Annotated in this window: 63 protein-coding genes, 6 pseudogenes and 1 riboswitch (1 of these 70 only partly in view); of the genes and pseudogenes, 39 read left to right on the top strand and 30 right to left on the bottom strand. The window is 41.7% G+C overall.

Annotated elements, in window-relative coordinates:
* Positions 1-70 carry the 3' end of a GNAT family N-acetyltransferase gene (locus tag JCM19038_RS11385; protein WP_042417982.1) on the top strand. The gene continues 419 nt to the left of window position 1, outside the view, so only the last 70 of its 489 coding nucleotides appear in the window; the start codon falls outside the window, past its left edge; it ends in the stop codon at positions 68-70.
* Between the two features lie 23 nt (positions 71-93).
* Here JCM19038_RS11385 and JCM19038_RS11380 read toward each other — a convergent pair whose 3' ends face one another.
* On the bottom strand, positions 94-1,500 hold the full coding sequence (locus JCM19038_RS11380) for an amidase (protein WP_052361522.1): 1,407 nt from the start codon (positions 1,498-1,500) through the stop codon (positions 94-96).
* Positions 1,501-1,619: 119 nt separating this feature from the next.
* Between JCM19038_RS11380 and JCM19038_RS11375 the strand changes: the two genes are divergently transcribed.
* Positions 1,620-2,879, top strand: a complete 1,260-nt coding sequence (locus JCM19038_RS11375) for a hemolysin family protein (RefSeq protein WP_042417979.1) — start codon at positions 1,620-1,622, stop codon at positions 2,877-2,879.
* Between the two features lie 159 nt (positions 2,880-3,038).
* Here the strand turns inward: JCM19038_RS11375 and dhaM are convergent, their stop codons facing one another.
* From dhaM to dhaK, 3 genes and pseudogenes are all read right to left on the bottom strand, one after another.
* Positions 3,039-3,422, bottom strand: coding sequence for a dihydroxyacetone kinase phosphoryl donor subunit DhaM (gene dhaM, locus JCM19038_RS11370; protein ID WP_042417977.1), 384 nt, complete (start codon positions 3,420-3,422; stop codon positions 3,039-3,041).
* Positions 3,422-4,024 carry a dihydroxyacetone kinase subunit DhaL gene (dhaL, locus tag JCM19038_RS11365; protein WP_052361521.1) on the bottom strand — a complete coding sequence of 201 codons (603 nt, stop codon included), beginning with the start codon at positions 4,022-4,024 and terminating at the stop codon, positions 3,422-3,424. The genes dhaM and dhaL overlap by 1 nt, the downstream gene beginning before the upstream one ends.
* Positions 4,021-5,002 (bottom strand): annotated as a pseudogene (gene dhaK / locus JCM19038_RS11360) (dihydroxyacetone kinase subunit DhaK). Before dhaK ends, dhaL begins: the two are co-directional and overlap by 4 nt.
* A 128-nt stretch (positions 5,003-5,130) precedes the next feature.
* Here dhaK and JCM19038_RS25495 point away from each other — a divergent pair.
* The 4 genes and pseudogenes from JCM19038_RS25495 to JCM19038_RS24445 all read left to right on the top strand — a co-directional run.
* Positions 5,131-5,531 (top strand): annotated as a pseudogene (locus JCM19038_RS25495) (ATP-binding cassette domain-containing protein); the annotation flags it as partial.
* Complete coding sequence (locus JCM19038_RS25490; protein ID WP_373902907.1) at positions 5,520-5,849, top strand: AAA family ATPase; 330 nt, start codon at positions 5,520-5,522, stop codon at positions 5,847-5,849. The pseudogene JCM19038_RS25495 and the gene JCM19038_RS25490, both read left to right, overlap by 12 nt.
* Positions 5,839-6,321, top strand: coding sequence for an ABC transporter permease (locus JCM19038_RS24450; RefSeq protein WP_042417970.1), 483 nt, complete (start codon positions 5,839-5,841; stop codon positions 6,319-6,321). The genes JCM19038_RS25490 and JCM19038_RS24450 overlap by 11 nt, the downstream gene beginning before the upstream one ends.
* Positions 6,299-7,048 carry an ABC transporter permease gene (locus JCM19038_RS24445; protein ID WP_042417967.1) on the top strand — a complete coding sequence of 250 codons (750 nt, stop codon included), beginning with the start codon at positions 6,299-6,301 and terminating at the stop codon, positions 7,046-7,048. The genes JCM19038_RS24450 and JCM19038_RS24445 overlap by 23 nt, the downstream gene beginning before the upstream one ends.
* Before the next feature lie 30 nt (positions 7,049-7,078).
* Here JCM19038_RS24445 and JCM19038_RS11340 read toward each other — a convergent pair whose 3' ends face one another.
* From JCM19038_RS11340 to JCM19038_RS11315, 7 genes are all read right to left on the bottom strand, one after another.
* Positions 7,079-7,915, bottom strand: a complete 837-nt coding sequence (locus JCM19038_RS11340) for a DUF2207 domain-containing protein (RefSeq protein ID WP_042417964.1) — start codon at positions 7,913-7,915, stop codon at positions 7,079-7,081.
* Between the two features lie 65 nt (positions 7,916-7,980).
* Complete coding sequence (locus tag JCM19038_RS11335) at positions 7,981-8,805, bottom strand: ABC transporter permease (protein WP_042417962.1); 825 nt, start codon at positions 8,803-8,805, stop codon at positions 7,981-7,983.
* Positions 8,806-8,817: 12 nt separating this feature from the next.
* Positions 8,818-9,732 carry a daunorubicin resistance protein DrrA family ABC transporter ATP-binding protein gene (locus tag JCM19038_RS11330; RefSeq protein ID WP_042418264.1) on the bottom strand — a complete coding sequence of 305 codons (915 nt, stop codon included), beginning with the start codon at positions 9,730-9,732 and terminating at the stop codon, positions 8,818-8,820.
* Positions 9,733-9,737: 5 nt separating this feature from the next.
* Positions 9,738-10,688, bottom strand: a complete 951-nt coding sequence (locus JCM19038_RS11325; RefSeq protein ID WP_307190013.1) for a C45 family peptidase — start codon at positions 10,686-10,688, stop codon at positions 9,738-9,740.
* Positions 10,652-10,801, bottom strand: a complete 150-nt coding sequence (locus tag JCM19038_RS25040) for a hypothetical protein (protein ID WP_307190012.1) — start codon at positions 10,799-10,801, stop codon at positions 10,652-10,654. Before JCM19038_RS25040 ends, JCM19038_RS11325 begins: the two co-directional genes overlap by 37 nt.
* A gap of 15 nt (positions 10,802-10,816) precedes the next feature.
* Positions 10,817-11,428 carry a hypothetical protein gene (locus JCM19038_RS11320; RefSeq protein WP_042417959.1) on the bottom strand — a complete coding sequence of 204 codons (612 nt, stop codon included), beginning with the start codon at positions 11,426-11,428 and terminating at the stop codon, positions 10,817-10,819.
* Positions 11,425-12,192, bottom strand: coding sequence for an ABC transporter ATP-binding protein (locus JCM19038_RS11315; RefSeq protein ID WP_042417956.1), 768 nt, complete (start codon positions 12,190-12,192; stop codon positions 11,425-11,427). Before JCM19038_RS11315 ends, JCM19038_RS11320 begins: the two co-directional genes overlap by 4 nt.
* A 132-nt stretch (positions 12,193-12,324) precedes the next feature.
* Here JCM19038_RS11315 and JCM19038_RS25485 point away from each other — a divergent pair.
* Positions 12,325-13,226, top strand: a pseudogene (locus JCM19038_RS25485) (glycine betaine ABC transporter substrate-binding protein).
* A 119-nt stretch (positions 13,227-13,345) separates the two neighbouring features.
* Positions 13,346-14,257, top strand: a complete 912-nt coding sequence (locus JCM19038_RS11305; protein ID WP_042417953.1) for a glycine betaine ABC transporter substrate-binding protein — start codon at positions 13,346-13,348, stop codon at positions 14,255-14,257.
* A 106-nt stretch (positions 14,258-14,363) separates the two neighbouring features.
* Here the strand turns inward: JCM19038_RS11305 and JCM19038_RS11300 are convergent, their stop codons facing one another.
* The 5 genes from JCM19038_RS11300 to JCM19038_RS11285 all read right to left on the bottom strand — a co-directional run bounded on the left by JCM19038_RS11300 (position 14,364) and on the right by JCM19038_RS11285 (position 18,125).
* Positions 14,364-15,086, bottom strand: a complete 723-nt coding sequence (locus JCM19038_RS11300; protein ID WP_042417950.1) for an AAA family ATPase — start codon at positions 15,084-15,086, stop codon at positions 14,364-14,366.
* Between the two features lie 300 nt (positions 15,087-15,386).
* A complete protein-coding gene (locus JCM19038_RS11295; protein WP_042417948.1) occupies positions 15,387-15,806 on the bottom strand; it encodes a GNAT family N-acetyltransferase in 420 nt (139 codons plus the stop codon).
* A 102-nt stretch (positions 15,807-15,908) separates the two neighbouring features.
* A complete protein-coding gene (locus JCM19038_RS11290) occupies positions 15,909-17,096 on the bottom strand; it encodes a class I SAM-dependent rRNA methyltransferase (RefSeq protein WP_042417945.1) in 1,188 nt (395 codons plus the stop codon).
* A 73-nt stretch (positions 17,097-17,169) separates the two neighbouring features.
* Complete coding sequence (locus JCM19038_RS22855; RefSeq protein WP_193745112.1) at positions 17,170-17,343, bottom strand: hypothetical protein; 174 nt, start codon at positions 17,341-17,343, stop codon at positions 17,170-17,172.
* Between the two features lie 98 nt (positions 17,344-17,441).
* Positions 17,442-18,125 (bottom strand): DUF2294 domain-containing protein, encoded by a 684-nt coding sequence (locus tag JCM19038_RS11285; RefSeq protein ID WP_152549418.1) that lies wholly within the window; start codon positions 18,123-18,125, stop codon positions 17,442-17,444.
* Positions 18,126-18,302: 177 nt separating this feature from the next.
* Between JCM19038_RS11285 and JCM19038_RS20880 the strand changes: the two genes are divergently transcribed.
* The 6 genes from JCM19038_RS20880 (at position 18,303) to JCM19038_RS11270 (ending at position 21,932) form a co-directional block, all read left to right on the top strand.
* Complete coding sequence (locus tag JCM19038_RS20880; RefSeq protein ID WP_052361513.1) at positions 18,303-18,578, top strand: hypothetical protein; 276 nt, start codon at positions 18,303-18,305, stop codon at positions 18,576-18,578.
* Entirely contained in the window at positions 18,575-19,474 is a 900-nt protein-coding gene (locus tag JCM19038_RS20875) for a GAF domain-containing sensor histidine kinase (RefSeq protein WP_373902905.1), read from the top strand. Before JCM19038_RS20880 ends, JCM19038_RS20875 begins: the two co-directional genes overlap by 4 nt.
* Positions 19,446-19,808, top strand: coding sequence for a response regulator transcription factor (locus tag JCM19038_RS25035; protein WP_307190011.1), 363 nt, complete (start codon positions 19,446-19,448; stop codon positions 19,806-19,808). The genes JCM19038_RS20875 and JCM19038_RS25035 overlap by 29 nt, the downstream gene beginning before the upstream one ends.
* A gap of 44 nt (positions 19,809-19,852) precedes the next feature.
* On the top strand, positions 19,853-20,098 hold the full coding sequence (locus JCM19038_RS25030) for a response regulator transcription factor (RefSeq protein ID WP_307190010.1): 246 nt from the start codon (positions 19,853-19,855) through the stop codon (positions 20,096-20,098).
* Positions 20,099-20,211: 113 nt separating this feature from the next.
* Positions 20,212-20,382 (top strand): Rieske 2Fe-2S domain-containing protein, encoded by a 171-nt coding sequence (locus JCM19038_RS21835; RefSeq protein ID WP_081831761.1) that lies wholly within the window; start codon positions 20,212-20,214, stop codon positions 20,380-20,382.
* Entirely contained in the window at positions 20,379-21,932 is a 1,554-nt protein-coding gene (locus JCM19038_RS11270) for a hypothetical protein (RefSeq protein ID WP_052361511.1), read from the top strand. Before JCM19038_RS21835 ends, JCM19038_RS11270 begins: the two co-directional genes overlap by 4 nt.
* Positions 21,933-22,002: 70 nt before the next feature.
* Here the strand turns inward: JCM19038_RS11270 and JCM19038_RS11265 are convergent, their stop codons facing one another.
* Both JCM19038_RS11265 and JCM19038_RS11260 read right to left on the bottom strand, forming a co-directional pair.
* Complete coding sequence (locus JCM19038_RS11265; RefSeq protein WP_042417942.1) at positions 22,003-22,389, bottom strand: hypothetical protein; 387 nt, start codon at positions 22,387-22,389, stop codon at positions 22,003-22,005.
* 71 nt (positions 22,390-22,460) lie between these two features.
* A complete protein-coding gene (locus JCM19038_RS11260; protein WP_042417940.1) occupies positions 22,461-22,910 on the bottom strand; it encodes an Lrp/AsnC family transcriptional regulator in 450 nt (149 codons plus the stop codon).
* 128 nt (positions 22,911-23,038) lie between these two features.
* Here JCM19038_RS11260 and JCM19038_RS11255 point away from each other — a divergent pair, with 128 nt between their 5' ends.
* Both JCM19038_RS11255 and JCM19038_RS11250 read left to right on the top strand, forming a co-directional pair.
* The gene (locus JCM19038_RS11255; protein WP_042417938.1) at positions 23,039-23,434 is read left to right on the top strand and encodes a carboxymuconolactone decarboxylase family protein; all 396 of its coding nucleotides are present in this window, start codon (positions 23,039-23,041) and stop codon (positions 23,432-23,434) included.
* A 141-nt stretch (positions 23,435-23,575) separates the two neighbouring features.
* On the top strand, positions 23,576-24,118 hold the full coding sequence (locus JCM19038_RS11250) for a hypothetical protein (RefSeq protein ID WP_042417935.1): 543 nt from the start codon (positions 23,576-23,578) through the stop codon (positions 24,116-24,118).
* Between the two features lie 128 nt (positions 24,119-24,246).
* Here the strand turns inward: JCM19038_RS11250 and JCM19038_RS11245 are convergent, their stop codons facing one another.
* Entirely contained in the window at positions 24,247-24,480 is a 234-nt protein-coding gene (locus JCM19038_RS11245) for a hypothetical protein (RefSeq protein WP_042417932.1), read from the bottom strand.
* A 168-nt stretch (positions 24,481-24,648) separates the two neighbouring features.
* Between JCM19038_RS11245 and JCM19038_RS11240 the strand changes: the two genes are divergently transcribed.
* The 7 genes and pseudogenes from JCM19038_RS11240 to JCM19038_RS11205 all read left to right on the top strand — a co-directional run bounded on the left by JCM19038_RS11240 (position 24,649) and on the right by JCM19038_RS11205 (position 30,896).
* Complete coding sequence (locus JCM19038_RS11240) at positions 24,649-25,176, top strand: hypothetical protein (protein WP_042417930.1); 528 nt, start codon at positions 24,649-24,651, stop codon at positions 25,174-25,176.
* Between the two features lie 820 nt (positions 25,177-25,996).
* Complete coding sequence (locus tag JCM19038_RS11230) at positions 25,997-26,959, top strand: NADP-dependent oxidoreductase (protein WP_042417925.1); 963 nt, start codon at positions 25,997-25,999, stop codon at positions 26,957-26,959.
* A gap of 86 nt (positions 26,960-27,045) precedes the next feature.
* A riboswitch (TPP riboswitch) is annotated at positions 27,046-27,147 on the top strand.
* A gap of 81 nt (positions 27,148-27,228) precedes the next feature.
* A complete protein-coding gene (locus JCM19038_RS11225; RefSeq protein WP_052361509.1) occupies positions 27,229-27,825 on the top strand; it encodes a thiamine phosphate synthase in 597 nt (198 codons plus the stop codon).
* Positions 27,822-28,942 (top strand): annotated as a pseudogene (locus JCM19038_RS11220) (FAD-dependent oxidoreductase). Before JCM19038_RS11225 ends, JCM19038_RS11220 begins: the two are co-directional and overlap by 4 nt.
* Positions 28,902-29,105, top strand: a complete 204-nt coding sequence (thiS, locus tag JCM19038_RS11215) for a sulfur carrier protein ThiS (protein WP_042417918.1) — start codon at positions 28,902-28,904, stop codon at positions 29,103-29,105. Before JCM19038_RS11220 ends, thiS begins: the two are co-directional and overlap by 41 nt.
* 4 nt (positions 29,106-29,109) lie before the next feature.
* The gene (locus JCM19038_RS11210) at positions 29,110-29,874 is read left to right on the top strand and encodes a thiazole synthase (protein WP_042417916.1); all 765 of its coding nucleotides are present in this window, start codon (positions 29,110-29,112) and stop codon (positions 29,872-29,874) included.
* Complete coding sequence (locus JCM19038_RS11205) at positions 29,871-30,896, top strand: ThiF family adenylyltransferase (protein ID WP_042417913.1); 1,026 nt, start codon at positions 29,871-29,873, stop codon at positions 30,894-30,896. The genes JCM19038_RS11210 and JCM19038_RS11205 overlap by 4 nt, the downstream gene beginning before the upstream one ends.
* Before the next feature lie 62 nt (positions 30,897-30,958).
* Here the strand turns inward: JCM19038_RS11205 and JCM19038_RS11200 are convergent, their stop codons facing one another.
* From JCM19038_RS11200 to JCM19038_RS11185, 4 genes are all read right to left on the bottom strand, one after another.
* Positions 30,959-31,519, bottom strand: a complete 561-nt coding sequence (locus tag JCM19038_RS11200) for a carbonic anhydrase (RefSeq protein WP_042417909.1) — start codon at positions 31,517-31,519, stop codon at positions 30,959-30,961.
* 89 nt (positions 31,520-31,608) lie between these two features.
* On the bottom strand, positions 31,609-31,809 hold the full coding sequence (locus tag JCM19038_RS11195) for a hypothetical protein (protein WP_042417905.1): 201 nt from the start codon (positions 31,807-31,809) through the stop codon (positions 31,609-31,611).
* A 154-nt stretch (positions 31,810-31,963) separates the two neighbouring features.
* Positions 31,964-32,998 (bottom strand): DUF2332 domain-containing protein, encoded by a 1,035-nt coding sequence (locus JCM19038_RS11190; protein ID WP_042417902.1) that lies wholly within the window; start codon positions 32,996-32,998, stop codon positions 31,964-31,966.
* Between the two features lie 87 nt (positions 32,999-33,085).
* The gene (locus JCM19038_RS11185) at positions 33,086-33,481 is read right to left on the bottom strand and encodes a GNAT family N-acetyltransferase (RefSeq protein ID WP_042417899.1); all 396 of its coding nucleotides are present in this window, start codon (positions 33,479-33,481) and stop codon (positions 33,086-33,088) included.
* Positions 33,482-33,636: 155 nt separating this feature from the next.
* Here JCM19038_RS11185 and JCM19038_RS11180 point away from each other — a divergent pair, with 155 nt between their 5' ends.
* The 6 genes and pseudogenes from JCM19038_RS11180 to JCM19038_RS11160 all read left to right on the top strand — a co-directional run bounded on the left by JCM19038_RS11180 (position 33,637) and on the right by JCM19038_RS11160 (position 37,380).
* A complete protein-coding gene (locus JCM19038_RS11180) occupies positions 33,637-34,245 on the top strand; it encodes a TetR/AcrR family transcriptional regulator (protein WP_042417896.1) in 609 nt (202 codons plus the stop codon).
* Positions 34,223-35,022: pseudogene (locus JCM19038_RS23655) on the top strand (MFS transporter). The gene JCM19038_RS11180 and the pseudogene JCM19038_RS23655 overlap by 23 nt, the downstream one beginning before the upstream one ends.
* The gene (locus JCM19038_RS23650) at positions 35,019-35,603 is read left to right on the top strand and encodes an MFS transporter (protein WP_238554390.1); all 585 of its coding nucleotides are present in this window, start codon (positions 35,019-35,021) and stop codon (positions 35,601-35,603) included. Before JCM19038_RS23655 ends, JCM19038_RS23650 begins: the two are co-directional and overlap by 4 nt.
* A gap of 169 nt (positions 35,604-35,772) precedes the next feature.
* The gene (locus tag JCM19038_RS11170; RefSeq protein ID WP_042417893.1) at positions 35,773-36,693 is read left to right on the top strand and encodes a LysR family transcriptional regulator; all 921 of its coding nucleotides are present in this window, start codon (positions 35,773-35,775) and stop codon (positions 36,691-36,693) included.
* Positions 36,662-37,087 carry a hypothetical protein gene (locus tag JCM19038_RS11165; protein WP_042417890.1) on the top strand — a complete coding sequence of 142 codons (426 nt, stop codon included), beginning with the start codon at positions 36,662-36,664 and terminating at the stop codon, positions 37,085-37,087. The genes JCM19038_RS11170 and JCM19038_RS11165 overlap by 32 nt, the downstream gene beginning before the upstream one ends.
* Positions 37,084-37,380, top strand: coding sequence for a hypothetical protein (locus JCM19038_RS11160; RefSeq protein ID WP_042417888.1), 297 nt, complete (start codon positions 37,084-37,086; stop codon positions 37,378-37,380). Before JCM19038_RS11165 ends, JCM19038_RS11160 begins: the two co-directional genes overlap by 4 nt.
* Before the next feature lie 13 nt (positions 37,381-37,393).
* Here the strand turns inward: JCM19038_RS11160 and JCM19038_RS11155 are convergent, their stop codons facing one another.
* The 3 genes and pseudogenes from JCM19038_RS11155 to JCM19038_RS11145 all read right to left on the bottom strand — a co-directional run bounded on the left by JCM19038_RS11155 (position 37,394) and on the right by JCM19038_RS11145 (position 41,201).
* Complete coding sequence (locus JCM19038_RS11155; protein ID WP_052361507.1) at positions 37,394-39,496, bottom strand: ATP-dependent helicase; 2,103 nt, start codon at positions 39,494-39,496, stop codon at positions 37,394-37,396.
* 94 nt (positions 39,497-39,590) lie between these two features.
* Positions 39,591-40,409: an STAS domain-containing protein gene (locus JCM19038_RS11150; protein ID WP_042417886.1), complete on the bottom strand. Its 819-nt coding sequence runs from the start codon at positions 40,407-40,409 to the stop codon at positions 39,591-39,593.
* 119 nt (positions 40,410-40,528) lie between these two features.
* Positions 40,529-41,201: pseudogene (locus tag JCM19038_RS11145) on the bottom strand (AIM24 family protein).
* 211 nt (positions 41,202-41,412) lie between these two features.
* On the opposite strand from JCM19038_RS11145, the gene dctP (JCM19038_RS11140) reads away from it, so the two are divergent.
* The 4 genes from dctP (JCM19038_RS11140) to JCM19038_RS11125 all read left to right on the top strand — a co-directional run bounded on the left by dctP (JCM19038_RS11140) (position 41,413) and on the right by JCM19038_RS11125 (position 45,744).
* On the top strand, positions 41,413-42,531 hold the full coding sequence (dctP, locus tag JCM19038_RS11140) for a TRAP transporter substrate-binding protein DctP (RefSeq protein WP_042418251.1): 1,119 nt from the start codon (positions 41,413-41,415) through the stop codon (positions 42,529-42,531).
* Positions 42,532-42,734: 203 nt separating this feature from the next.
* Entirely contained in the window at positions 42,735-43,859 is a 1,125-nt protein-coding gene (dctP, locus tag JCM19038_RS11135; RefSeq protein ID WP_042417884.1) for a TRAP transporter substrate-binding protein DctP, read from the top strand.
* 15 nt (positions 43,860-43,874) lie between these two features.
* Entirely contained in the window at positions 43,875-45,191 is a 1,317-nt protein-coding gene (locus JCM19038_RS11130) for a TRAP transporter large permease (RefSeq protein ID WP_042417881.1), read from the top strand.
* Positions 45,192-45,204: 13 nt separating this feature from the next.
* Positions 45,205-45,744, top strand: coding sequence for a TRAP transporter small permease (locus JCM19038_RS11125; RefSeq protein ID WP_042417878.1), 540 nt, complete (start codon positions 45,205-45,207; stop codon positions 45,742-45,744).
* A gap of 15 nt (positions 45,745-45,759) precedes the next feature.
* On the opposite strand, the gene JCM19038_RS11120 is transcribed toward JCM19038_RS11125, so the two are convergent.
* From JCM19038_RS11120 to JCM19038_RS11110, 3 genes are all read right to left on the bottom strand, one after another.
* Positions 45,760-46,959, bottom strand: coding sequence for an MFS transporter (locus JCM19038_RS11120; protein ID WP_042417876.1), 1,200 nt, complete (start codon positions 46,957-46,959; stop codon positions 45,760-45,762).
* A 76-nt stretch (positions 46,960-47,035) separates the two neighbouring features.
* Positions 47,036-47,470, bottom strand: coding sequence for a hypothetical protein (locus JCM19038_RS11115; RefSeq protein WP_042417873.1), 435 nt, complete (start codon positions 47,468-47,470; stop codon positions 47,036-47,038).
* 26 nt (positions 47,471-47,496) lie between these two features.
* Entirely contained in the window at positions 47,497-48,090 is a 594-nt protein-coding gene (locus JCM19038_RS11110; protein WP_042417870.1) for a hypothetical protein, read from the bottom strand.
* Positions 48,091-48,302: 212 nt separating this feature from the next.
* Here JCM19038_RS11110 and JCM19038_RS11105 point away from each other — a divergent pair, with 212 nt between their 5' ends.
* From JCM19038_RS11105 to JCM19038_RS11095, 3 genes are all read left to right on the top strand, one after another.
* The gene (locus JCM19038_RS11105; RefSeq protein WP_042417867.1) at positions 48,303-48,884 is read left to right on the top strand and encodes a TetR/AcrR family transcriptional regulator; all 582 of its coding nucleotides are present in this window, start codon (positions 48,303-48,305) and stop codon (positions 48,882-48,884) included.
* Positions 48,885-48,952: 68 nt separating this feature from the next.
* Complete coding sequence (locus JCM19038_RS11100) at positions 48,953-51,247, top strand: YhgE/Pip domain-containing protein (RefSeq protein ID WP_042417864.1); 2,295 nt, start codon at positions 48,953-48,955, stop codon at positions 51,245-51,247.
* A gap of 191 nt (positions 51,248-51,438) precedes the next feature.
* Positions 51,439-52,428, top strand: coding sequence for a DUF6612 family protein (locus JCM19038_RS11095; RefSeq protein ID WP_042417862.1), 990 nt, complete (start codon positions 51,439-51,441; stop codon positions 52,426-52,428).
* Between the two features lie 60 nt (positions 52,429-52,488).
* Here the strand turns inward: JCM19038_RS11095 and JCM19038_RS11090 are convergent, their stop codons facing one another.
* Positions 52,489-53,151: a MerR family transcriptional regulator gene (locus JCM19038_RS11090; protein WP_238554389.1), complete on the bottom strand. Its 663-nt coding sequence runs from the start codon at positions 53,149-53,151 to the stop codon at positions 52,489-52,491.
* A gap of 194 nt (positions 53,152-53,345) precedes the next feature.
* Between JCM19038_RS11090 and JCM19038_RS11085 the strand changes: the two genes are divergently transcribed.
* From JCM19038_RS11085 to JCM19038_RS22850, 3 genes are all read left to right on the top strand, one after another.
* Positions 53,346-54,992: an ATP-binding cassette domain-containing protein gene (locus JCM19038_RS11085; RefSeq protein WP_307190009.1), complete on the top strand. Its 1,647-nt coding sequence runs from the start codon at positions 53,346-53,348 to the stop codon at positions 54,990-54,992.
* A gap of 74 nt (positions 54,993-55,066) precedes the next feature.
* Entirely contained in the window at positions 55,067-55,771 is a 705-nt protein-coding gene (locus JCM19038_RS25025) for an ATP-binding cassette domain-containing protein (RefSeq protein WP_307190008.1), read from the top strand.
* A 189-nt stretch (positions 55,772-55,960) separates the two neighbouring features.
* Positions 55,961-56,107 (top strand): hypothetical protein, encoded by a 147-nt coding sequence (locus tag JCM19038_RS22850; RefSeq protein ID WP_169966280.1) that lies wholly within the window; start codon positions 55,961-55,963, stop codon positions 56,105-56,107.
* The last annotated feature ends 386 nt before the right edge of the window (positions 56,108-56,493 follow it).

The following is a 56,493-nucleotide window of genomic DNA, read 5'->3' as shown; positions in this document are numbered from 1 at the left end:
TGAGCGGAATGCGATTAAAACCGTTGAAGGTCAATCATTTGATGAACACCTTCTCATGTTAACGCTGTAGCCGGGATGCAATGCATCTCGGTTTTATTGTTTTGGAAGAAACCGTTTCGTATATTCGACGATGGATGCATATGATACAAGTTCTCCTTCAGAATGAGCTTTCCCTAAAAACGACAAACCAATCGGCAATCCTGCTTTATTAAAACCAACAGGAATTGTGATTTCTGGATAACCAATGAAAGAACCTAAGTAACTTGCGCTAAATGGGTCGCGCTTTTCCTTTCGCTGATTTGCATGTTTATGATCAAACGTAAGCGTAGCTGGCGTCAACATCGTCGGAAACAGAAAAGCATCGACGCCTTGTTCAAATTGTTCATTCAACCGCTCTTGAATCTGCTGCTGCTTCAAGATAATCTCTTCATACTGAGAAGTGTTACGAAACGACTCCATCTTTACAACCCGTTGAAAGGCTTGAAGACGAGCAGGATTAATAGGTATCCCTTGCTGTTCATACTGTTCTATCAGGTGATTAATTGTTTTAGGGTGTGTGCCTTCTCGTTCATTTAAGTAGCTTTCCAGATCTCGTTTACTTTCAGCATCATGCTTATCGATTAACGAATTCCAGACGTTCTCTTCCCCTTTAGGTAGCGTATAGGAACCAACATCATGACCCTTTTCTCTAATCTTTTGCATTGCACCAAAAATTGTATCATCCACTTCTTCATTGTCACCAGAATAATTCGTAATAAAAGTAAATGTTTTTTTGGCAACGTTCTTTTGATATGCTAACTTCTCTTCCTTAATTACTGACATAAGCAGACTCAAATCATCAGTCGTTCGAGTAAAAAAACCGAGCGTATCAAAAGACAGAGCAGACGGCATCACACCCGTCATTTCAAACGATCCGTGTGTCGGTCGTAAACCGACCAAACCGGCATTGTTCGCAGGGCCACGCACTGAACCTGACGTATCTGTGCCAAGGCTAAATGGAGCAAAATCAAGAGCGACTGCAACAGCTGACCCACTACTTGACCCAGACGCATTATAATCGTCATGAAATGGATTTCTCGTTAACCCGCCTAATGAGATGTATCCTAGACGACCATAAGACGCTGCAAATTCCGATAAATTTGCTTTCGCTAGTACAATGGCACCAGCTTTTTTGAGTTGTTGGATGATCCACGCGTCATTTTTTGCTATAAGATTTTTCAATAAGGGCGACCCACCCGTTGTCGGCATACCTTTCACGTCGATATTATCTTTTACGATAAAAGGAATGCCATGCAAAACCGAACGCCGCCCTTGTTTTATACGTTCTTGATCAAGTTGAGCTGCCAAAGCCTTTGCCTCTTGGTTTACGAGGAGGATGGAATGGAAATGCTGATCATAAGTTTGAATGCGTTCAAGATAATACGTAACCAGCGCAGCACTCGTTACATCACCTTGAATTAGGATCGTAGCTAGTTGTCGTAATGTTTTTTGTTCTAGCATGTCTAGGACCACCCTCATCTTAATCCAATATTTGGCTAATAATCTCTCTTTTTGACAACCGACTCGCTAAACTATACCATTACTTAAAGAATACAAGTAAGAGTTGATGGAGGAAACCAGTGTTTTACTTTATAGCGATTATTCTATTGTTTATCGCCTCAAGCTTTTTCTCAGGAAGCGAAACGGCGCTCACCGCCGCCAATAAAATTAAGATTCAAGCCCGAGCTGATGCCGGTGACAAAAAGTCACAACGTTTATTGAAAACTGTTAAAAATACTGAAGAATTTATTGCAGGTATATTAATTGCGAACAACATCCCAAACATTATTTTGCCTTCACTCGTAACGATTGTGGCATTAGAATACGGATGGAACGTTGGTATTTCGACAGCTATACTCACCGTACTTATTATTATCTTTGCAGAGGTTCTTCCGAAATCGGTTGCAGCCGCCTATCCCGATCGTCTAGCGTATGTCGTCTATCCAATTACACGCATTATGCTTATCCTCTTAAAGCCTTTTACAATTTTCCTCAATGCCTTAACGAGAGTTGTCATAAAAATGCTCGGACGAGACGACGATAACCAAGCGAGCTTCTCAAAGGAAGAGATGCGTACGATGGTTGATATCGGTCATGACGAAGGAACATTTAAAAATGAAGAAATGCATCGCTTAAAAGGTATGCTCGACTTTGAGACATTAAACGTCGCAGATGTCATGCAAACCCCTCGAATTCACATTCAAGGGATTCCAGCAGATACGGATTTCGAAACAGCACGAAGTATACTGAACGAAAATCAATTCAGTCGCTACCCGATATACGATGGTGATTTGGACCACATCGTTGGTGTCTTTCATACGAAGTTTTTCGTTGGGTGGACACTTGAACCTGATAAGTTAATTAAAGACTTTTCAGACCTTAACCCTCTCTACGTCTATGAATTTCAACCGGTTCAATGGGTGTTCAAACAAATGCTACAAGAAAAGAAACACTTTGCCATCGTGCATGATGAGTATGGAGGAACTGAAGGAATCATTACTCATGAGGACTTAATTGAAACGATGATTGGACAAGATATTGAAGATGAGACAGATCTTGATGATAAACTGATCGGAAATCAAACCGAGCATGAAATCGTCTGTGACGGCAAAATTACACTGCGAAGATTAAACAATGCATTCAATACGAACATTCCAGAAGGTGAAGACAACTTAGCCGGTTTCATCTTGAACAAACTCGGCTACGTACCTGAAGTTGGTGAGTCTCTCTACCACGAAGAACTAACGTTTGAGATACTATCAATTGATGATAAACGAATTGAAACGGTCCTCATTACAAAAGACGATCTCGAAGATGACGAAGAACACTCCCAGTCATAACGATCTCCTGTAATGTAACCAATGGATGGGATCGCTCACAATGAGCGATCCCTTTTTTTATGTAAACAACCGGGATAGGGAGTGGTGCTAGAACTCTCGGGCGTCATTGACACAATAAAAGACGTCCTGCAAAACAAATGCTTTGCAGGTCGTCTTTTGTTATCTAGATTTGTGATAGCTGCTTTCTGCCTTTTGACGTACAGTGTCGAGGTTATCTCCTAGTCCTGCCATCATCACTGCAACGTAGCCCCCTTCAATTAACGGGGCATCCGTAATCGAAATCGTACGATCTGGATTCATTTCAATGAGCATTTCCGCATTCATTTTCGCGCTGCCGATGTCATAGAAGATGAGTACCTCGTCTTCTTGTGACAGCTCATCTAATGCTTGTTGCATTTGGTCAATGCTCGTTCCGATTTCGTCGTTCTCTAATCCACCGGTCGCTACAATTGTCACTTGATCATTTCCTTGTTGCAACAATCGCTTTGCCCCTATTGCTAGTTCACGAACGTGTGAAATGAGAAGAATCGATACTGATGACATTAGCTTTCACCCTTTTTCATCGTTTGTACGAGTGCATGAAAAAGATAATAACTTGAAACCGCTCCTGGATCGAGGTGCCCGACAGATCTTTCTTTAAGGAGCGCTCCACGCCCTCGTTTCGTTTCTAGTTGTTTCGTTTTGTTCATTCCGTCTTGTGCAGCTCGCTCTACTTCTGCCCAATCGATCCCTTTGGCTTGCACCACTTTCGCTACCGGGTCCCAAACGTCTAACAATGTCGCATCGCCAACAGAAGTTTTCCCACGCTGGGCAATACCTTCTGCTGCTTTTGTTAAACCTTCTGCCCACGTACCTTCTTCAGATTTGAAGGCAACACCAAGACGCATAAAACCTGTGCCAAATAACGGACCTGACGCGCCACCAACTTTGGACAATAACGTCATTCCAATTTTCTGCATGATGGTCGACAGGTTTTCTTGTTCCCAATTAGGAAATTCAGCAACGACCGCTTGAAAACCTCGAACCATGTTTACACCATGATCGCCATCACCGATCGTTTGATCGAGCTCTGACAATGTTTCTTCATTTTCTTTTATGAGTGAAAGCGTTGCTTCCATCCATTGCTTTACTTGATGACTGTTCACTGAGAAACCTCCGTCCATTGAATCGTTGTTGCGTTTGATTGTAATAATGAGAGAAGTTCATCATCGATGGCAAATAACGTTAATGATATGCCAGCCATGTCCAAGCTTGTCATGTAATCACCTACGAACGTTTTTTCTACATGAACATCTTTCTTTTTAAGAATCGCTAACGTGTCGTTCGCAAAGACGTATTGTTCGAGCAATGGCGTACTTCCCATCCCATTTATGAGAACATATAACGGCTTCGTTAGATCGATTTCTTTCTCAAGGTGTGACACGAGTAGCTGAGCGATTTCATACGACGGCAAAACGTCTTCACGACTCATCTTGTTCACCATGGATCCCAATGCCGACTTCCATTTGTGTTTCAGATAAAGAAAAACTCGGTTTCGAAGCTGACGGTAATGTACACGCTTGTAGCGCAACACTCATGCTTCGCAAGTTCGAGATGGCACGCTCTGCCAAATCTTTAACTTCTTGAAGCGATGCCAATTGCTCGGCTTTCGCTCCTGCAACTTTGTGGACCAACACAGTACCAGCAATGCCTCTTCGGTTCTCAACGTCATCAACAGCGATATCATCATTCACGACGACCATTGCCGTTTCAATGCCTTGCGCTTCTGCCATTTCCATTGCCATCTCGCGTTCATGACATCGCCGTTGTAATTTTTGATGATGAGTAGGACGCCACTCCCTTGATCTGCTGCTTGGATTGCAGCTAAGAATTGATCTGCGCCTGGTGAAGTGAACACTTCTCCTGCAATCGCTGCATCAAGCATTCCAGCCCCGACATAACCGGCATGTGCAGGTTCATGACCACTCCCCCACCACTAATCAGCCTACTTTATTCGGTGTCATCTCTTTTCGAACAATCACTTCGGTTCCGTCGAGACGTTCTACAAGATTTCCATGTGCTGCCACTAATCCATCTAGAAACTGGCTAACAATTTTAGTAGAATTATTCATGAGCTTTTTCACTTTATCGCCACCTCACAACGGTTTTGCTAAATTATCTCACTACTTTTTCATTACCTCAATTGAAACTTCTAAAACTTTAAAGAGAATTTTCCGAAACTATAAATGATGCCTTTTTAGGGGGAGAAACTATGAAAATTGCTACAGGAGTCGTAAAAAAGGCTGGCTACGAAACGGGGAAAAGCATTGTTGATGACGTCACCTTTGAGGTTCATGAAGGGGAACAAATCGGTGTTATTGGCCCTAATGGAGCGGGGAAAAGTACATCGATTAAAGCGATGATTGGCTTCTTAAAGCGAAAGAGGGAGCGATTTATTGGGAAGACGGACATTCACGATACGCGTATGTGCCTGAACAACCAATCTACTATAAAGAACTCACATTTTATGAACATATTACCGTTGCTTGTAGCTCCTTCGAGCTTGATGAAAAAAAGACAAGAGAATCAGCGGAACGTTATATTGAGCTTTTTGAAATGAGTGACGTGAAGCACCACTTTGTTGAGAGCTTTTCTAAAGGAATGCAACAAAAAGCGATGATCATTATTGCGTTAACCATTCGTCCTAACTTATACATCTTTGATGAACCATTTATTGGGCTCGATCCAAGAGCGACACGTGTCTTACTCGAAATCTTACAAGAAGAGCGTCAGCGAGGCGCCGGAGTTATTATGTCTACTCACGTTCTTGATACGGCAGAACGGGTGTGTGATCGCTTTATTCTCATCCATAAAGGGAGTGTTCTCGCTCATGGTGACTTACGTGTGATCCAAGAGACCGCAAACCTTCCTGAAGCGACGCTGTTTGATTGTTTTGATGCGTTAACGAGGTCGAAAGCGCATGACGCCTAAATCACTAGTAACCGAACGTATAAAAACCGAATGGCAAGAAAAAAAACAGCTGTGGAAGCTTGTCTATGATTGGACCGTCATCTTGTATATCTTTCTTCCTGGAGTAATCATCGGAGGATTCTTATATTACGATAACTTATTCGATCCTGTACCGTGGATGCGCACAATTCCTCCTGCGATTTTAGGATTCTTTATTTTCTTCTCAATTGTTCCTGGACAATTACGTTACTATTACCGGGAAGCCGATCAATTGTTTTTGCATCAACAAACGGATTGGATGCGCTCAATAAGACGACTAGGCTTAAATTTCTCACTCTTCCGAGATAGCTTAAGAATTGCGATTGTATTCTTTCTCGCATTACCCTTTTTTAATGGAGTTTATCAGCTTGATCTCATTGAACTTTTGCTCTTATATGTACTTACGGTATTGTTAAAACAAAACTTACGGATTGCAGAACGAAGAACGTTTTGAACTGTTTCGTCAACCGCTTCGATCCATTCTTTGGTACGGAGCACTTATCATCGTCATCTTTGGTTACATGACGTTGTTTCAATTCATTTCTACCCATACAATGGCGATTAGCCTGGTAGGATTACTTTTATTTATCATGTATGCGATCCTCAGACATGACCGTATCACACGGAGCAGTCACTTCTCATTACACGTCGCAAAAGAGAACGAAGCACGGTATATGGCACTCGATCAAGTAATGCGCATAGGTGGTCAAACGGAACCGAAGCCGTTGTTTGAACGAAAGAGACCGTGGGTTTTGTTTCGTCATTCTCAGTTTATCTTCCGATCAGAGGGAGCTTCAAAGAGACTTGCTGAAGTATCGATCAAACGGTTTTTACGCACGCCCCATCAACGGCGACTGTATATCGGGATGACGATGCTTCCTGCTAATGCGATGCTTCTCCTTCCGACAGGGCCTCGTATTGCCATTACGATCGGCGTATCACTATTGATGCTGTTTATGGTGCGTGGTTGTATTGCTCAGAGCTTAGAACATCGTTATTTATATCAATTCCGTTGGGATGAACTCGATGCTTTTAAAAGTGAAAAGCGCTCAACGTTTATTTTACTTATTCCGTTTGCTATGATTTTTTACGGTTACTTAGGGGGTTCATTCTTTGGACTTCTTGGAATTCTTCCTTTTAGTATAGGAGCGCTACTTACTTTGTTCGCTTTCACACGTTAAACCAGCGGGGGACTGTCCCCGCTGGTTTTGTTATTTGAGTATTGATTTGTAGATGGCTTCGATTTCTGCGAATTCCGTTTCTGTCTGAATGTGGTGAGAAAGGCCTGTTACTTTTGCAAAAACGATCACCGCTTCATCTTGCGTCTTTGAATATGTTCCTGTCTTTAACTGTTGTTGCATTTGTTTGGCTTGGCTGTATGCTTTTTGTCCACGCTGCGTGAGGATGTTTTGTTGGATGACATATGACCATGTGATGACCGCTATAATGATATACAGCACACCTGCACCAATAAACCAGTTGCTTTCAGCAAACATAAAGACAACACCACAACTTGCTAACAACAGTAAGAAGATCGTATGAAACACGGTATAGCCCGACTGCCTTCGAAAGTACCCGAGCCGAAGAATCGCTTCTTGATATGCTTTCCCTTCTTGTAACAACCGCTGTCTAAATTCACGCTTTACGCGGTCGTTATTGCGAAGCGATGCACCCTTAGTTTTCGGAGTAAACGATTCCCCATCCTTAAACCATAATGATGCAAATGGAATTTCGTACGACTCTAGTTGATCTTCTGCAACGAGATGGTACGTGTCACCGTCCTTTTGTACTGTTCCTTTCCTGCATAAATCAAACAACAATGCATCTTGAACCGTCGCTGAGAACAACGGCTTCCGCTGAACGACGAGTCCATAACTATACGGATTTGCGAGCGTACCTTCTTGAGCGTCCACATTCGGTGATTTACGCAACAAAATGAGCGTAACCATTAAATAAATAAGGTACGCAATTCCTGTGCCTAAGAGTAACCACCCGATTACTTCATTTGAAAATCCATCAGCCGCCGATTGTGCCCTGGTAATGCACACCCAGTAAGTAGCATTAACGAGCTGAGTAGTAATACAATTCCTCGCATGTCGGTTAATCTTCCTTTCTAACGATTCGCACGTGAGAAACTTAGCGTAGCGAGAACAATTAAAACTGCCGTAAAACCGATAATAAACAGCACTTCACCTAATGGTGTTACCGGTATTCCAAAAAAGTCTAAATCGAGTCCCATTTCTACGTACACTTCTCGACTTAATTGATCAACATCGATCATAATATGTTTCATTAAATCAACGCCATACGTAACTGGATTTAATGTGACGAGTACATCAATCCAAGCTGGCATATTATTGAGCGGGAACAATGCCCCCGATAAGAAAATCATCGGCATCACGATGGCATTCACTACGAGTTGGAACGCCTGTGTAGATGAAATAACACTGGCAATTAATAACCCAAGCGAAGCGAATGCACATGCAAGTAAGAACATCACCGGTAACAACACGAAGAAGGAAACAAGATCAATTGTAACTCCTAAAACCGGCATTAATAAAAACAACAATAACCCTTGCATAACTGCGACCGTAGCTGAACCTAACATTTTCCCAAGTGCAATACTCACTCTTGAAACTGGAGAAACGAGAATCTCCCGCATATAGCCAAAGTCACGATCTTGAATAATAGACAGTGACGAGAATACAGACGTCATTAAAAGCGTCATTGAAACGATACCAGGAAAAATAAACGCTACGTAGTTAAAATCTAAATCACCACCTGCAACGTTCTGCATTAACGATTCCATCGATCCGCCCATACCGACGCCAAACACAATCAATAACAAAATCGGCATCGTCATTGAGCCGAATAAGCGCGCACGATCTTTAAAAAACTTCATGACGTCTCGTTGCCAAATGGCAATCATGCCTTCCATCACGCTACCCCCTTAATCACGGATTTCTCTTCCTGTCATCGAAAGGAACACGTCATTTAATGTCGGTTTTCGAATATCCAGTCCTGTAACGGGGGTTTCTAATTGTTTCATAAACGTTGAAACAAACTCATCACTATTTTTGACTTTTAACGTAATCCCTTCTTCATGAAGTGTTGCTTCAATCACTGAGAACTTTTCATTGATTTCTTCTAATGCTGCTTGATTGTCTGTCGTTTGTAGCTCAATGACGTCACCGCCAAGTTGTGCTTTTAGACGTTTTGGCGTATCAAGAGCAATAATCTCTCCGTGGTCCATAATTGCAATTCTGTCACTAATTTCTGCTTCATCTAAGTAATGTGTCGTCAAGAACATTGTCATGTTCTCTTTTTCTTTCAGCTTCAAAATGTACTCCCAAATGTGCGCTCTCGTCTGAGGATCAAGTCCAACAGATGGTTCATCAAGAAACAATACTTTTGGGTAATGAAGAAGCCCACGAGCAATTTCTAAACGGCGCTTCATTCCTCCTGAGAATTTCTCCACTGTTTGATTGAGGTTGTCGGTTAAATCAACGATGGCTAGCACTTCATCAATCCGCGCTTTTCGTGATTTCTTCGGTACCCGATACAGTTTGCAATGCAGCATTAAGTTCTCTTTTGCCGTTAACTTCTCATCTAACGTGTTCTCTTGAAAAATAATGCCAATGCTCTCGCGCACTTTATTCTTTTCTTTTGTCACATCGTAGCCGTTAATTTTCACTTCTCCACTCGTTAGTTTTAACATTGTTGAGAGGATATTGATCGTCGTGCTTTTCCCAGCCCCATTTGGTCCAAGAAACCCGAAGATCTCTCCTTCCTCTACTGTGAAACTACTTCCTTTAACGGCTTCAAGTGACTTAAATGACTTACGAAGTTCTTTCACTTCAATCATGCTGATCAATCCTTTCGTTGAAACCAATCCGCACGCTCGTCCATATGAACAAAAGGAAGATCGGTATCTACAACTCCTTCAAGCTTTGCAAGATTAAGGTCATTTCCTTCCAACCAATCTTGAAAATCAAACGAATACGGTTTTTGATTCCCACCAATTCCGATGCTTGCTCTCATTTTCTCTGGCTCATACAGTGACGTGTGGATGGTTCCTGACCAACTCGTATACTTGAGTGAGAATACATCTTCTTCTGGGTTATTTAAGAGCTTATACGCTTCTTCTGCCGAGGTTACACCTGAGTTTTTCATGAGTTCCAGTCGGCGCATGGAGTCGTCCAAGTTGAAGCGATTTTCTTTCGTTTGAATCTCGAAATGATTCGTACATGCGTCCGCTGCCCTTGCATTCACACCACGAGGAGAGCTCTCTACAACGACCATGCCATCGGTTTGGTCATAGACGATGTAACTAAATGAATGGCGATGTGGAATTTCTTTTAATAGCTCAACAGCTTCTGTCACGTCCGCGCACGTCTCAAGCATTAGCCTGCCAATCATTGTGCAAATGAACCCATCTTCAGGCTTTCGCCGATTCGTCAAGTTGTACCCAATCGCCAACCCTTGTTCATTTAAACCGTCCATTCGACCGGTAATTCGTTGACTAGGTCCAATCGTTGCGTATCCTTTATCGTTTGGCGCAAATAGCACATATCTTCCATCATACGTTTTCGGATGATAATCGTAATTACGTACAAGGTACCCTTCGCCTGACATGACCGAACAACCAGAGCGGTCTCCGTTCACACGGAAGCCCCCAAACTCTTGCAACACTTTATCAATTGACCATTGAAGTGAATCTTGTAATCCTCGTAATTCTTCCCAGATTTGCGGTGCAAGTTGTTGAAACATCGCCTTGGCTTCATCTACATCGATTTGAAAACGAGGCTGGCGAACTTCCATTGATTCTCGCGATTTTTCAATGTTAACGATTCTTTCAAGCGCTCACCTTGCATTACGCCGAAGTCATAATGGTTCCCTCGAAATTGAATGACATCACTGTATACACGCTTCATTTATATAGCTCCTCTTTACACAACATCTTGTCTCTTTTGAATGGCAATCCCACCAATTGAAAGTGCCAAAAAGACAATTACACCTACAATAAACGTAATGATTGAGATAAATAAAGGCACTACCCCTACAACATCTTCTAAGAACATACTTGTAATGGCTGTCACAAACGTCATACTCATAACGGCTAAGAAAAAGACGACAAACAAGACAATCCATCTCAGAATGCCTTGAGGCATCGTTTTCGACACAGAAACCATGAGTGTAGAAACAATCATAATCATGACAAAGGTAGATACTAAGTAAAACACATACGACCCATCAATGGTTACTCCTATAATTAGTCTTGCCACATTTTCGAAGACTAGCCAGAGCGAACCATAGAAGGTCAATGATAAAACTCTAGCATAAAAGATTTCCGATCGACGTAGCGGCAACGAGTACATAAACCGATTCACACGGTTCTTCTCTTCCGTTTGAATGAGGGCAATGACCATCACATACACGATGATTAACGGACTGACCGTATTGTTAACGACACTAAAAAAACCTAGAACGAACGGAATAATAATAATTAATGGTAACCCTGATCTCATCAACCACACTTCTAGCTTAAAGACGCTAATCAATCGAGCTCACCACCTAAGTAGTAATCATGCAGATCTTCGAGGCTAATCACTTCGTCATTGCCTTTTTCTGTCGGTATGATGCGTCCATTCTCATCTTTAGAAAAGCCTTCTTTTAATTCTTCAACTCGACCGTGAGCAAGAACGACTCCTTCATCCATTAACCAAACCGTCTCCGCAAGCTCTTCCATGTCAGAAAGAATATGCGAAGAAAAAATGATCGTCGTTCCTTCTGATTGAGCTTCTTTTAACAACCGCACCATTTGTCGTCGAGATTTCGTATCGAGTCCAGCAGTCGGCTCATCCAAAAGAATTAACTTCGGTCGATGAGCAAGCGCCATTGCAAAGCCTGCTTTCATTTTCATACCTCTCGACAATTTCTTTATCTTTTTATTCGGATCAACATTGTAGAGCGCTAACATGTCAAGATAACGGTGTTGGTCCCAATGGTTATATTGCTCGTTTAAGAATTTACCGAGGCGTTTGAGTTTCATATCGTCATACATTAACAAGTCGTCAAAAACGAAGCCGATCTCTTTCTTCCAAACACCCACTTCATCAATGTGTACCCCATCATGATAACGTCTGATTTCCCCTTCGCTTGTCGTAATGAGACCGAGTACAAGTTGCATCATTGTAGATTTACCTGCCCCGTTATTCCCAATGACTCCGAGGATTTCTCCTTGTTTAATCGATACGTCAGGAAGTGTGAGCGTAAAATCACCCCGACTTTTTCTCACTGATACAAATTCCAGATGAGTGGTCATTTGTATACCTCACTTTCGATTTTCTTCCTCTATTGAACCGTAAACTGCATTGACAAACAAGCGGAAAGGTTTATGATCAGAAGATTGGGGGATATGATAAACAATACCAATACATAAGAGAGAGGTTCTTTAATGAAAAAAAGCTATGCACTACTTACAGCAGGAATGGCGATTGCACTCGTAAGCGCATGTGGTGACAATGAAGGAAGCGAAACAACAGAAAACACTGAAACAGAAACGAGTAGCGAAGAGCTTCTGATCGGATTTAATAACTATGCAGAAAGTATTGCGAAGGCCGAGTTGTTTGACCGCTTACTTACTGAGAAAGGCTACGACGTTTCGACTTCGCAAGTAGAGAAAGCTTTTTTATTCTCTGGACTCGAAAATGACGAGATCGACCTCGGGATTTCTGCTTGGTTACCATTTACGGATCAACAATTCTTAAGTTCGATTCCGACAACATCGACACGCACGAAGAAGGGTTGCTTTATGAAGGTACCGAGATGGGGCTTGTTGTTCCGGAGTACATGACAGACATACATACCATCGAAGATTTGAACAACTACGTTGAAGAGTTAAATGGACAAATTATCGGCATTGACCCTGGTGCATCGCTCTCAACAATTACAGAAGAAGAAGTGCTCGACCACTACGGTCTTGATGATTTTACACTTCAAACATCTGCAGAACAATCGATGATTACAGCACTTGATACAGCATACAACAACGAAGAACCAATTGTCGTAACATTATGGAGCCCTCATTGGACGTTCGGTGAATACGATCTGAAATATTTAGATGACCCTGATCAAGTGTATGGCGAAGGCGATGATATTTACTATATGACGCGTCCTGGATTAGATTCAGAAATGCCTGAGCTGATTGAATTCCTCAACCAAATTCACTTTACAGATGAACAACTCTCTGACTTACTCGTCCTCCAGAGTGAACTAGGTAACGAATCAGCTGCCGTTGATCAATGGATGGAAGATTATGCGGATGTTGTTGATGAGTGGATGGATACAGAATTATAACAGCACAAACGCTTGTTACGATGATCGTAGCAAGCGTTTGTTTATGTTACCTTTCCAACTGCTAAAAAAGTTAAAAGAGTTGGGTATGTTATACTTAATTTCAGGGGGAGAGACTACATATGAAAAAATTTCACGTATTAACAGCTTCGACTCTAGCAATCATGTTACTTGCAGCATGTGGAGACGAATCAGTAGACCAAGAAGAAAATGAAAACGCTTCGAACGAAGAAGCTACTGATGAGAGTGCTAGTGGTGACATTTCAATCGGCTTTAGCAATTATGCAGAAAGCACTGTTATTTCCGCACTTTGGGGAATTCTCCTTGAAGAGCAAGGATATGATGTAACCTTAAATCAAGTTGAAAAAGCCTTCTTGTTTTCAGGTGTTGAGAATGGTGAACTTGATCTCGGTTTTGCTCCGTGGTTGCCTTTTACAGACCAAGCTTACGTCCAACTTGACTCAGAAGTCATTGATGTTCAAGAAGACGGAGTGCTCTACGAAGGAACTGAGATGGGACTTGTTGTCCCTGAATATATGGAAGACTTGAATACCATTGAAGATTTGCAAGATTACGTTGACGAGCTTGAAGGGACAATTACTGGCATCGACGGTGGCGCTTCCCTTACACAAATTACCGAAGAAGAAGTGATGGACCATTACGGGCTCGATGACTTTGAACTTCTCACCTCATCTGAGCAAGCGATGGTGTCCGCTCTAGATACGGCATACAACAATGAAGAGCCGATTGTTGTCACCTTGTGGAGTCCACACTGGACATTCGGAGAGTATGACTTGAAATACCTTGAAGACCCAGATATCGCTTACGGTGAAGACGATGACATCTACTATATCGCTCGTAACGGACTACAAGACGAGCAGCCAGAACTGATTGATTGGATCAATAAAAGCTACTTTGACGACGATCAATTATCTGAGCTACTGCTCTATCAAAGTGAAGAAGAAAATGACGAGGCAGCTGCTAAACGTTGGATTGAAAACAACCAAGACTATGTTGATAGCTGGTTCGAGTAAGTAGACAGTACCCCCACTCAAAAGGAGTGGGGGTTTTTCTTTAAAAATAAACTTGTAAATCAAGTAGTTTATTCTTACTAGATCATTTGCGAATAAGCCTTTGTCGTTAACTGTCGCTGAATAATTCTGAAAGGAGCTTTTCTCTATTATCTAAAAATGCTTTTGTAATTTGATAATGCTCGGTCTCTTCATACCCAATCTTAGAAATATGATTGTCATCAAATGATAGAATATCTGCATCAGGATACCCTAATAAAATTGGTGAATGTGTAGAGATAATGAATTGTGAATTGCCCTTTGCAACCAAGTCATGCATGATTCTTAAAAAGGATAGTTGCCTTGTCGGTGATAAAGCTGCCTCTGGCTCATCCAACAGATAAATGGCTTTCCCTTTAAACCGATGGAGAAATAAAGATATAAAAGACTCTCCGTGGGATTGATAGTGAAGCGAACGTCCGCCATAATCTCTAAAGCCGACTTCATCTACCTCATCAATGTGAGAAGCAAAATGATAAAAGGATTCTGCACGAAGAAAAAAGCCGTTTGTCACCTTAGGCAACCACGAAAGTCTGATGTAGTCCCCTAATACAGCTTTTGAAGCATGAACCTCATAGTTATTGTTACGCCCACCGCCAGCCGTATTAAATTCACATACGTCCGCTATTGCCTCTAACAATGTAGACTTCCCTGAACCATTTTCCCCTACAAAAAAAGTTATATTTTTCTCTATATTTAACTCGTGCAGATTTTTGATGACTGGTATTGAAAAAGGAAATTCATTAAACGAAGAAATGTTTGTCCGTAATAAGCTGATTTTCTTTAAGAACATGTAGGATCACCTATTGAAAGAGTATCATCCCTAACGATTAGTGTGAAATTCAATCGCAATCGCGGGAAACAAATCTACAAACATTGAAACGATTATATGCATTCAACTAGTCACTTGTTTTTAGTGCTCTCTTACGTTTAGAGAAAATAACAACAACAATACTGCATAAATTGATTAGAAATAACATTATGTTATAAGTACTAGTTGCACCTTCCAGTAAATATGTGCCGTACCTTAGACTGTTCAATGCTAAAACGATTAATTTATGTCAGTCCCCTTTAAGCCCCAGCATACGGTCACTCACAACCTCTTCCTCAACATAATCATGACATCGCCCGATTCATTTGTATGTGTTCCTGTAATACAAAACCCTGATCGAATGTTAAGAAGTAGCATGTCGCGCCATCGGTTCATCGTTTTCGTTTCAACGTGTGTAAACCCTCGCTTCTTTAATTCACGGTGTTGTGCCAAAAGCAATTGTTCTCCAATTCCCTCTTTTCGTCTCTCTGGATGAACACCGCCTAACCAACTATAAAACGTAGACTCATTTTGAGCGTATCCAAGCTTATATCCAATAAGCTCTTCTTTGTCCCAAGCCATCGTTGCAACAATCTCTGGTTTGAAGCGAAACTTCTCTACGACATGATCACTGTCAAAAATTCGTTTATGTAATCCGTTTAGTTTTTCATGATTAATCTGTATACTCGTGACAATGTTCATCGCGTTATCCTCCCTAGTTCGTGATCCGAATACAAAAGAAGCCAACTAGCGGAGATGCTGCTTACACTACATGCCCGCCAATCGTGCTTCATGATCCTACTCTTAATGCTTTCGAATGAACAGTACTTTTAAATAACTTCCTTCAACGTACGCATCTGTCGCTTTAAAATCGTCGGGTAATCCGAACTCTTCTTCAATCGTGTACGTCGAGTTTTCTGCTTTAAAGGCTTGTTCCACAAAACGTTTGAACTTATTCATCGGTACATTGGCTGCGTTTGTTGACGCAACAATGGTTCCACCGCTTCTTGTAATCCCGATCGCTTCTTGCAAAAGTCCTTTATAATCATTCGCAACACTAAACGTCTTCTTCTTTGATCGCGCAAAACTTGGTGGATCGATGACAACAAGATCATATGATAAGTTTTTTTTGAGAGCATAAGAGAAATATTTGAATACGTCCATGACAATGATTCGTTCGTTTTCAACTGGGAGCCCATTGACGAGAAACTGTTCTTCCGTTTTCGCTCGACTACGGTTTGCTAAGTCAACACTTGTCGTCTGTTTCGCCCCTCCAAGTGCTGCTGCCACCGAAAATGCACCCGTATAAGAGAACAAGTTTAGAACGTCTTTTTCGTATGCGTACTCGTCGCGAATTTTCTTCCGAACGTCTCGTTGGTCAAGAAAAATCCCTGTCATCGGCCCGTCGTTTAAATTCACCGCAAAGTGCATGCCGTTTTCTTGAACGAGCATCGGGAATTCCCCACGCTCTCCAGTTACAAAGTCATCTTCTCCCTCATACTTACCGTCCGTTGCAAAACGTTTTTTCTCATAGATGCCGACCGGTGCAACGACTTTTTGCAACGCATGTATAATCTCGGATTTAAACGTGTACATACCCTTGCTATAAAACGTAACTACGCAATACCCTGCATAAACGTCAATCGTTAGTCCACCTATGCCATCCCCTTCGCCGTTAAACAGTCGGAAAGCCGACGTCTGTTCATCTTCGCGAATGACCTTACGGTCGTTGAATGCTTTTTGAAGGGCATTTGTAAAAAACACATCGTTAATTTGTGTATGTTCATCCTTCGTTAAAACCCAACCGTGACCGATGTTTTGTTGGCCATAATAGCCTCGACCGACAAACCGACCTTGTTCATCTTGAAACGTGAGAAGTTCCCCTTCATTCACGTGATACGTTTCAGGTCTGAAATACGTTTTATATATGAGAAAGTTGCCTTTGCGAATTGATTTTACCGCTTCTTCGTTAATCTGAATTGTTGTTCCCATAAGTCTATTCACCTCGAATTGACATTATAGCATAGCGACTCAGCGAACTTCACATCACAAGAGGTCGTTCCGTTTATTTCGTGCAGTAGGGACAGTATTCATACCCTTTATCAAGACATTGCTTTAGTTCATCTTCATCATACGCCCCTTCCCTACCATCTATTGGGCTATTGTGAAACTGGCACTCATCTCTTACAAAGATTGAGCGATGAATGCTCTTTTTTGAATGGTCGATTAAATACTTCAAATTCTCATCCCCTCTAAAATAAAAAAAGCCAAAAAGAGGAGACGGTGTCTCCTTTTTTTGGCTTATGTCCGGCTTTCTTTCCGGCTCATTTCTACCTGTTAATTTTTTGTGGTAATAAAAACAATATAGCTACGATCACTTTCAAAATCCCAATCCACATAAATATCTTCAATGGATTGACCGAGCCATTGTTTGAAATCTCTTTGATGCAAAAGCCCTTTCTCAAGCTTTCGCTTCGTTAGTTTTAATTGCTCAATATAACCTTCTTTAATCAATTCTTGCTCAATTCGTACAAGGATTCCAGAACGAATGACGACGAGTGTTCGATCATTCATATAAAAAGAATCGATTCTGTCTGGCTGTCTTTCAGCAATCCGACTAATCGTAGCAATTTCTTCATGAATTGCGTTTCTATGATCATAATCTTCATAAACGGTATCTTTCTGTTGGACATCTACCGTTCCAATAATGATGCCTGATCGGTTCTCTAATGACCAGTCATAAAAAATCTCTTGCACAGGAACACCACATTGAATCCGAATCATTGCTTTCATTTCTGGTAGGATCTCTTCCATAAGTATGTCACGGGATTCTTCTACTTTAGATCCACGCTCTTGTTTCAAAAGCACCCGTTCCATTGGTGCTAAAAATTCTCGTAAATGTATTGAAAACATCGAGCCTTTTAATGTGACATAGACAGAACTAGGCCCTTTTCCGAAATGGTCGCGCAATAATTTGCCGACATAACTAGACATCTCTGATTCAACAGCTTGGTTGTTCACACATATTCATCCTTTATCTAAGATCGGGACAATAAATCCTAATCCATCTGCGATTGTAGTCATTAACCTTTTCTTTTGTCAACGTGTCCAACTTTTTCCCTAACCATACCTACTTAAAACATTACACTGTTCAACCCTTCATTCCTCATCTAAACTAAATACAGGAGTTGATTTTTCATGCATGATCAACAAACAGAAACATATCATTTCGCGCTTAACACTCAACGTGAAATCTCTGAAACACTTAATCAAAGTACCGATATTTATGAAACGTTGCAAAGTTCTTTAGAAAAACTTTTGAAAATGATGAATTTAAAGACAGGATGGATATTTCTCGTCTACGATAAGAATCAGTATGAACTCGCCGCCCATCACCAACTTCCACCTGCTTTAGATGATGATGAACAAAGAGTGATGAGAATGGACGAAGCTGCAGTGATTGTTATTGCCTGAACCGTTACGATGAGGATCGCCTTACAGAAGCGGTACAATCGATTCGCTGTGCGCGGCTAACCGATGCAAAAAAGCTCAATCCAACCGCTAATACAGAAGGCCTGACCCATCATGCTAGTGTTCCACTCACCGTTCGTGGTGCAAAAGTTGGCTTATTAAATTTAGCAACGCCTGGCATGAGAGAATTCAGAAACGATGAACTACTTTTACTTGAATCTGTGGCTTATCAAATTGGAGCGACTGTGGAACGCATCCGTCTATACAATAAACAAAGTGAGATGCTCATCACAAAAGAACGAACTCGGTTGGCACGGGACTTACACGACTCCGTAAAGCAAAAATTATTCGCCCTTTCCTTAACTGCTAAAGGCGTCGAATCACTCAGTAAAGACGTTCCTACCATTCAAGAAGCTGTGAGTGATATTAACACGTTATCTCAAGAAGCACTCTTCGAAATGCAAAGTCTTATTTGGCAACTTCGACCTGAACATGAAGAAGATTCAGTATGCGAGGCATTAGAGAAGCAAGCGTTACGCCTTGGTCTAAAACCTCACGTCCAATGTGTTTGTATTTCGTTAAACGAACCGGTTCAACAAACCTTCATTAAAATTGGTCAAGAGGCGATTTTTAATACATACAAACATTCTGAGAGCAATGCGGTTAAGATTGAATTGAAAACACACGATGAAATTGTAGTATTAACGATTGAAGATGAGGGAGTTGGCGGTGCCCTTACGACCCCTGGACGGTTCGGGATGAAAAGCATGCAAGAACGAGCCACGCAAATTGGTGCTACGTTATCCGTAGATAGTCCAACACATGAAGGTACAAAAGTTGAAGTCCGACTTCATAAGGAGGTTGCTTGTATTGAAAACGACTGTTTTACTCGTGGATGATCATAATGTCGTATTAAAAGGAATGCGGTTTTTTCTCGAGACGAAGAGTGATATCGACGTGATTGGTGTCGCAAATGACGGCGAACAAGCCTGTTCACTCGCCCTTCAATCGAAACCAGACGTCATTGTCATGGACGTGATGATGCCAAAGCTAAATGGAATCCAAGCGACAGAACAATTAAAACAACTACTCCCAGAAAGCAAAATCATCATCTTAACGAGTTCACTTGAAAAAGAGCATGTTATTCCTGCAATTCGTGCAGGAGCAGATGGGTATCAATTAAAAGACATCGACCTGACGACCTGTATAAAACGATCCAAAACGTTGCTTTAGGCAACACACATGACGCGCTACACCCTCAAGTGGCTCGGCAACTTATGACACATGTTGCAAAAGATGATGACTCAACAAAGTTTGCACAATTAACCGTACGTGAAGCAGAAATCTTGCGGCATGTGACACTCGGTAAAAGCAACAAGGAGATCGCATCTGATTTATTTATCACTGAAAAAACCGTGAAAACACATATGACGAACATTTTCTCAAAGCTTGACGTTCACGACCGAACACAAGCCGCGATCCTCGCGTTAAAAAACCAATGGTATACCGACATTCAGACTTAGGTCTTACATTCGTGTAAGACCTTTTTTGTAGCGTTCTTTTAGTCATCTGCACGATGCGACCTCGTTGCTTTCCTTAGATAATAAAAGAAGAACATCAAGGAGGCGGATGACAAATGAACTGGCAAAGAGCTTGTACGATGACCGCGTTACAAAAAGATCGAGTGAAAGTTATTAAAGGTGGGATCGCTGTCTTTTTACATGAAGATCACGTGTTTGCCATCGATAATCGTTGCCCACATATGGGCTTTCCTTTACATATGGGGAGTCTTAAAAATGGATCTTGACGTGCCAGTGGCATCACGCACGTTTCGACCTTTCTAGTGGTGGAACGCTCGATCCTTGGGCAGATGATTTAATCAAATACGATGTAGACGTTCAAGATGGAATTATTTATGTAGATGTTTCACGGAAAACCGATGATGTAACGACTTATCATTTAAATCAGCTACAAAAAGGGTTAGAACAAAACCTTAGCTTATTAATCGGTAAAGGAATTGTTGGATTATTAACCCATGACACGAAACACGTTCAAGATATTTTACATGCAGGGATCCACTTCGGAACAACCTCTCGTCATGCAGGCTTCGGGCGAGGCTTAACGACACTCATTGCGATGGTAAATGTACTTCCGAAGTTATCACAACGAGTGCAAGTTCAAGCGTTATACCAAGCACTCGTTATGGTTGCAGAAGACGCGTCAAATGCAAAACCAAAACGAAAACTTTCCCCATTAACTACAAAATCGGAGACGAACGAACGCTGGTATGACTGGTACACAGACTGTATAAATGTGAGAGATGCTAGGGGCGCCGAACGAATTTTGCTTTCAGCAGAAAAAGCACTGTCCAAAGAAGCATTGTCACAACTCGTCTTTCGAGCCGTGACTGAACATTATTATATGGATGACGGGCACTTACTTGATTTTCACAATAAAGCCTTTGAAGCCTTAGAGCTGTGTGATCCTGAGTATCACTCTGACATTTTGGCGTCATTACCAATCATTGCAACAAGCGCAGAACGAAGCGAAGAAAAATCCCGTTGGCGCGCACCCATCGATTATTATGAGCACATCGAAACCGCACTTAATGAAATTGAAACAAGACCCTTAAACGACAATTCAACCTTTGATGAAGCAGACTTTTTAGCAACGTTACTACAGGCCCAAGATGGAAGTTCCATCGATGCGCTTAAAAATTACTATATTCAAGGCGTCCCGTTAACCAAACTAGCACAGATTATTACGTTAGCAGCAGCAACGCGCATCGTTCATTTTAGTACACAAAATGACTTTGATGATTGGAACACCGTATTGCATACGTTCTCCCATGCTCATGCTGTACATGCAGCTTTACTAAGGTTTGAAGATCCAACATTGATTCGCGCATTAATGCATACTGTTGTAAGTCTCTCACTTGATTCTTTCTTAAATATCCCTGCTGCCAAACGACCGAAACCAGTGCGACTAGAAGACGATCAACTTGACCATTTCTTGGATCTCTTTGACACACAACAACCGGTCGAAACTGCAGCATCTTGGGCATTAAGCTACGCCCATCAACACAGTGATGTACGTCCGCTCTTCGCAGCAATTGGCGAAGCGATGCTCCGTGAAGACGCAAAGTTCCATACACTGCAAATGTACGAAGCCGCTTGTTTTGAATACGACAAGTGGGACAAACAAGATGTTCCATTTGCAAAAGAAGCCAAAGACACCCTTCTCATCGCTTTAACCCGCTACGTTGCTGCCCATTCTCCGACGCCAAGAGAACTGCCACGTTTTGCCGATATTGCATGGCGATTGCATCGTGGTGAGAAGGTTTTTGAGCAAGAATGAATAGTGGAGTAAGGATACCCCTTACTCCATCACTCACTTTAGCGTTATTGATCACCTTAGTTTTTTTCATTCAATTAGAATTCAGTAATGAAATTAGTAACCTTAATATTGCAGAGGCTACACAGAATATGGGTGTTAACAATAAGAAGAGCAAGGGTGTGTAGTCAGCGTTATGCATACTGATCGCTACGATTAGAACGACGGCTACAATGGATAAAACAAACGGTCCTTTAACCTTACCTAATTTAGCCACAAAAAAATTAGCGGGGGCGATGATAAACATCGTCACTAATGCAATGCTAAAAAAAGAAATGATTATGTCCAGAATCCATTCACCATGTATAGCTAGAGTGATCTCATCACTATAACCTTGCAGAATCCCTACAAAAAATGCATACAACACACTAACAACAATAGAAGTAAATGCCATGTCTACATACAACTGGTTTAGTTTCATAAGAGCACCCTTTCTGATTACTAGGGGCTTTCTCGTTAATAAGGACCGTACATGAACTTGCTTCGTATGAATTAACTTTGAATTTCCAAGCTGTATGTTTGATTCGTCTCCACTTCCGAAAAAATAAAGTGAGTGACCGTTTGTGCGATTGGGCTGACATCGTCAATAAATTGTTCTGCATGCGCAAACGTCTCGAACTGCATTTTAAGCATATAACATGCATTCCCAGCAATTCTGTAACAGAATTCTACGTTGGGGAGCTTTTCAATAAAATGTTTAAAGGCTTTATAGTTGCCATCTTTGATCGTTGCCTCAATGATGCATTGGATCGGCAACTTCAATTTTTCATAATCCACGTCCAACGTATACCTCTTGATCACTCCGAATGATTCCATTTGCCTTACTCGTTCCGTCACAGATGGGGAAGACAAGTTCACCCTTCTCCCTAACGCACTCATTGATAACCGACTATTGTTATGCAACTCATCTACTATCCTTCGATCAATAGCATCCAGTTTCATATTAAACCTTCTTCCCCTAAAATCATTAATTTCTATAATTAAATCGTGAATATACGTTATGAATTTAATTAAATTTAATCCCTTCTTTTATTATAATTTAATTAGACTATAACAAGGGGGAAATATAGATGCCAAGAATTGATGAATCATCTTTCGGAGAAACTCCTTTTCAAAGGCTACTAGGTCACAACCCAGAGATCATGCTAAGGTGGAATCAATTAGATGATGCATTTGTAGGGCACTCGTATAATCTCAAGGAACAAGTACGCAGAACGTTAGCTCAACGTAACGGATGTGACTATTGCAAAGCTAAAGGAAAACCAGACCCCTTAGAGTTCGATGAAAAAACTTCTATTGCAGTAGGCTTTGCAGAAGTCTTTTTGAAACAAAAGGAGGACATCGCTCATTCAACCTTTGACGTTTTGAAAGAATATTTTTCAGACGAGGAAATTAGTGAACTGTGTGCTTATATTGCCTTTACGACTGCTTCGCAATATTATGGTGCACTGATGAAGTTGGAATAAAGCATAGCATAATTATTTTTCCATAAGCATTGGTTAATTAATCTCCCTAACTATTGTTATGTTATTAAAATAGGGTTGTATAGTGAACGCTATTAATTGACCAATGTGTTTATCTGTACTTAATTCATGCGAATAGCTCTAGTGTTAAATATTCATATTTACACTTTTTCTGGAGGAGATAATATCAAAAAACTTTTTTGGTTCTTTATTACAGTAATATTTATTTTATCAGCTTGTAACCTAAATTATTCAATTGATGAAACAGTATATAGCTCTTTTCAAGATAATTCTTTTAATGCAAAAATAACCGAAATACAAAGTGTTTCGGAGACTGACAATGAAGAAGCTATAAACCTGAATCCAGAATTTATCATCTTATATATTACTTTAGATATTGAAGCAGAGGACTCACTCCAAATTTACCAAGACTTTTATTCAAAGTTTAGATTAGAAGAGGAAAACCAGCCAGTACTCATTGAACCATTTATTAAGCAACTAGAAGACATGCCAGAAGACATGCAAATTGTGGATGTTAAAGAAGAAACATTAGAGAAAGGTGAGACAATCAAAATTAAACTTGCCTATGTAATTGAAAAAGGTACTAAAGATTATTACTTAACTATTCATGAAGGACCGAAAATTCATTTCACATGCAATGATATAGAAAATATCCCTACATGTTGAACATGTAGGGATAATAAGAATATTTGCGTCGTTGAATCGCGACTAAATATAGTTAATCGATGATGTTAGTTCAAAATACAGCAATACAATCCCAGCGATAAACATCATACTAAAGAAGATTGCAATCCCTATGAAAATAAATGACCAGACTTTGTTGCTAATAACTTGTTTTTGTACCACTTGATAAAAAGAATGGCAGACAATACTAGGAAAAGGATCGTTTCTAAGATTAGCTGTACGACTAAATCAATCATTGAAATGCTTGATAAACTAATCAAGGGTATGATAGTCAAACCAAACGCAACCCATAAAGTCCCTTCCAACCTAAACAGCTTTTCAAACCTTTCTTCGTATGCAGTCATGTAATTCCCACCTTAGTTAGTTCAATAAACTAATTCCTTTTTCAACATATACCCCGGTTATTTTACCATCATCCTTATACTCGTCTTATCCAAGACCGCATTAACTTTTAGTAAACTAGGGTATTGTGTAGGTAGATCCCATCTCATTCTTAATCAAGGAGGAGTTATATGTATTTGTATCACGTATATAATGACAGAGACTCCACGACTAAGAAAATTCATCATGCATTAAAAAACGGATTAAGTTTAGAGAATGCCTCGAATTGGCACGGGAAAGGGTACGCTTCTCTATACCCAACACTTATTAACGAAGTAAAGAAAGGAGGAACGGATCATTGGTTAGACTTTGAAAAATCTTTCAGAGTAAAGCAGTCTCCACGTCCATTTGTCCACTATTTAAGGTTCCCTGCTAAAGATTATCAAGTTTACGTATTTAACATAGATACTGCGCAACAAATTGTAGACTATTATGAGGAAGAGATTTCCATTAGACTCGGTGAAGGTAAGAAAGGTGATTTCACTTCTCGTTTACCTCCTTTAGAAATTCTAATGAAAAAGTATTGGGATGGTAGGATTCCCATTCAACGTTATAGTGATCATCCAGTCTATGAATGTCCAGAGTTTGTATGCTTCCAATCCATTCGCTCAAAACACTTAGATGGTTTTATTGATGGAAAGTTGATTATTAAAGACTAACTGTACAGGCTGTTGAGAAACTTAAACGTACCAAAAGTGTACTCGTAAAATGAGTAAGCGGCTTTTGTGGCTACGCTTGCCGAGGGCGTCTTTGCCACGACAGCAGCTTTTTTAGGGCACATTGAACGTACAAAATAAACACGGAGTTTATTGTTTTAAGTGCATTCAGATTTATAAATTCATTAGCATTCCACTTCTTTTATAGAAAAACAGCACTTTTTCGACACTCTGTGTATTTTACTTGTTCGCTAAACGTCCTTATAAAAATCGCCCCTTCATTATTTGCTAATCCCTTAGAATTAAAACTTCCTAACTAAATACATCCAAATAAATTAACAGCTACTATCTTCTTTACGACCTCTATAAACGAAACTTAAATTGACACTCTGTATCTGTTCTTGATTTAATTTCGGAGGTGTTAAGATTGTCACATAGCTTGAGTGAATTCATCTATGTCAGTTCATTTATTTTAGCCCTCGTTGTTTTTTTACTACTATTTATCACAAATAATGCTTATACACTCATTATTTCCGGGATCTCCTTAATGGTTGCAGGTACAGCTATTTTCTTCATCTTCATTTTATCAGCGGGTAATGCTGACACTTTCGGAATAGGAATGGCTGGTCTAACTGTATGGATTCTATCTTCAATTGTTTCTACTATTGTAATCATTGTCGGTGCTATAAAAAGTAACAAAAGTTCGCATTAGTTACTTATTCTCCTCGGTTGACACCCTTTATAATTATCTTTTCTGAGATTCATGATTAACGTGTAAAAACCAATATCAGCGGGAATGCAGGTTGGACAGGAGGTTTTACACATGAAAGGCATTGGAATTAATCATTACGGAGATGAACGTGAACTTACCGTCGTTGATCTACCTGACGTTACAATAGGCGCAAACGATGTGCGCATCTCACTTCGAGCAAGTGGCGTAAATCCGATCGATTGGAAATTACGTGAAGGCTATTTGAAAGACGCGTTAAACTTCCAACCCCCACTTATTCTCGGTTGGGATGGCGCTGGAGTCGTTACTGAAGTTGGTGCTTCAGTTAATACATTTGCAGAAGGAGACGCGGTTTATTTTCGTCCTGAACTCACTGAATACGGTACGTATGCAGAAGAAATCGTCGTCGATGCGTCTCTCGTTCAACCGAAACCAGAAGAATTGTCCTTTGAGCAAGCCGCATCTCTTCCACTCGTCGGCTTAACGAGTGTAGAAGGACTAATTGATGTCGCAAACGTGCAAGCTGGTCAGCGCGTGTTAATCTTAGGAGGGAGTGGCGGTGTTGGTACCGTCGCCATTCAAATGGCTAAAGCTCTTGGTGCACACGTCACGACGACATCAAGCTTTAAGAATCGTGAATTTGCGAGCGCTCGTGGCGCAGATGAAGTCGTTGCCTATGATGAAGATGAAGTCATCCAAGGAGAATTCGACGTATTGTTCGATGCGGTTGGTGGTGCTCCTTATCACAAAGCGATTTCCCATGTGAAAGATGATGGAGTTGCTGTAAGCATCGCTGGTGGTGGTAGCCAAAATGATGACGTGAAGAAGATTGAAACTGAGAAACTCATTCAAGTTCATAATATCTTTATGAATCCAACTCCAACTAAGATGGAAAGTCTTCATGAATTTGTAACGAAAAAAGACGTCTATCCGGTTCTTTCTCACACGTATCCGATGACGGTTGATGGTGCAAAGAACGCACATCTTGACAGTGCTTCGGAACGTACGACAGGCAAAATTGTATTAGTGCGCGAACAAGACGCACCTATAGAATAACTGAAACGAGAGCCATCGGCTCTCGTTTTTTACGTTCTTGACGAGGTCAACACGCATTGCTATGATGACAATACATTAACTATACAAAAAACTACTAGGGGTGCCCTTACGGGCTGAGATGAGTGAAGACTCAAACTCTTGAACCTGATCTGGTTTATACCAGCGGAGGAAAGTAGATGATGCAGTGTTTTGTTTGAGTACCGTACAAGACGATTCTGCCGTCCTTTTCTCGAAGGGCGGCTTTTTTGTATTGAGGAGTTGAAATTACCATGAATTGGCATCTCATTACAGATGAACAAATCCCTTTCCATATTCAAGTACGTACACTCAAACAATGCGCGAAAGAAGTTGAACTTCTTCACGTTCGCAATCAACATGCATCACTACAACGGTTACGCCAACAGATTGAACACTTATTACGTCTTGGATTTACGAAGCAGCAACTGATCTTAAACTACCATGCAGAAGCGGCAATCGCTTGGGGATTAGGTGGTGTACATCTTAAAGAAACACAGCTTGATCAGTTGCAAACTTTAAAAAAAGCACACCCAAACATGACGATCGGTGCTTCAGTTCATGATAAAAGCGCCGCACAATACTGCGCAGATCAAGGGGCTGATTATGTATATGCCGGGCATATTTTTGATACACCTAGCAAACAAGACATACCTGGACGAGGGCTAGAATTCTTACAAAACATCGCATCCCATGTAACGGTGCCCATTTACGCGATTGGAGGAGTGACGAATCATAACGCCATGCAATGCCTTGATGCAGGTGCACAAGGCGTTGCGGTTATGTCTGCAATTTGGCATTCAGATTCTCCAAAAACCATAGCGCGTCAATTTGCGAAAGGAGTTCAATGATGAAGCAACGAGCGTATGACGTTATCATTATTGGCGCTGGAATTATCGGACTTTGCACAGCATTTTATAGCGCCAAAGCTGGGTTACGCGTCGCACTTTTAGATCGCTCCTCCCCAGGAAGCGGAACAACGTCGAAGGCCGCAGGAATGCTCGGCATACAAGCTGAATTTCGTTCACCAGATCCGCTCTATCATTTAGCCAAAGAAAGCATCACTCTATATAAGACACTTAGCGACGAGCTTTTAGAATATCAGACAACCTCTCTTGGTTGGACCTCTTCTGGTGCCATTAAACTCGCGTTCACACATTCAGAGTACAAGCAATTGGCTGACATCCAATCTTGGCAATTACAACATGGTGACGTTGCTGAATTACTAGACCAACAGTCCCTGCAGCTTCTTGCACCTGCAGTAAATAAGGAAGCATTATCTGGTTTGTATTTCCAGAATGAAGCCCATGTTCAACCGACTCAAGTCGCACGAGCCTTTGAGCACTCATTAATTGAATTAGGCGTAGACTTGTTTCCATATACGACCGCTACTTCCATCTCTACACATCTTGTGACTACACGTACCGAAACATTTTTTGGCGAACACATTGTCATTGCCACAGGTCACGAATCACTCACAAACACCCCTTGGCCTGTAACGCCAGTCAAAGGAGAAATCATCAAAGTACGACCTCGACGATCTTTAAACAAACAAACGATCTTCTACAACGGCTGGTACGCTGTACCAAAGCAAGATGGTGAGTGGCTACTTGGCGCAACGTCAACCCATATGGAAGACACTTCTGTCACGGTCAGTGGCGTGCTCGAGTTGCTTACGAACATCCAGACGTTCTTGCCTGGTATTACAGAGAGTGAGATCACAGCAATGTGGTCTGCTTACGCCCAAAAAGCACGGTAAATTCACCTTTCATATCGCCTCATCCTTCGCTACGTGGCGTATGGCTCGTTGGTGGACATAACCGTAATGGCATCTTACTCGGTCCAATCACTGGAAAACGTGTCACAGAACGCTTATTAGGCAATGAAGTAAATGATGCATTCACATCAATAAAGGTAGGTGAGCATCTTGAACATCATCATCAATCAGAAAAATCACAATATACCTGATTCAGTATCAAGCATTCAAGAGTTGCGTCGTCATTTTAATTTGCTAACGACGAACGTCATGATTGAACACAACGGCGTAGCACTTACCGCCGACCAACAAGGCCACATTCAGTTAGAATCTGGTGACAAAATTGAAATTGTTCGATTTGTAGGAGGAGGATAATAAGATGTTACACATTGGGAATTACTCATTTAAATCGCGATTATTACTCGGTACAGGGAAGTATGAAGACGGACAAACACAACAAGAAGCGGTGCTCGCTTCAAGAACCAACGTGCTCACGTTCGCTTTAAGTCGCATTGACCTAGACAATATCGGTCCAGATCCGATTGAACACTTGTCTCGCGAGGAATTCACATTATTACCGAATACGGCAGGTGCAAAAACTGCCGACGAAGCCGTTCGGCTTGCTCGCCTTGCACGTTCATCAGGAATTTGCGACATGATCAAAGTCGAGGTAATTGGAGATCCACCTACATTACTCCCTAACCCTGTTGAGACATTAAAAGCTACAGAAATTCTCTTAAATGAAGGGTTCACTGTGCTCCCTTATCTCTCTGATGACCCGATGCTCGCAAAGGAAGCAGAAGCACTTGGAGCGCACGCGATTATGCCTGGCGCTTCACCAATTGGAAGTGGTCTTGGCATTGTTAATCCGTATAACCTTCAACTCATCATTGAACAATCCAAAGTACCGGTCATCGTTGATGCCGGCATCGGTGCTCCGCACGACGCTTGTGAAGCGATGCAATACGGCGCAGACGGAATCCTCCTAAACAGCGCTGTGGCAAAAGCAACTGATCCTGTAAAAATGGCGAATGCGATGCGGTTAGCCATCCTTGCGGGTAGAGAAGGTTATGAAGCAGGGAGAATCCCCAAAAGTAACGTAGCAACTGCAAGCAGTCCTCAGGAGAACTGGGCAAACTCATGAACAAATATATGAAGCAAGAGCGATTCCACGGGATCGGGCAACTCGGACAAAAGCGGCTTAGAGAAAGCCATGTTCTCATTGTGGGTGTTGGTGCCCTCGGTTCAATGAGCGCAGAGATGCTTGCTCGCGCTGGAATCGGGCAGCTCACCCTCGTTGATGGGGACTTCGTAGAAGAGCATAACTTACAACGACAGCTCCTCTATACTGAACTTGATGCCAAAGCGCATCGAGCAAAAGTAAAAGCAGCAACAAAACGACTGCAAGAAGTCAATTCCGAAGTTAAGGTCACGGGGTGTTTTCAATCACTTCACAACGAGAATATTCAACAGTTACTGCAAGGTGTCGATGTCATCATTGACGGCACTGATAACTTTGAAACACGATTACTCATTAACGATGCCGCTTATAAATGGGGGATTCCCTGGGTGTATGGTGGATTGTCCGGAAGTTATGGTCTGAGCTTACCATTTATTCCGAATCAGTCCGGACCTTGCTTTCGCTGTCTTGAGTCCTTTCTAACAGACGATGAAGATTGCGACACTTACGGAGTGCTCGGGACAACTGTGCAAATGGTTACCGCCCAGCAAGTAACAAGCACTTTGAAGATCCTAACTGGTGACAAAGTTCAACCATCCATGTACAAATTTGATTTATGGGAAAGTGATGCGGGGTATATTGCTGTTCAACCGTTACAAAAACCTACATGTCAAACGTGCGGCAATGAACGTACGTACCCTTCATTACGTTCCGATCAATCCATGCGAAACATCCAGTGGCTATGTGCGTCATCTGGCGTTCATATTCGTCCTAAAGAGGCTCAAAATTTGCACCTTCCACGAGAACGTTGTAGCAATCATTTATGGACTTACCTTCCGTTTTCAGATGTCTGTATGCTTCGTAAAGCAAACCGTCAAGTGATGTTGTTCCAAGATGGTCGGGCAACGATTCGCGGTGTGGCGACGACAAACGAAGCAGAATTGCTGTACGATGAAGCACTTGCTTTCCTATATGAACAAGTCTAAATAAAAAAAGCAACAACAAGACTGCGACTTGTTGTTGCCTTCGCTATGCTTTACGTTTGATTTTAAGAATGAGCAGCTTCCCCATTTACGACAAGATCTAACTTGCCTGTTTCAGGGTGAATAACGAGACCGTGAACAGGAATATGCTCTCCTAATAGCGGGTGGTTCTTGATGATTTTGACACTGTTTCTCACACTATCTTCAACGTGTTCAAATCCAGTGAGCCACGTATCTAAATCAATGCCAGCGTTTTTTAAGACGTCGATCTTCTCTTGAGATACACCAGATTGTTCGATGAGCGTATCCGGATGCAATTGCGCCATTCCACAATCATGATGACCAACTACGTAGACTTGCTCTGCACCTAAGCTATTAATAGCTACAAGTATGCTTCGCATAATACTTCCGAACGGATGAGAAATAACTGCGCCGGCGTTTTTGACGATCGCTGCATCCCCATGAGAAACATTCATTGCTTGTGGAACCATTTCTACAAGTCTCGTATCCATGCACGTTAAAATGACAATCTTTTTATCAGGGAACTTTGACGTATTAAACGTCTTAAAGTCTTCATTGATAACAAAGTTGCGATTATGTTCTAGTACATTTTCTAAGTGTGACATCGAGCACACGCCTCCCCAAATAAACTCAAAATCGTTTCTATTAGGGTACACCTAAATGAAGCATTTGACTATGATTGATTGATAATTCATCACTCGTGCTTAGAAGAGCCTTTCGTTTTACTAAGTCGCTCGACAATTGGCAATACCACAGCCCAAGCTACAAATGTTCCAAGAAACGCAGAGAAGCTTGCTAGCACGTGAACGCTCCCTAATTGAAACTCTGTGAAGATGGCCGTCACGACGCCAACTACAATCGCAAACCCGATCGCCCTTATTAAACGTCTATTCATCGTCAATCACCTCGTTATTGGATGATTCTTATCCTACCTAAAACCAACAACGTACAGTGTAAACAATGCATAAGTGGTTCTGATTAACGTTTAAGTAACTGCATTTGCAACATGAAAGTCACAGCTGTAAAAAGTATACGGTTCTGATGCCCCGCTAATTAAGCAGCCATTCAAACCATCTGCCATGCCCGTCCGTCTCTCCGATCACATGCGTTTCTTTTGTACCGTCGATGTAGGAATCAATCCGCAACTTGGAATCTCGCATATTGTTGTAGACGTGAAAAAGGTTCCTGGTGGCGCCAAGGTCGTTTACGGTCTCTTCTAGTTGTTGTTTTAACGACTCATCAAACTGATTGGCCACATGAGTATGGAAAACACAGACTGTAGAATGCGAAGGACATTTTTCAACTAAAGATGATAGAGACGACACACCGTCAGCTTCAATAAGCTGTGCTTTTTGAGATTGAACGACTCTGGCTGCTTGTTCAAACAGCTCTCTTCGCTCTTGATGTTCAGGCCAAATTAAAGCATCTAACCAAAGACGGTCCTCTTCTTTACTTACGTCATTAATATGTAAATCAACACCAATTCGAGCAGCGACTGGTGGCGGTGTGCTCGGTAAGTACGTCGGGTTAATGTCTCCACCTTTTACGCTCGACGTAATATGCACATCTGCAAACGGATTCCCGTATACGAGATCTGTTTCATATGAGTAGCGATACTGATCCCAGAACAACTGCAATCCTGCGCTCGTGCCAATTTCAATGCATGACAATGGTTCTTGAACTTTTTCATAAATATAAGAGAACAATGGGTATAAGTAAGCACAACGACGAACTTCATTCGTTTGAACTAGCTTTTCATGCAACAGTGCTGTTAGTTCACTTTCATGCGTTTCACAAAAGCTCTTAAACTCGGTAAACGTGTGCGCATCAATAGGCTTTGGTTCGTCAGTAACACTTGCATAATAGTCAGCCACAGGGTGTTTAGTTCCCTTTAATATCAAGTAATGCACAGACGCAAAAAACAAATTCGCAACCGGTTGACCCTTCCGAGCTTCTGCACTTAACGTTAGTAAGGAATCATCCTTTGCAACAGCAAGCGCTAAATGTTTATATAATTCACTTGATTGCTCGCACTCATCAATGGCAAATCTTTCAAAGCGTTTTCTATACACCGTCATATCCATATGAAAGCCTCCTCACAGATTCATAACTTATTCTTCTCTAACGTCACGACCAAACCCTTTTATTCGTCTGCTCAGAACTGTTTCGTATTACGCTTTCTTTTGGATGATGTAACAATTGTCGACCAACTCAAACCCTACTTTTGGATAGTAATCCATCGCTACGTTTGAAGCTCGAAGGATGAGCGTAACGCTGTCTCCGATTTGTTTTTTTGTTTCTTCAATTAAAGCACGCCCAATCCCTTTTGCTTGAACGCTTTGGTCAACGGCCAAATCTGATAGGTAACAACAATAGCTATAGTCCGTTAAGCTACGGGCAACCCCAACAAGTTTCTCCCCGTCCCACGCCGTAATGAGCAAGTTGGCATGTTGGAGCATTTGATGCAAACGGTCAAGGTCATCAACCGGTCGCTTAATTCCTGATGCTGCAAATACCGTTGCAAGTTGCGCGGGCAAAATCTGTTCGTTCACTTTAATTTCAATCATACGTACACACTCCTCTAGTTCGATGTATTTAGGTTACCTACTACACTATTAACTGGAAAGAGCCACATTGTTAATCACGCTACGTACCAAGAGTACCTTGACAACAGTTCTATACACTGAGATGATCAACCTAACGAACGGTAGGGAGGATAATAATGACCGCAATAAAAATTCGCAACGTTGCTTTGCATCACTTTGCAAACCTTGACTATGACTCCGTTTCACTCCAGCAGATTGCTGAAGATGTAGGAGTTCGTAAAGCATCGTTGTATGCACATTATAAAAACAAAGAAGACATTTTCTTTCACGTATTAAATCATGCTATGAAACTAGGGAAGCGAGCGATTGTAGCTTTTTTTGTTAATCATAAAGATCAACCCTTACAAACAACTGTTCATTCTTTTTTCCATTGGTTTATGAAAGAAAGTGATCAAAGCTTAGAGTTAAAACTTATGATTCGTGTGTTGTACTTTCCACCAAAACACGTCTCTTGCTTTCACTATACGAAGCCTTTTCTAACTGATTTAGAGCGGTGGTTTGCTCGATACATCTTAGTCAAACAGCGCGACGAACAACTTCACTTTTCGTCACCTGTACAACACATCTCACTCGCGTTTTTAACCGTAGCAGAAGGTTGCCTTATTGAATTCTTCTTCGCTGAGAACCCGCGCTATGAGGAACGGGTTCGAGCCATCTTGCCGATCTTTTTTCAAGGCATTCACAAGGGAGGTTCGACAATGAATGAGCACAACGTTTCAATATAAAGGCGTCGTTACCGTTATTTTGGCATCGGCGTTTTTATTTTCATTTAGTCAGTTTTTATTGATTACGGCATATCCGACGATTATGGATGAATTTAATGTGAATGCTACACAAGTGCAGTGGCTAACGACGGCATTTCTACTAACGACAATCATCCTTATTCCAATGACAGGGTACTTATCAAACATTTTCCGAGCGAAAACGCTCGTAATCTTTTCTTTACTATGCTTATTTATTGGCACGCTTATAGGGGGGTTAGCCCTAATTTCGGCACACTAATCATCGCTCGGGTCGTGCAAGCCGTCGGTGCCGGAATCGTCTTACCGCTCGTACAGACGATACTGTTAACCGTCTTCCCATACGAGCGCAGAGGGTTTGCGATGGGATTGTTAGGCGCGGTGGTGAATGTTGCTCCCGCAAGTGCACCGTCGATTTCTGGAATTGTAATCGATCTGTTCACTTGGCGATCTTTGCATTGGATTCTTCTACCTCTCATTGCATGCACATTAATCGTCGCCATAGTTCAGATGAAAAACGTCTTGCCGATGAAACCCGCGAAGTTAGATCTCTTTTCCATCGTTCTTTCAGCCATCGGATTCGGTTTATTTATCTTTGGATTAAGCATGATTAGTGTTTATGGCTTTACAAACACGTTAGTTATCATTCCGATTGCGATTGGGGTTGTATCGCTATTCTGTTTTATTAAGCGGCAGCTCACGCATTCGACACCTGTATTAAATTTGGCATTATTCAAGCACTCAACGTTTCGCCTAGCATGATTTTGGTATTCATTAACATGATGCTTCTTTTATCTGCTGAAACGATCTTACCGATGTTTGCGCAAGATGTATTAGGAACGAGTGCGTTTTTATCCGGATTTGTCCTCGTACCCGGAACCATTCTACTTTCGATCATTACGATTATTAGTGGGAATTTGTATGATCGATATGGAGGGAAAACCATTGCACTCATTGGCTTTAGCTGTACGGCAGCATCGTTACTCTTACTTAACACCGTAACGATGGACAGTTCACCATACTGGATTATGCTTCATTTTTGCTTATTTATGGCTGGGTTTGGATTAACGTTAATGCCTCTTGTGACTGTTGGAATGAATGCCTTAAGCCAAGAAGACATCGCTCATGGTTCTGCGATCGTTAACACTGTACGTCAGTTTGGAATGACATTCGGAATTATTTTCTTATCGACCATTATTAGCGCTACAGCGAGCACCATCAATGCACCATACGATGTTGGTGCATATTGGGGAACTACGTTTGCGCTAATTGTCATGGCGTTGCTCTCGTTGCTTGCGCTCACGTTGACGTTCTTCTTAAAGGAACGTCAATACCCCCGTTAATTCCTCCTCTCCTATCATTTGAAAGGTGTCGTTCTTCGACACCTTTTTACGTAAATGACCTCCGAACCTTGTAATCTGAATAGTTGAAATGTAACCGCTTTCATTATATGATAGAGATATTCCTCATTATTGTAATGTGTTGAGTTGCTTGCCGAAAGGATGTAGAAGGATGGATACACGTAAACTCCGCTACTTTAAGACGATTGCCGATGAGAAGCAAGTAACAAAAGCAGCAAAAAAATTGCATATGGCTCAGCCCCCACTAAGCCAACAGTTGAAGTTACTTGAGAATGAACTGAACGTTTCACTGTTTGAGCGTCACGGTAGATATTTAGAGTTGACCAGTGCTGGCAAAGCTTTATACAAACATGCATGTAAGATCTTACAAACGATTGATGATGCTGTGCTTGAAACGAAAGCCATTGAGAGCGGTAAGCTTGGCATGTTGAAAATTGGTGTAAATAAATCTTGCTTTTCTTATATGATCCATCCTATTCAAACGCTTCGCCAGATCTATCCAGATGTACAAATTGCTTTGCGTGAAGGGGATACGTATTCACTGACTGAGCAGTTACATCAAAGGGAAATTGAGCTTGCAATTGTAAGATTACCTGTACAGCTTGAACAAATCTCTTCGGTTTCATTACCATCGGAACCTTATGTGTTAGCCATCGCCAAAGATTGGCCTGGCTTAACTAGTACAAAACAGATGAGCATGAAGGACCTTAAAGATCTCCCACTTTTATTGCTTCATCGAATTAGTGGTACTGGTCAATATGAGAAAATTGTAAATGAATGCAAAAGGCACGGCTTCGTGCCTAACGTTGTCTGTGCATGTCCAGATGCCTCTTTACTCATCGCACTTGCTGCAGCAGGCACAGGAGGAACAATTATACCGAAATCCTCATTGTTTGCATTTCATTCAGATGCCCTAGCGATGATTGAATTGACGGACATTGAAATTCAAGCCGATGCCGCCATGATTTGGTCTAGTGATCGTTACGTATCAAAGCAAGCCGAACACTTCATTACGATCGTCAAGGAAGGAATGGGGGAATTTGGACGTATTAGCCAAACTGAAAACCAGTAGCTCGTTCATTCGTTTCACTCGAAGCGAATACATTGACGTCGATTTGATTGATTTACCCATTACTCGATCCGTTCAACGGATCACATTGCACCCTAAAGATTATGACCGTCATAATAACCCTAAAGTCACGTTGCATGAAGTACAGAGAGAACGCTGCATCGCTCATCGTGAGAACATAACAATCCCAATAAATGCGACAGAGCTTTTAGCACGACCTGGTATCGGAATTGTTTTTGATCACGAACCCAAATTTAAAAGCAAAAAAGCAATTCGCGAAGCTCTGTTAGGGGCTACGATTGTGAGCGAATTCCATCAATCACCACATTCACTAAAAGAGCATTCAGAGTCCTTTTATGCGTGTTCAATCGGCCCATGGATTTCGTTAGACAGATGAATTTGAACCATTCAACGGTCTATACGTATCGCAACAACCAGCATATGTTTACTTGGCACCCCGCTGAATTGATTGATGATATCGTTCATGTTCTTGAACAAGTAACAAAGCAGATTCAAATCCAGCATGGAGATCTCTTTATGTTAACCTCAGACAGTTACGCATCTCCATGTAGGGTTCTTGATACGATTGATGTAACCATTGACGGCATCGGAACTCTGCAAAACTCTTTTCAATTTCTTGCCACACGATCAAGTGAAAATCGTTATCGTGCCGAGCACTCTGAGCAATAATACTGCCATACCTCTATACTTTCGTTAACAATCCACGTTCTACACAGAATTGTTTTATGAATTCTTTTTCACCGTGATGCTCGAAATCGACAGTCATCGTGTCACTTTTTATATCAATTATTGTTCCGATCCCGAATTTTTCATGTTCAATTGTCGTATTTGGAAGTAGATCTTCATGTGCCACCGTTGTACCTGCTCGGTGTGGACTCGACACTGTAGAAGGTGCGATCAGCTTCTTAATTTGTGGGAGAAATGGAGATTCCTTTTGGACGCCACCTGACGATAACAATTCAAGATGTTCCCGAGCACGTGTCATTCCAACATAAAACAAACGAACAGCTTCTTCCATTAACTTCGGATCATCGTTGTCTTCTTTTGTCGGAAGAATATCGCGGTTTAAATCAATCATATATACACGGTCAAACTCAAGACCTTTGGCGCGATGAAACGTTGATAAGGTAGGCACGTTCTCTCCTTTATTGAACTTGGACTGTTTCATTTTAGATTCTAGTCGCTTCAGACGCTCAGCAAAACCTTTTAGCGTCTGTTCATCTTCAGCGATTTCCTTTAGTGCATCAAGAATTTCTTTCGCACGATCGACATTTAAACCGAGACGCTCACAGCGCTGTTCCAACGCTTTGCGATATCCAAGATCGTCTTCAACGACTGTGATTGCAGCACTTGGAGAAAGTTTATTAATCTTATCAAATGCACGCTTTGCCTGCTTTAGCTTACTCACTTGATACGCTTCGAGCTTCGTGTTTTGAAGTCTTGCGAAGGCGCATTCTCCCCTACCTTCTTGTAACAACCACTTCATTTGGTCTTTTTTCATGTACGCATTAAACTTTGAATAGATTTGTTCTAATACGTCAACACGACCAGTGTGATACGAAAAGCGCATAAAGTTAAGAAGGTCGGTCGTTACCCAATGACGAAAGAATTTCGTATCGATTTCTTTCATATAGAAGTCAATGTTTAATCGATCCATTGCATTAACAACCGACACCGCTGAATTATTATTACGGTAAAGTATTGCCACTTCATTCCGATTGGTTTGTTCTTTCACCGTATCCATAACATAACGGATTTTGGCTTCACGCTTTTTAAAGTTTTGTACTTGAATTGGTATTCCGATGTCATTGGCGGTATACATCTCTTTTCGGTACCGCTCTTTATTACGTTTTATGAACGTATTGGCAACTTGTACTATCGTCTTTGAAGACCGATAATTCTCAGTCATTGTAAGCACTTGACCATTTGGATATCGACTCTTGAATTCGAGCAAATGACCAACATCGGACCCTCTCCACTGAAAGATCGACTGGTCGTCATCTGCAACGACACAAAGGTTACTTTGAGGCGAGGCAATCTTCTCCACAATCTTATGCTGAACGAGCGAGTTATCTTGACTTTCATCGGTTAATACATAATCGTATTGCTTTTGAAGCTTTTGCAATATCATTTTATCGTGCAATAATGCCTCGTACGCATAGGTAAGCATATCGTCGAAATCCAAAAGCAACGTCTGATCGTCATAGTTACGCTTCCACTCTTCGTAAGCGATATAAATGTCTTTTGCTTCCTTTAACGAACATTTCACTTTTTGTAACTGGTCAGGTTGAATCATACGGTTTTTCACATAACTAATGTACGTAATTAGCGACTCCAGCTCATCCTCGGTTATTTTCTTTCCTGTTTTGTTCGTGAATAGCTGTTGTAGAGCCATTCGCTTATGAAGCCAATGAGGCTCCACATCCCCTTCAATTAAGCGGTAATTGATACTCTTCTTTTGAAAGTATGATTTCACAATACGAAAAGCAAAGCTGTGAATGGTTGAGAATTGAACAGGTCGACTCACTTTATCGTGAAAAAATTGCCGAAAACGCTCCGCCATATCTTCTGCTGCTGCGCGGCTGAAGGTAACTGCCATAATGGACTCAGGCTTCACTTTTTTCTCAAGAAGCAAATAACCAATCTTCATGTTCAGCGTCGTTGTTTTCCCTGAACCAGGTGAAGCGAGTAAGAGCAAGGGCCCGTCCGTCTTCAACACAGCTTGCTTTTGTATATCATTCAACAAAACACCTGTCGATTGTTCCATCTGTTTAAAGTAATCCACGACAATGACCCCTTCTTATACGTGCGATGCTCTAGATCAATAAAAATCAGCACAACCAAAAAAGATGACATCCGACTGTCATCTTTTGGAAAGATTACTTACTGATCATTTTCTTCTCTTCAACTGCTGTCCTAAGATCCCGGTAGACTTTGCCCTCAACACGAATGCCAAGATTAACCATCGTTTGAGCGACTTCTGGGCGTACACCACTGAGAACGGCTTCGACACCAATTAAACGTAATGAATCCATCACTTTAAAGATCTGTCCGGCAACCATCGTATCCACGACACTTACACCAGATAAATCCAAGATTAACGTTCGTAGTTGCAGCTCGGCACTCTTTTCTAGAGCGTTTGACATAAGGTATTGCGCACGCTTCGTGTCGACTTCTCCGATAATTGGAATGACTCCAATATTACTCGTCAATTGGACGACCGGTACCGATAGCTCATCAATTGCGTACTTAGCAGCTTCAATGCTGTTATGGAAGCTCTTCATATACGAACGACTAACAATTTGTACGGCTTCATCGACAACCGCATTGAATTGAGACACGATATGGTAAAAATCTGCGAAAGACATGTCTTGATTCTCTGCCTCATCACGGATAATCTCACCGATCGTATTGCGATAATACGCAATCTCGTGCAGCCCAACATCAAGAGGCAATTGCACTTTTACAAGCTGCTCCGATAATTCACTTCCCCATTGACGAATGTCATCGATCGAATGATCTAATGAAGTTGTCAGTGACTTTGCGTAAACCTCAATTAATTGGACTCGCCAAGGTGTCAGTTGCATGACAATCGTATTATCACTCACGTTCTCATACTGAGGAGGCATACCAGCTAATTCTTCTTTGCGACGTAATACCTCATCCATAATTGGCTTTAGTTCTTTTATCTTGGACATCGCTTCGCACCTTATCCTTTATAGATTCCTATCACTACTTTACCAAAATCTTTAAGTAAGAAACAGGAATTCCTTTGGAAATTTTCTTATCTGGACGATTACGTTGTCAAAACCTTGGTTTACTCTTCTGCAGATTGAACGATTACAAATCCATTTCCTTGAAACTCCATCTGAAAACTTTCGCCACTTCCTCGCCCTAAGAACGTACGATAATTGATGTCGGTACGGATGTTAGGCTCTAAATTCCCTGACCAAGCAACTGTTGTCGTTGGATCGGTCATAACTGGTAGATTTTCCTGAACTTTCAACGTTAAAGGTTCGTAATGCGATGTAATGGCAACAAGCCCCTTACCTTGTAAAACGACATAAAACAACCCGTTTGACATCATCCCCGCTACACGACGCATCATTTTAATATCCCATTCAATACTCGGTTCAAAAGCTAATAAATCATTGCTATTCACAGCAATAACATCGTCATTGAGCTCAAGAATGGTCACTCGCTTCCCTTTATCTGCTAAATGTAATTGTCCCTCACCCGTCGCCTTCATAAGCGTTCCGCCTTCACTCGTAAACGCTTTTTTTAAACATTCGACTCGTTCCATGCTCCAAGAGGCGTTCACGCTCAAACTTGATATCACCTGTGTACGACACCATCGATCCAAGCTTTGCCCAGACCATCTCTTTTAAGTTTACTTCGAGTATACGGGGAGTCTCCAATTGAAAGTACTCATCGTTTTGTTCTTCGACTTCAGTCGCTTCTATGAATTCTTTGATCGAATATTTACTCATTTTTCATTCCCCTTTCCGTTATGTATCTATATCCTTTACTTACCAATTAAAAACCAACTTCATGCAACAGAGACGAAATTTTAAAAGAAAATAGAGATTGAAAAATCAGATTACTTTTGGTAAAGTTTATCCTTGTCAACAATGACTCATCATTTATGAACTTATGAAAGCGCTTTATATTCAAGCGCTGAAAGGGGACATACTCTTGAAAATGATCATTCGCAGTACCGTATTCTTACTAACTTTTGTACTCCTTACGAGCTGTGTTTCAACAGAGCAGCAAACTCATGCAGAGGCAGAAACATCAAGAACATTCGTACTCTCTTCACTTGCAAGCACCCAAAACGGTGCGTGGGAAGGCTTCTTTGTTCCGTGGATGAATGAAGTCGAAGAACGATCTAATGGACGGATTACGTTTGAAATCTACACCGGTCAAGAACTCATTGCTGGTAGCGAAGAGCTTCTTGCACTCCGCAACGGAACGATTGATATTGCTGCCCCTCTTTGGCCTCAATATGACCCAGCACGTTTTCCTCTTACCGAAGTAACGATGTTGCCACTTCTAGATTCCGACACAGTGATTGCCGCCAGAGCTTATGCAGATCTTATTCACTCAACAGAGCCGGTTACTCACGATGGTGAAACATTTACAGAACTCGAATACGGCACGAAGGACTTAAAGGTCATGCCCCATGCACCAACACAACAATATGTCATGTCGACAAAAGATCACCCCCTTGAGAGCATAGACGATTTCCGAGATACTTCTCTTCGTTCACCTACGCGAATTCACGAGATTTTCGCAAGTAAAATAGGCATTAACTCCGTAAGCATGCCTTCAACCGACATGTTCGATGCGATCAATCGCGGTGCATTTGAAGGAGCTTTCTTTAGCGTTGCAGACTGGACTGGGTATGGAATGCAAGAAGTGTTCACGTATACGCTTGAAGGGATTAACCTCGGACACTTCTCAACACTTTGGGCCATGACAGAAGAAAACTGGAACACCATTCCTGAAGACCTACAACAAATCATGGAAGAATCAGCGACAGATCTTATTGATCACGGTGGCGAAGTATGGGAAGCTCGCTCCGAAGTGATTCGTGAAGAAGCCTTAGCAAATGGAGCTGAATTCGTACACGTAGATGACATTGATGACGATGCAAAAGAATACATCGTCGATGGCATGATTGAAACATGGTACACATGGATTGAAGAGCATGAACAAAATGGATTACCTGCGCGTGAAGTAGCCATCCTTTGGCGAGATCTTATTATCAAACATGGTGGCGATGTTCCTGATGAAATTAAAGAACTCTCAGTAGATTGATTGACCGGCAAAAAGCAACAAGAGATCTACATCTAATAATTCATTTTTGAATTTTATTTGCATTTTTTCACCACCACCTCGTGGCTGCTTTTCTATTCACTTCCGTTGATGACTGAAAACATCACTTTTGTAATGTTGGTACAAAACTTGCAATCACTAGAGAACAAAGAATGTAAGCGCTTTATTTATAGGGGGGAGGTACGATGATGCTTCGACGAAAAATGAGTGTCCTGCTCATTTCTTTAACCTTAATTCTAGCAAGCTGTGTGCAAGTTGACGAAGCAACGACAACAACAGACGGTGAAGAACCGATCGAGTTAACGATCTCTTCTCTAGTGAGTTCTCAAAACGGATGGTGGCAAGGATTCTTTTCACCATGGATGGAGGACGTGGAAGAGCGAACTGACGGAAAGGTCGTATTTGATGCATATACGAGCCGAGAATTAGTGCCAACGAATGAAGAGTTACAAGCGCTAAGAAATGGAACGATTGATATTGCTGCGCCACTTTGGCCGCTCTATGACCCAAAACGGTTTCCACTCACTGAAGTGACAGTGTTGCCTTTACTTGAATCGGATACGGTCATTGCTGCACGAGCTTTCGCAGACCTCATTTACTCTAAGGAGCCCATTACTGATGATGGAAAAACGTTCACTGAACTTGAATATGGGGAGAAAGACTTGAAAGTGATTCCCTATTCGCCAACACAACAATATGTCATGTCAACGAAGGATTACCCTTTAGAAACGGTTGAAGACTTCAGGCAAGCGTCGCTTCGCTCCCCGACACGAATTCATGAGATTTTCGCAGGCAAAATCGGTGTGAACTCAGTGAGCATCCCTTCAGCGGATATGTTTGATGCGATTAATCGTGGCGCATTTGAAGGTGCCTTCTTCAGTGTTGCTGACTGGACAGGATACGGGATGCAAGAAGTGTTCAATTATACGTTAGAAGGTATTAACCTCGGGCATTTTTCAGGGGTATGGGCCATGACTGAAGAAAATTGGAACTCGCTACCTGAAGAGGTACAACAAGTCATGGTGGATACCGCTGAAGATCATCTCGATGGGAGTGGCCAGATTTGGGAAGATCGCGCGATTGAAATACGAGAAGAAGCGTTGAACAAAGGAGCAGAATTCGTTCATCTTGAAGACATTGATGAGGATGCACAGCAATACTTGATTAACGGTATGGTCGATACGTGGCACACATGGATTGATGAGCACGAACAAAACGGACTCCCGGCTCGGGAAGTTGCAATCCTTTGGCGTGACTTAATTATCAAACACGGTGGTGACGTCCCAGACGAGATTAAAGCCATCGAATAACAGGGGGTGTACAAGATGCCAATTGAGATTTTCTATTTAGTGATCTTCGCTTTATTTTTAATTTTTTTACTTCTTGGCATGCACATTCATACGGTACTGCTTAGTATCGGTGTTCTAGGCATCATCATTCTTGAAGGACCTTCCTACATCACAACGTTCATGCAAGTTGAACCGTATCGAGTCATTGCAAGTTATACGTTAACGACGATTCCGTTGTTTGTGTTGATGGCTCAGTTTATCGTGCAATCGAGAATTGTTAGTGATTTGTATTTAATTGTCTACAAACTTTCAAAAGGAAAATCTGGCCTTCTAGGTGTCTTATCTGTCGTAATCGGAGCCTTTTTAGGGGGGGTATCTGGTTCCACAACTGGATCGTCTGCAGCTCTTGGACAAGTGGCTGTTCCTGAATTACGAAAACACGGTTTCCGTGACGATATTGCTGGCTCTACGATTGCCGCTGCTGGATCACTTTCTGGAATTATTCCTCCAAGCATCGTCTTAATTCTATACGGTGTCGTTACAGAAACACCGATTGGAACGTTATTTATCGGTGCAATTATTCCAGGGCTTATTATGACAATCGTGATTATTCTCGTAATGCTTTTCTTATACAACCGTGATATTAAAAAGCGTTCCGTCGATATTCTAAACGAACCCGCTAGAACAACAGAAGATTTATCGCTTTCTAGATCTTTAATTGTAATCGGGATCTTCCTTGCCATTATGGCTGTGATCTTCGGGGGAATTTACTCTGGTACGTTTACACCGACGGAAGCTGGCGCAATTGGAGCGATACTCGGATTACTCACTGCCTTTTTCTTAGGAAAAGTAAACAAGCAATTTTTTATCAATTCATTTTCTGGAACAATCAAGATTTCATCAATGGTACTTCTTATCATGGTTACAGCACAAATCTTTGGTCGTTTTATTACGATTTCTCAATTGCCACGGGAATTGATCGGATTTTTAGGTCCGTTAATTGAATATCCGGTATTAATGCTCGTGTTCATTTGTTTCATCTATTTTGTGTTGTTTATGTTCATTGAAGGTGGAGCTGTCATTATTATGGCGACACCAATCCTGTTACCGATTATCCAAGAAATGAACGTTGATCTGTTATGGTTCGGTATTCTAGTTTCTGTTATTTGTACAATCGGTCTACTTACCCCACCTGTCGGCTTGAGTGTATTCGCCGTCTCCGGTGTTACCGGCATTTCCATAGAACGTTTGTTTATTCAAACGAGCATATTTGCCGTTGTACTCGCCATCGTCGTTTGTGGACTTATGATTGCTTTCCCACCAATTGTGACATGGTTACCTAGCTTAATGTAGGAGGAGATTCTAAATGAATGCTGCTTATAAAGGCTTTGAAAAAATTAAGTTTATCGGGCTCATCATTAGCGGCGCAGCGATCTCATTAATGATGATCCTCATTGCGCTTGATGTTCTATTACGTACCGTATTTCAACTACCAACAGTCGGAAGTTACGAAATCGCACAATATTTCCTCATGCCACTTGCGTTTTTCCCAGGGCTCGCCTATGTGTACAGCTCAGGCATTATGCCCAGACTTGAAATGCTCGTTCAAAAGTTCAAAGAGCGTCAGCAATACATCATTTCCATCGCGCTTGTATCATTAGAATTGATCCTCTTTCTCATGTTAACAATCTTTGCCTTTCAGTATGCTTGGGTCGGCTTTGTTGAAGGGGTTGCGTTTAGTATGAAAGGTGCTGTCGTCCCTTATTATCCAGTCTTGTTCGTCATACCTGCCGGTTTCTTATTGCTTACAATTGAGATTTTCTTCGTGTTACTCCAAAACATTCAAACGAAAACAGCTCAACTTCATATCTCTGTGAATAACGCGAAGGAACCGCCATCTATGTAAAAAAAGCGTCGGCACTTATGTGTCGATGCTTTCTTTACGTAAAGATTGATTTAAAAGTAAAAATAAAATTGCCACAAAAAACATAAGCACAGCCATCACAACCCAAGAAGCCGAGTAACTTCCAGTCACATCCGCGATCAGTCCAAACAATGGAGGTCCCAAAATAACACCCCAAGCACCAATGCTCGTTGAAAAACCACTAGAAAGTCCCGCTTGCTCTTTGGGTACGATCTCAGTTGCGGCGTTCATCCATAAGCCGTTATATCCCGCCAGACAAAACCCGAGCATGAAGATAATCAGAACGAGAATTAGTAGATTTACACCTTCAGATAAAGCAGCTAACGTTACAAACCCGAGTGTAGAAATGGTCGCAATCATGCAAAGAATAATCATTCGGTTGCCTTGAAACAATCGGTCACTGACCATGCCCCAAATGACACGCCCCAATGAACCTCCAACTTCGGAAATGACCAACAACATTCCAGCGAACACAATCGAGACGAGCAAATGATTGGTCGCATACAAAATCAGATATGTATTTAACGACATTTGACTAGCACTTAATGTCATCGCACCGATAGTTAATAACAATAACCGACGATTTGAAAACATAGATAGCAGCTGTTTTGTGATCCGTTGATTCTTCATTTTCGGCATAGAAGCGACAGCATCGCGATAATAGAAATAACAGATGAGCCCACCAATGATTAAGACGAGTGAGGACACAAACAATACAGGTCGCCAATGAAACATTTCTGATAACGGCACGAGTAGAAATGCTGCCAACGCTGATCCGACCGTCACACCCATTTGTTTAATGCCCATCGCCGTTCCCCGTTGCAAAGAATCGAACCAGTACAAGATCCCCCGCGTAGACACAGGATGATACGCCCCGTAACCAACTCCGCCAATCGCCATCAAAATGAGGACGAGCCAAAACGGCGTTGCAAACGATACTAATGAAAAACTAATCCCTAATACGAGTGTGAGGACGAGCAGTAGACGCCTCGTTCCAACACGATCAACAAATACACCAAACGGAATAGATGCTACGAACTGACCAAAGAACAACGCTGCAGGCAGCATTCCAATTTGTGCATTCGTAAGCTGTAGCGACTCGCCAATAAACACGCCAAGTGGCGAAACCCCGCGCCCAACAAACGCAATTAAGATTTGGGCGATGAGTAACCAAATGAGCATCCGCCACGGATTCATCGGCTTGCCCGATGCTGACTCAACATCTTCATCTCTTTTTCACCTCACGATGGAACCACCACCCTAGCAAAGTGGTTTAGAATTCTCGTTCACTATCATCCGTCTCCTCTTCGAACCGTTCGTCGCTACGAAATATAATGAAAAGTGACGCAATAACGCCACCTAAAAGAGAAAAGCCCCACAATTGATACTGAATAAAAATTTCTACATGGTCTTCACCCAATAAGATATAAGGCATAACCAAGCTATACATTGTTATTGTCGCTACTGCAATTACTGTAGTAGGAATCATCTTAATAATAATATGACGGTTATAAAATACTCGCCAAATAGTAACAAAGAAAGGCGTGTGATGATCCCATACAAATTGGAACACGAAAAGCGGAGTAAGGAAAATCCAAATGAATAAGTAATAAGCGATCACTTCATAGAATTCAACCCATAGTGGAACAAAATGAAGACCGAATAAAAAGATTAGTATAAACGCTAAATCAAATTTTTTCTTTCGCACGCGCTCTCCCCTCTCTTCAACTTCAGTTACACAACAAATTCTACATACACAATAAAGACATATTCATTCGCTTGAATCATCTCTTGCAATCCTTCTTCTTCATACCAATTGCTATTCATCTGTGAGCTGGTGAAGTTCACAAATAAAGGACTACGCTCTCCAATGACAATTTCTTCTGCAACGGCGGCTCCGAGTCCTTCTTCTGTACCTGTAAATGAGGCTGTTCCTTTATACGTTCCTCCAATTTTCTCTTCATCCATCGTGCGAATCATTAGTTCAATCTCACGGTCAATGCCTGTTTCTAAATCATTAAAAGCAAGCATCACATCATCATAATCGCCAATTGAACGATCTTCACTAAGTCCGATGGCAATAGATCTAGTTAGATCATCCACAATCGAGCCGTTCTCCCACACTTCATAACTTAAGGCGATCTCTTTCGTATCCGCAGGCAAATCTTCAACAGAAAACAGTACATGTTGATCCAAAATCATTGGTAGATAATAGTTCTCTTCTGCCGTCTGTTCCCGAGGTGACACGGTTGCTTCTTCTTGCTCAACTGATTCGCTGTTGCAAGCGGTCAATACGACAACAACAGCCAACAAAAACCAATAACGCATTGTCCATTCTCCTCCACCGATAATTCATAATAGTATAAATCCAAAGACGGTAACTGCATTCCCATTCATGCTACACCCTTTTATTAACAATTCATAGAGAAATTAACGTCGATGCCAGCACTCACCTTGCATTTGCACAAAACAGAAGACGGTGTTACACTAAATTGACCAAATGAACAAAACGGTCAATTGTGTAAGGAGAGGTTATACCGATGATTGCGAACAAGCGCCAATCCATTATGGATGCTGCCAAACATGCTTTCTCCTTATTCGGATATAAAGGGACAACCGTTGCTCACGTTGCGAAAGTCGCACACGTTGGAAAAGGAACGATTTATACGGAATTCACGAATAAAGAGCAACTGTTTGAAGCTGTGATGGATGAGTTAATTTACGACGTTGAGTTGCAGTTTCACAATATTATGCAACGTGACGGCAAAACATTAGACTTATTGCATGAAGCACTTTATGGTGTCTTACGTTACCGCAAAGAACATAAGTTACTTGCTCAGCTTACTGAAGAAGTAAACGTCTTTGGAACACAAGAGGCACATATGGCGATTGCTCGGGTTGAAGAGCTCATTTTGAAACAAATTGAACGTGTCGTTGAACGGGGAGCAAACCGTCGCCGTTTACTCGTAACAAATCCGAAAGTGACCGCATTTACCATTTATAAATTGTACATGGCGTTTATCGTGGATTGGGAACAAAATGAACCGCCATTAAGTGAGCGAGAATTATACGACGTTTTCAAAAACCATATTTTTGACGGCATCGCTATTCGTCAACCATAGTAGCGATGTTTTTTTTACAATAAAATGACCATTTTAACGAATTGGTCAAATAGTTTTGGAGTGAGGGTATGAAAGGATTTCTAAATGAGTGGAAAGCCATTCTTAAAAACAAAAAAATGAGCATCGGCATTCTTGGAATTATGGTCATTCCAGTCTTGTACGGCGGTCTTTTGCTTTGGGCATTTTGGGATCCATACGGAGAAATTGAAAATTTACCGGTTGCGATCGTTAATGAAGATACAGGAACAGAAGTTAATGACGAATTCATTCATGCAGGGGATGAATTTGTTGAGACGCTATTCGATGATGAATCCTTTCAATTTGAGGTGACAGATTACGAAACTGCCCAACAAGGGTTAACTGACTTTGACTATTACTTTTTTGTTCATGTACCAGAAGACTTTTCTGAGCACGTCACTTCTGTACAAAACGATCATCCTGAACAAGGTGTGCTTTATTATGAAATCAATGAAGACATGAACTTTGTCAGCAGCCAACTTGGTTCACAAGCGATTACGCAAATGGAACATGAGTTATCCCAAACGCTTACAGAGTCTTATGTCGAAGTCGCTAATGATGCATACAGCACGTTACTTGAAGCCGTTGTAGACCTTCGTGACGGGGCTTTAGAAATTGCCGATGGCACTGAATCTGCTTATGAAAATATGCATTCGCTCGTAAACGGTCTTTCTGATTTAGAAGTTGGTGCAAATACGCTTCATGACGGCATCCAAGAAGCAGCCCTTGGCACGGGTCAACTTAAAGAAGAAATCGTTCAGTTTAATCATCGTTATGAGACGAGCGATGAGGGTAATCAACTCATCGAACGACTTGATACGTTGGAACACGAAGTACAACAGGCGTTGCGTTATCTGGAGAGTGAAGACTTTGCAAATCTGAGGCAGTCTTTACAATCACTCGAAACAGAATGGCAAAACGTGCGCAACACACTTCATGACGCTCAGTCTACGTGGAGCGAATGGGAACACACATTAAATGAAAATCAACAAGCAATCACAAATGCAAGCAACCTTCTTGAACAAATTGAACGCATGAATGACGGATTACAACAAGCCAATTCAATGGTTACTGATCGACTGTACTTGTTAGATGAACAGATCGACCAGTGTGAGAGTGAAGAAGAAGTGTGTGCACATTTAGAAGAACTCTCTCACTCACTTACGCAGTTATCCGCAGACCTAGAAGAACAGACTACGAATGTCGACACGGCTGTTGACTCCATTCGTTCAACGTATGACGAAGTTTCCACTACGCTGATCACCGGGCAACAAGAAATTTCGGAGTGGGTCGATGATGTTAATGCGAGCTTTACACAGTTAAATAACAGCTTACCTCAAGAGCTTGGCACAGGTAACTTACAACAAATGGATCTTTTTGATGAGATTACAGCAACGCTTTATACGCTTGAACATGCGTTATCTCAGACAGATGCCATCATTAAAACCATTGAAACTACTTTAAATGAAGCAACTGAAGCCGTTTCCGAGCTTCATGCTGGTCTTGAACAACTCGACGAAGGTTCAGATGAGCTAACGTACCAAATGCACCAAGCCAAAAGCGGTGGCGAAGAAATTAAAAAAGGAATCCAAGACTTAGATGACGGTGCACATGAGCTTCATGAACACTTGACGACCCTTTCTGATGTGTTACTTGACTATGAACTTAATGAAAATCAACAAGCGTTATTGAGTTCACCAGTACAATCCGCTTCTGAAGGCGTCCAACAGGACTACTCATACGGTGAAGGGCTTGCTCCTTACTTCTTGTCGTTAGCACTTTATGTAGGCGGTCTTACTTTATCCATTATTTATCCGTTCCGAGATCCCCTCGCCGCACATGAGACCGGGTGGCAATGGTTCTCTGGAAAGCTAGGAGTCGTATGGACAGTAAGTACGGTGCAAGCCGCTGCTCTACTCGCCGTCGTATTTTGGGGCTTAGATTTGAGCATTTCAAATCCGATTTTATTTAGCTTGTTTTTATGGTTCTCAAGTCTTGCGTTTATGGCATTAATTTTGATGCTCGTAGCGATTCTTGATAACCCTGGTCGTTTTATCGGTATTATACTTCTGATTATCCAGCTTGGGGGAAGTGGCGGTTCATTCCCTGTTGAACTCGTACCAGCACCTTTTCAGTGGGTACACGAATGGTTACCGATGACGTATACAGTCCTGGGTATGCGTGCAACAGTTCACATGGACCGACCTGAACTTTTGTATGAAACGTGGCCACTTGTCGTTATGATGGTCATAACACTTACGCTTACGTTCTTGTATTTCCATCTTAAGATGAAGAAACAAAACAAAAAAGCCGATTCAACTTCCGTTGAAGAACAGCCCGCCTAACAGTGCGGGTTGTTTTTTTATTACTCACCGAATGTTTTTTACTGAGAATACAATGTTTTAATCCAATTTAAACAACACTACATTTTTCCCATTTATATTGAAACCTTCTTCCTGTATGATTGGGTTTTGTTATGGTCGTATTGGTCTATGACTGATACACACGTGAAGACGTAATCTTTTAGGAGGATTTTATGAAAAAGATGAAGCTTTGGTTATCGTTGTCCACATTCGTCGTAGTTCTAGCCGCATGTAATGATAGTGATGCTGACACGAGTACAGAAGTTGAAGACGTAGAAAACGAAGCAGAAACTGAAGTTGACGCTGACGAAAATGCTACCGAAGAAGAAGCAACAGAGGCTGATGGTGAAGCCGAAGAAGTTATGCGACTTTCTTACGAGGCGATGGAATCACTTGAAAGTTATCGTGGTGTCATGGACATTGCCCAAACGATTTCATTTGACGGTGAAGAAATGCCTATGGACTCAAAAATTGAAATGGACGTCATGATGGACCCGATGATGTTCGCTCAAACGATTACGACTCCTGACCCGATGACGGGCGAAGAAGTGGAAATCGAACAATACATGGATGAAGACGGCATTCTTTACATGTTCGAACCGATGATTGATGAGTGGATGAAGATGGATCTCCTCGGTGATGACCTCATGAGCATCGAAGACTTAGAAATGTCACCACAAGAACAGCTTGAGATTCTTGAACAATTTACAGAAAACATTACCTTGTCCGATGAAGGCGATCAATACGCACTAAGTGTAGAAGGCTCAGGAGATGACTTGATTGAGTTTTCGAAAGAGATCGTCGCAACGCAACAAAACGATGAGATGATGGCTGAACAAATGGAGCAGTTATTTAATGAAATGACGATCAATACGTTTGACTACGTCATGTACATTAACAAAGATACGTACTACCAAGAAGGCATTGAAATGAACTTTGAGATGGAAATGACTGAAGAAGGTGAAACGATTTCCATTAATCAACAAATGAACGGAACGTTCTCTGACTTCGACGGAATTGATACCATTGACATTCCAGAAGAAGCCATCGAAAATGCCGTAGATATTGAAGAATTCCAAGCTGAGATGGAAGCACAAATGGAAGCTGAATTCGAAGATATGGAACCAGAAGAAGAAGCTGACGAAGAAGAAAGCGATGATTAATAACAAATACTCTGTGCCACGGGGCACAGAGTATTTTTCTTTTAACCTTCTTTACTCTTCTTAGTAATCATCTTCATCCTCTTCGTTTACTACTTTACAAAGGCGAATTACTTCATAAATAGCATTCATCTGCAATCGATTCCGCTCCGAGATGTATTCTCTTGCTTGTACAGCTGATTGCTTTGCCTTTTGCACACTATGGTGCTCTACCGCCTGAACGATTTCTCTCATCTGATCAATAAAAAAGACCGTCTTTCGCATCGTTCGTAACAATAAAATTTGACGCACGTGGGTAGACTGATAAATCCGATACCCATTCTCAAGGTTACGTTTCGGTGTAATGAGCCCTTCCTTTTCCCAATGGCGAATCGACGATGGGAGGACATCGGTAATTTCCGCCACTTCCCCAATCGTCATCTCTTCTTTTACGGTACCTTTTAACGTTAATGGAAGTTCCGGGTTTCGTAGCATTTCAAGCGTCTGATCCGTCGTCATTTTTTCATATTGAAGATCTGCTTGCGCTTTATTCATGCGCCAAAATGCTTGATCTTGATTGCCGTTCTTAATATCTAATACCACTTCGCTCGTCAATGCATGACCGAATGCTGGGAACATCGCACGTAAGCAACGGAAATAGGCTAAATGAACATCGGTATATTTGCGATAGCCATTCTCAAACCGCTCAGGCTTCGGTACAATTCCCCACGATTCATAATGTCGCAAGGCACTCGTACTGACCCAACAATTCTTGCAATCTCAATTGGCTTATACACTTTCATCTCTTCTTCCCTCACTTAGAACCTTAAAGTACCATGACAATGTTTTTATTATATAGCAAGAGATTGATCACTGAAAGTTCCCTACTTGCATTACTGTTATATGATTGGTCTTGCACATCAACTTCTAGGAGGTCTTAAATGAGTAATTCAATCCGTATTGAAGGCGCTCGAGAGAATAACCTAAAAAACATCACGCTCGAAATCCCCAAAAATCAATTTGTTGTCGTAACCGGACCATCCGGATCAGGCAAATCAACGCTCGCCCTCGACTTGTTGCAACGTGAATGCCAACGACAATATTTAGAATCAAGTGGTTTGTCTGCAGAAGCCATTCAAAAACCTAAAGTCAATCGCATGATTGGGTTGTCACCATCGATTTCTATTGGTCAGCACGTGACAAATCGCAACCCTCGTTCAACAGTAGGAACGGTTACGGACTTGTATACGTACCTACGTCAAATCTTCGCACAAAAAGGGGAAATGACTTGTACAAGTTGCCATCAAGTCTTACCTGCGCGTGCAAGTGGTGAACAAGCTTCAACCGTTACTTGCCCTCATTGCAACGCTTCGCTCCAAGCGTTGACAAAAGCTGATTTCTCATTTAATACAATGGACGGTGCTTGCCCGACATGTACGGGACTCGGCACCGTCGTCAACATCGACCTTTCACTCGTATTCGAGCAAACGAAAAGCTTACAAGAAGGTGCTGTTACCTTTTGGCACCGTTCAATTATTGATCATTATGTCCACTCAATTGTAAATGCAAGTAAACAGTACGATTTAACGATTACAGGGGATAAACTTCTTCAAGATTATACGGAAGCTGAATGGCACCTGGTTTTATATGGCACAGACAGTGATACGTTCATCCAACACTTCCCAAATGTGAAACCGCCAAAAACTGTTGCAAAAGGGAAATTCGAAGGAATCATCACCGGGATGTGGCGAAGGTATCATGAAAAAGATGGAAAATCTGCAGAGGCTGCACTTTTTTACAGCCATACGTGCTCCCATTGTCACGGTGAGCGCCTTCGTGAAGATGTAAGACAAGTCACCGTACAAGGAAGGCGGTTACCAGAGTTATCACTTGCCCCCCTTCATGATGTACTCGACTGGATTCATCATGTAGAAACGGTTAATGAGGAAGCTGAAGATGAACTTCTTTACACCGTCACGAATGATTTCCGCGTACGCTTACAACGAATCATTCATGTCGGACTCGGCTACCTAACCTTGGATCGCCAAGCGATCACTTTATCAGGTGGAGAATCTCAACGACTAAAGCTAGCTTCAATTTTAGGTTCTGGACTAACGGGCGTCCTTTATATACTTGATGAACCGACCGCAGGTCTTCACCCAAAAGATACGAGCGGATTAATTTCGATAATGAAACAGTTACGAGATTTAGGAAATACTGTGCTCGTTATTGAACACGATGAACTCGTCATGCATGAAGCTGACCACCTCATTGACATCGGACCCGGCGCTGGAAGAAAAGGCGGAGAGGTCGTCGGACAAGGAACCGCCCAAGAACTCATGCAAAACTCTTCCTCCCCAACGGGAAAGTTATTAAATCAAAAGCAATCACTTCCTGCAAGACGACGAAATGGAAATGGAAACTATGTCACCATTACAAATGCGAATGCGAACAACTTAAAAAACGTCACCGCAAACATCCCACTCGGAACGATCACAAGCGTTACTGGTGTGTCTGGTTCGGGAAAGTCTACGCTTGTGTTTGATGTACTTGCGAAAAACAAAGGCTGCGAAAAGATCGTTGGCTAGATGAAGTCGACCATGTTATTCAAGTTGGGCAATCCCCGTTAACACGTATGCAGCGTTCAAATGTAGCAACCTTCATGGACTTATTCACTTTATTACGTACTCAATTTGCGGCACAGCCAAAAGCAAAAGAACTTGGTCTAAAAACGAAAGATTTTTCATTTAATACTGTTGGTGGCAGGTGTGAACAGTGCGAAGGACTCGGGCAAGTTGATGTGAACTTAAGTTTCTTGTCCGACATGAAAGTTACCTGCCCAAGTTGTAAAGGGCAACGTTTTCAAGATCATGTCCTTTCTGTACAATTCAAAGAACATTCAATTGCTGACTTTCTCAATTTAAGTGTTGAACAATCGATTACGTTTTTTGAAACGAAAAGCAAGATGAACACATTACTTCAACTTCTAATCGATGTTGGCTTGGGCTACTTAAATTGGGGACAAGCACTTACAACCTTATCAGGCGGTGAAGGACAGCGATTAAAGCTCGCCAAAGAATTGAGCCAAGCAAAGAAAGGTCATACTCTGTATTTGCTCGACGAACCGACAAGCGGTTTACACATGACAGATATTAAACACTTGCATACGTTACTTTCCAAACTCGTTGATGCGAATAACACCGTTGTTGTCGTTGAGCATCATACGATGATGATTGAAAGTAGCGACTGGGTGGTTGATCTTGGACCATCAGGAGGTGATCAAGGAGGAGAACTGATTGCCACTGGAAAACCAGAAGAAATTGCCAAACACCCTGACTCAATCACTGGACAGTTTCTTTTTCAGTGAACGTCTGAGCAACTTACTCGCTTATAAACGGAAGGCATATCCAACTCCATTCGTTTACGTCTTCTTGACGTAGCCTATTACAGGAGGAGCTAGCAAGAAAACATTTACTTTGTTTCAACGCTTTTCATTTCGGGAACTTTATGTAAAAGTAGAAGAGGAATTCAACATCAAAGAAGGGGGGCGGATTCCGTGGATCTTATCACCATCATCGTCATCGCAATCATGGTCATTTTCGTTTTCCCACTCGTAATGAGAGGCGTTGGCTGTTTAATTCGTTCCATTGCTAGCTTCGTCTTAATCGCTGGTGCGATTGTTTTGTTAACGACGTTCTTATAATCGGGCTTACGTTGTTCGAACAAAGAATGCAATGCACAACCGACAATATAAAAGAAAGACTCTCCGTAACCAAAGTGGCGGAGAGTCTTTTTTCTTACTCTTGTGGATCTATATGAGTATAGCTCCATCGTTTGGTACGACAACTTGGGTTAGCTTTTGAACAGGTGCGTAATCCAGCGGAGCTCGCTTACATAAACCCAAAAGTCACTACTTCGCTGTTACAACGAAGGGTTTTCTACTTGCCCGATCAAGCTCACATCATACTGCACCTGTCTTGCACCACCTACACTCCTCTTGCTACACCATGCCCAGCTCTTGCACCACCCTACACTCTTCTTGCTACACCATGCCTAGTTCTTGCACCACCCTCCACTCCTCTTGCTACA

This window comes from Geomicrobium sp. JCM 19038, assembly GCF_000698125.1.
Taxonomy (GTDB): Bacteria; Bacillota; Bacilli; order Bacillales; family Marinococcaceae; genus Geomicrobium_A.
The sequence above is the reverse complement of the archived record's forward strand: the minus strand, read 5'-3'. Positions and strand labels throughout refer to the sequence as shown.

Bases quoted from the DNA above. Each gene is read 5' to 3' on its own strand.
- JCM19038_RS11255 (WP_042417938.1), top strand. From the start codon at position 23,039: ATGCCAAGAATTGATGAATCATCTTTCGGAGAAACTCCTTTTCAAAGG.
- JCM19038_RS11210 (WP_042417916.1), top strand. From the start codon at position 29,110: ATGTTACACATTGGGAATTACTCATTTAAATCGCGATTATTACTCGGT.
- dctP (WP_042417884.1), top strand. From the start codon at position 42,735: ATGATGCTTCGACGAAAAATGAGTGTCCTGCTCATTTCTTTAACCTTA.
- JCM19038_RS11335 (WP_042417962.1), bottom strand. From the start codon at position 8,805: ATGGAAGGCATGATTGCCATTTGGCAACGAGACGTCATGAAGTTTTTT.
- JCM19038_RS20880 (WP_052361513.1), top strand. From the start codon at position 18,303: ATGCATGATCAACAAACAGAAACATATCATTTCGCGCTTAACACTCAA.
- JCM19038_RS21835 (WP_081831761.1), top strand. From the start codon at position 20,212: ATGAACTGGCAAAGAGCTTGTACGATGACCGCGTTACAAAAAGATCGA.
- JCM19038_RS11315 (WP_042417956.1), bottom strand. From the start codon at position 12,192: ATGACCACTCATCTGGAATTTGTATCAGTGAGAAAAAGTCGGGGTGAT.
- JCM19038_RS11130 (WP_042417881.1), top strand. From the start codon at position 43,875: ATGCCAATTGAGATTTTCTATTTAGTGATCTTCGCTTTATTTTTAATT.
- JCM19038_RS11180 (WP_042417896.1), top strand. From the start codon at position 33,637: ATGACCGCAATAAAAATTCGCAACGTTGCTTTGCATCACTTTGCAAAC.
- dhaM (WP_042417977.1), bottom strand. From the start codon at position 3,422: ATGTCATCAGTATCGATTCTTCTCATTTCACACGTTCGTGAACTAGCA.
- JCM19038_RS11260 (WP_042417940.1), bottom strand. From the start codon at position 22,910: ATGAAACTGGATGCTATTGATCGAAGGATAGTAGATGAGTTGCATAAC.
- JCM19038_RS11230 (WP_042417925.1), top strand. From the start codon at position 25,997: ATGAAAGGCATTGGAATTAATCATTACGGAGATGAACGTGAACTTACC.
- JCM19038_RS23650 (WP_238554390.1), top strand. From the start codon at position 35,019: ATGATTTTGGTATTCATTAACATGATGCTTCTTTTATCTGCTGAAACG.
- JCM19038_RS11185 (WP_042417899.1), bottom strand. From the start codon at position 33,481: ATGATTGAAATTAAAGTGAACGAACAGATTTTGCCCGCGCAACTTGCA.
- JCM19038_RS11205 (WP_042417913.1), top strand. From the start codon at position 29,871: ATGAACAAATATATGAAGCAAGAGCGATTCCACGGGATCGGGCAACTC.
- JCM19038_RS11245 (WP_042417932.1), bottom strand. From the start codon at position 24,480: ATGACTGCATACGAAGAAAGGTTTGAAAAGCTGTTTAGGTTGGAAGGG.
- JCM19038_RS11150 (WP_042417886.1), bottom strand. From the start codon at position 40,409: ATGTCCAAGATAAAAGAACTAAAGCCAATTATGGATGAGGTATTACGT.
- JCM19038_RS25030 (WP_307190010.1), top strand. From the start codon at position 19,853: ATGACACATGTTGCAAAAGATGATGACTCAACAAAGTTTGCACAATTA.
- JCM19038_RS11120 (WP_042417876.1), bottom strand. From the start codon at position 46,959: ATGAATCCGTGGCGGATGCTCATTTGGTTACTCATCGCCCAAATCTTA.
- JCM19038_RS11125 (WP_042417878.1), top strand. From the start codon at position 45,205: ATGAATGCTGCTTATAAAGGCTTTGAAAAAATTAAGTTTATCGGGCTC.
- JCM19038_RS25040 (WP_307190012.1), bottom strand. From the start codon at position 10,801: ATGAAGCGTGTATACAGTGATGTCATTCAATTTCGAGGGAACCATTAT.
- JCM19038_RS11265 (WP_042417942.1), bottom strand. From the start codon at position 22,389: ATGAAACTAAACCAGTTGTATGTAGACATGGCATTTACTTCTATTGTT.
- JCM19038_RS11305 (WP_042417953.1), top strand. From the start codon at position 13,346: ATGAAAAAATTTCACGTATTAACAGCTTCGACTCTAGCAATCATGTTA.
- JCM19038_RS11105 (WP_042417867.1), top strand. From the start codon at position 48,303: ATGATTGCGAACAAGCGCCAATCCATTATGGATGCTGCCAAACATGCT.
- JCM19038_RS11290 (WP_042417945.1), bottom strand. From the start codon at position 17,096: ATGGGAACAACAATTCAGATTAACGAAGAAGCGGTAAAATCAATTCGC.
- JCM19038_RS11380 (WP_052361522.1), bottom strand. From the start codon at position 1,500: ATGCTAGAACAAAAAACATTACGACAACTAGCTACGATCCTAATTCAA.
- JCM19038_RS25025 (WP_307190008.1), top strand. From the start codon at position 55,067: ATGGACTTATTCACTTTATTACGTACTCAATTTGCGGCACAGCCAAAA.
- JCM19038_RS11170 (WP_042417893.1), top strand. From the start codon at position 35,773: ATGGATACACGTAAACTCCGCTACTTTAAGACGATTGCCGATGAGAAG.
- JCM19038_RS11195 (WP_042417905.1), bottom strand. From the start codon at position 31,809: ATGAATAGACGTTTAATAAGGGCGATCGGGTTTGCGATTGTAGTTGGC.
- JCM19038_RS11295 (WP_042417948.1), bottom strand. From the start codon at position 15,806: ATGAACATTGTCACGAGTATACAGATTAATCATGAAAAACTAAACGGA.
- JCM19038_RS11225 (WP_052361509.1), top strand. From the start codon at position 27,229: ATGAATTGGCATCTCATTACAGATGAACAAATCCCTTTCCATATTCAA.
- JCM19038_RS11085 (WP_307190009.1), top strand. From the start codon at position 53,346: ATGAGTAATTCAATCCGTATTGAAGGCGCTCGAGAGAATAACCTAAAA.
- dctP (WP_042418251.1), top strand. From the start codon at position 41,413: ATGATCATTCGCAGTACCGTATTCTTACTAACTTTTGTACTCCTTACG.
- JCM19038_RS11095 (WP_042417862.1), top strand. From the start codon at position 51,439: ATGAAAAAGATGAAGCTTTGGTTATCGTTGTCCACATTCGTCGTAGTT.
- JCM19038_RS25490 (WP_373902907.1), top strand. From the start codon at position 5,520: ATGCAACAAAAAGCGATGATCATTATTGCGTTAACCATTCGTCCTAAC.
- JCM19038_RS11190 (WP_042417902.1), bottom strand. From the start codon at position 32,998: ATGGATATGACGGTGTATAGAAAACGCTTTGAAAGATTTGCCATTGAT.
- JCM19038_RS11330 (WP_042418264.1), bottom strand. From the start codon at position 9,732: ATGATTGAAGTGAAAGAACTTCGTAAGTCATTTAAGTCACTTGAAGCC.
- JCM19038_RS11200 (WP_042417909.1), bottom strand. From the start codon at position 31,519: ATGTCACACTTAGAAAATGTACTAGAACATAATCGCAACTTTGTTATC.
- JCM19038_RS24450 (WP_042417970.1), top strand. From the start codon at position 5,839: ATGACGCCTAAATCACTAGTAACCGAACGTATAAAAACCGAATGGCAA.
- JCM19038_RS11240 (WP_042417930.1), top strand. From the start codon at position 24,649: ATGTATTTGTATCACGTATATAATGACAGAGACTCCACGACTAAGAAA.
- JCM19038_RS11100 (WP_042417864.1), top strand. From the start codon at position 48,953: ATGAAAGGATTTCTAAATGAGTGGAAAGCCATTCTTAAAAACAAAAAA.
- JCM19038_RS11300 (WP_042417950.1), bottom strand. From the start codon at position 15,086: ATGTTCTTAAAGAAAATCAGCTTATTACGGACAAACATTTCTTCGTTT.
- JCM19038_RS11110 (WP_042417870.1), bottom strand. From the start codon at position 48,090: ATGCGTTATTGGTTTTTGTTGGCTGTTGTTGTCGTATTGACCGCTTGC.
- JCM19038_RS11160 (WP_042417888.1), top strand. From the start codon at position 37,084: ATGAATTTGAACCATTCAACGGTCTATACGTATCGCAACAACCAGCAT.
- JCM19038_RS11325 (WP_307190013.1), bottom strand. From the start codon at position 10,688: ATGGAAGTTCGCCAGCCTCGTTTTCAAATCGATGTAGATGAAGCCAAG.